This is a genomic window from Novosphingobium sp. fls2-241-R2A-195 (assembly GCF_030209485.1).
Classification (GTDB): Bacteria; Pseudomonadota; Alphaproteobacteria; order Sphingomonadales; family Sphingomonadaceae; genus Novosphingobium; species Novosphingobium resinovorum.
Window position 1 is genome coordinate 230687 of the sequence record NZ_JARVRY010000004.1, and the last position, 57671, is coordinate 288357.

The 57671-nt window shown below is 66.0% G+C and carries 48 protein-coding genes (2 of these 48 running past the window's edge); 24 read left to right on the forward strand and 24 right to left on the reverse strand.

What is annotated here, in order from left to right:
- From QRN25_RS04065 to QRN25_RS04080, 4 genes are all read right to left on the reverse strand, one after another.
- On the reverse strand, positions 1–23 hold the beginning of the coding sequence (locus QRN25_RS04065; protein WP_285017590.1) for a sterol desaturase family protein. 967 nt of this gene lie to the left of the window's left edge; the window shows 23 of its 990 coding nt (coding positions 1–23); it begins with the start codon at positions 21–23; the stop codon falls past the left edge of the window.
- 190 nt (positions 24–213) lie between these two features.
- Positions 214–1560, reverse strand: coding sequence for an AtzE family amidohydrolase (locus QRN25_RS04070; RefSeq protein ID WP_285017591.1), 1347 nt, complete (start codon positions 1558–1560; stop codon positions 214–216).
- Positions 1561–1562: 2 nt separating this feature from the next.
- On the reverse strand, positions 1563–1769 hold the full coding sequence (locus tag QRN25_RS04075) for a hypothetical protein (RefSeq protein ID WP_271182815.1): 207 nt from the start codon (positions 1767–1769) through the stop codon (positions 1563–1565).
- A 69-nt stretch (positions 1770–1838) separates the two neighbouring features.
- Positions 1839–2678, reverse strand: a complete 840-nt coding sequence (locus QRN25_RS04080; RefSeq protein ID WP_285017592.1) for a DODA-type extradiol aromatic ring-opening family dioxygenase — start codon at positions 2676–2678, stop codon at positions 1839–1841.
- Between the two features lie 200 nt (positions 2679–2878).
- Here QRN25_RS04080 and QRN25_RS04085 point away from each other — a divergent pair, with 200 nt between their 5' ends.
- Positions 2879–4138 carry an MFS transporter gene (locus QRN25_RS04085; RefSeq protein ID WP_285017593.1) on the forward strand — a complete coding sequence of 420 codons (1260 nt, stop codon included), beginning with the start codon at positions 2879–2881 and terminating at the stop codon, positions 4136–4138.
- Between the two features lie 3 nt (positions 4139–4141).
- Here QRN25_RS04085 and QRN25_RS04090 read toward each other — a convergent pair whose 3' ends face one another.
- Together QRN25_RS04090 and QRN25_RS04095 are read right to left on the reverse strand one after the other, a co-directional pair.
- Entirely contained in the window at positions 4142–5017 is an 876-nt protein-coding gene (locus QRN25_RS04090) for a hypothetical protein (protein WP_285017594.1), read from the reverse strand.
- 256 nt (positions 5018–5273) lie between these two features.
- Positions 5274–6365, reverse strand: coding sequence for an acetamidase/formamidase family protein (locus QRN25_RS04095; RefSeq protein ID WP_285017595.1), 1092 nt, complete (start codon positions 6363–6365; stop codon positions 5274–5276).
- A gap of 197 nt (positions 6366–6562) precedes the next feature.
- Here QRN25_RS04095 and QRN25_RS04100 point away from each other — a divergent pair, with 197 nt between their 5' ends.
- From QRN25_RS04100 to QRN25_RS04110, 3 genes are all read left to right on the forward strand, one after another.
- Positions 6563–7048 (forward strand): VOC family protein, encoded by a 486-nt coding sequence (locus QRN25_RS04100; RefSeq protein WP_285017596.1) that lies wholly within the window; start codon positions 6563–6565, stop codon positions 7046–7048.
- 107 nt (positions 7049–7155) lie between these two features.
- The gene (locus QRN25_RS04105) at positions 7156–8331 is read left to right on the forward strand and encodes an aromatic ring-hydroxylating oxygenase subunit alpha (protein ID WP_285017597.1); all 1176 of its coding nucleotides are present in this window, start codon (positions 7156–7158) and stop codon (positions 8329–8331) included.
- Between the two features lie 195 nt (positions 8332–8526).
- Positions 8527–10833, forward strand: a complete 2307-nt coding sequence (locus tag QRN25_RS04110; protein ID WP_285017598.1) for an acetamidase/formamidase family protein — start codon at positions 8527–8529, stop codon at positions 10831–10833.
- Between the two features lie 56 nt (positions 10834–10889).
- Here QRN25_RS04110 and QRN25_RS04115 read toward each other — a convergent pair whose 3' ends face one another.
- Positions 10890–11408, reverse strand: coding sequence for an energy transducer TonB family protein (locus QRN25_RS04115; protein WP_285017600.1), 519 nt, complete (start codon positions 11406–11408; stop codon positions 10890–10892).
- 282 nt (positions 11409–11690) lie between these two features.
- On the reverse strand, positions 11691–12515 hold the full coding sequence (locus tag QRN25_RS04120; protein WP_285017601.1) for an oxidoreductase: 825 nt from the start codon (positions 12513–12515) through the stop codon (positions 11691–11693).
- 168 nt (positions 12516–12683) lie between these two features.
- Here QRN25_RS04120 and QRN25_RS04125 point away from each other — a divergent pair, with 168 nt between their 5' ends.
- From QRN25_RS04125 to QRN25_RS04135, 3 genes are all read left to right on the forward strand, one after another.
- A complete protein-coding gene (locus tag QRN25_RS04125) occupies positions 12684–13811 on the forward strand; it encodes an LLM class flavin-dependent oxidoreductase (RefSeq protein ID WP_285017602.1) in 1128 nt (375 codons plus the stop codon).
- Entirely contained in the window at positions 13804–14439 is a 636-nt protein-coding gene (locus tag QRN25_RS04130; protein WP_285017603.1) for a cysteine hydrolase family protein, read from the forward strand. Before QRN25_RS04125 ends, QRN25_RS04130 begins: the two co-directional genes overlap by 8 nt.
- A gap of 160 nt (positions 14440–14599) precedes the next feature.
- Positions 14600–15820: an MFS transporter gene (locus tag QRN25_RS04135; protein ID WP_285017604.1), complete on the forward strand. Its 1221-nt coding sequence runs from the start codon at positions 14600–14602 to the stop codon at positions 15818–15820.
- Positions 15821–15945: 125 nt separating this feature from the next.
- Here QRN25_RS04135 and QRN25_RS04140 read toward each other — a convergent pair whose 3' ends face one another.
- Positions 15946–16842, reverse strand: a complete 897-nt coding sequence (locus QRN25_RS04140; RefSeq protein WP_285017605.1) for a ribokinase — start codon at positions 16840–16842, stop codon at positions 15946–15948.
- Between the two features lie 34 nt (positions 16843–16876).
- Entirely contained in the window at positions 16877–19285 is a 2409-nt protein-coding gene (locus QRN25_RS04145; protein ID WP_285017607.1) for a TonB-dependent receptor, read from the reverse strand.
- Positions 19286–19701: 416 nt separating this feature from the next.
- Here QRN25_RS04145 and treF point away from each other — a divergent pair, with 416 nt between their 5' ends.
- Positions 19702–21306, forward strand: coding sequence for an alpha,alpha-trehalase TreF (gene treF / locus QRN25_RS04150; RefSeq protein ID WP_285017608.1), 1605 nt, complete (start codon positions 19702–19704; stop codon positions 21304–21306).
- Between the two features lie 250 nt (positions 21307–21556).
- Here treF and QRN25_RS04155 read toward each other — a convergent pair whose 3' ends face one another.
- Complete coding sequence (locus QRN25_RS04155; protein WP_271182799.1) at positions 21557–22609, reverse strand: sugar phosphate isomerase/epimerase family protein; 1053 nt, start codon at positions 22607–22609, stop codon at positions 21557–21559.
- A gap of 24 nt (positions 22610–22633) precedes the next feature.
- Positions 22634–23752, reverse strand: coding sequence for a Gfo/Idh/MocA family protein (locus QRN25_RS04160; protein ID WP_285017609.1), 1119 nt, complete (start codon positions 23750–23752; stop codon positions 22634–22636).
- 212 nt (positions 23753–23964) lie between these two features.
- On the opposite strand from QRN25_RS04160, the gene QRN25_RS04165 reads away from it, so the two are divergent.
- From QRN25_RS04165 to QRN25_RS04180, 4 genes are all read left to right on the forward strand, one after another.
- A complete protein-coding gene (locus QRN25_RS04165) occupies positions 23965–24915 on the forward strand; it encodes a sugar phosphate isomerase/epimerase family protein (protein WP_285017611.1) in 951 nt (316 codons plus the stop codon).
- Complete coding sequence (locus QRN25_RS04170; RefSeq protein WP_285017612.1) at positions 24912–26213, forward strand: MFS transporter; 1302 nt, start codon at positions 24912–24914, stop codon at positions 26211–26213. Before QRN25_RS04165 ends, QRN25_RS04170 begins: the two co-directional genes overlap by 4 nt.
- Before the next feature lie 11 nt (positions 26214–26224).
- A complete protein-coding gene (locus tag QRN25_RS04175) occupies positions 26225–27838 on the forward strand; it encodes a GMC family oxidoreductase (protein ID WP_285017613.1) in 1614 nt (537 codons plus the stop codon).
- A 65-nt stretch (positions 27839–27903) separates the two neighbouring features.
- Entirely contained in the window at positions 27904–28932 is a 1029-nt protein-coding gene (locus QRN25_RS04180; protein WP_285017615.1) for a LacI family DNA-binding transcriptional regulator, read from the forward strand.
- A 571-nt stretch (positions 28933–29503) separates the two neighbouring features.
- Here QRN25_RS04180 and QRN25_RS04185 read toward each other — a convergent pair.
- Positions 29504–30742 carry an amidase gene (locus QRN25_RS04185; RefSeq protein ID WP_285017616.1) on the reverse strand — a complete coding sequence of 413 codons (1239 nt, stop codon included), beginning with the start codon at positions 30740–30742 and terminating at the stop codon, positions 29504–29506.
- A gap of 99 nt (positions 30743–30841) precedes the next feature.
- Here QRN25_RS04185 and QRN25_RS04190 point away from each other — a divergent pair, with 99 nt between their 5' ends.
- Entirely contained in the window at positions 30842–32068 is a 1227-nt protein-coding gene (locus QRN25_RS04190) for an MFS transporter (RefSeq protein ID WP_285017617.1), read from the forward strand.
- A 192-nt stretch (positions 32069–32260) separates the two neighbouring features.
- Here QRN25_RS04190 and rutA read toward each other — a convergent pair whose 3' ends face one another.
- The 3 genes from rutA to QRN25_RS04205 form a co-directional block, all read right to left on the reverse strand.
- Positions 32261–33343, reverse strand: a complete 1083-nt coding sequence (gene rutA / locus QRN25_RS04195) for a pyrimidine utilization protein A (RefSeq protein ID WP_285017618.1) — start codon at positions 33341–33343, stop codon at positions 32261–32263.
- Between the two features lie 25 nt (positions 33344–33368).
- On the reverse strand, positions 33369–34736 hold the full coding sequence (locus QRN25_RS04200) for an amidase (protein WP_285017620.1): 1368 nt from the start codon (positions 34734–34736) through the stop codon (positions 33369–33371).
- A 139-nt stretch (positions 34737–34875) separates the two neighbouring features.
- Positions 34876–37011, reverse strand: a complete 2136-nt coding sequence (locus QRN25_RS04205) for a TonB-dependent receptor (RefSeq protein ID WP_285017622.1) — start codon at positions 37009–37011, stop codon at positions 34876–34878.
- Positions 37012–37558: 547 nt separating this feature from the next.
- Between QRN25_RS04205 and QRN25_RS04210 the strand changes: the two genes are divergently transcribed.
- The gene (locus tag QRN25_RS04210) at positions 37559–38626 is read left to right on the forward strand and encodes an oxidoreductase (RefSeq protein WP_285017623.1); all 1068 of its coding nucleotides are present in this window, start codon (positions 37559–37561) and stop codon (positions 38624–38626) included.
- 3 nt (positions 38627–38629) lie between these two features.
- On the opposite strand, the gene QRN25_RS04215 is transcribed toward QRN25_RS04210, so the two are convergent.
- From QRN25_RS04215 to QRN25_RS04240, 6 genes are all read right to left on the reverse strand, one after another.
- Entirely contained in the window at positions 38630–41938 is a 3309-nt protein-coding gene (locus QRN25_RS04215; protein WP_285017624.1) for a trifunctional glycoside hydrolase family 18/polysaccharide deacetylase/glycosyltransferase family 2 protein, read from the reverse strand.
- Positions 41939–42197: 259 nt separating this feature from the next.
- Positions 42198–42362: a hypothetical protein gene (locus QRN25_RS04220; protein ID WP_155986210.1), complete on the reverse strand. Its 165-nt coding sequence runs from the start codon at positions 42360–42362 to the stop codon at positions 42198–42200.
- Entirely contained in the window at positions 42359–43090 is a 732-nt protein-coding gene (locus tag QRN25_RS04225) for an AcvB/VirJ family lysyl-phosphatidylglycerol hydrolase (RefSeq protein WP_285017625.1), read from the reverse strand. The genes QRN25_RS04220 and QRN25_RS04225 overlap by 4 nt, the downstream gene beginning before the upstream one ends.
- Complete coding sequence (mprF, locus tag QRN25_RS04230) at positions 43087–45702, reverse strand: bifunctional lysylphosphatidylglycerol flippase/synthetase MprF (protein WP_285017626.1); 2616 nt, start codon at positions 45700–45702, stop codon at positions 43087–43089. The genes QRN25_RS04225 and mprF overlap by 4 nt, the downstream gene beginning before the upstream one ends.
- Positions 45699–46106 (reverse strand): DUF2147 domain-containing protein, encoded by a 408-nt coding sequence (locus tag QRN25_RS04235; RefSeq protein ID WP_036525312.1) that lies wholly within the window; start codon positions 46104–46106, stop codon positions 45699–45701. The genes mprF and QRN25_RS04235 overlap by 4 nt, the downstream gene beginning before the upstream one ends.
- Before the next feature lie 129 nt (positions 46107–46235).
- Positions 46236–46562, reverse strand: coding sequence for a hypothetical protein (locus QRN25_RS04240; RefSeq protein ID WP_008833323.1), 327 nt, complete (start codon positions 46560–46562; stop codon positions 46236–46238).
- A 156-nt stretch (positions 46563–46718) separates the two neighbouring features.
- Between QRN25_RS04240 and QRN25_RS04245 the strand changes: the two genes are divergently transcribed.
- The 3 genes from QRN25_RS04245 (at position 46719) to nhaA (ending at position 50214) form a co-directional block, all read left to right on the forward strand.
- Positions 46719–47405: a winged helix-turn-helix domain-containing protein gene (locus tag QRN25_RS04245; protein WP_008833324.1), complete on the forward strand. Its 687-nt coding sequence runs from the start codon at positions 46719–46721 to the stop codon at positions 47403–47405.
- Positions 47402–48763: a sensor histidine kinase gene (locus QRN25_RS04250; RefSeq protein WP_285017629.1), complete on the forward strand. Its 1362-nt coding sequence runs from the start codon at positions 47402–47404 to the stop codon at positions 48761–48763. The genes QRN25_RS04245 and QRN25_RS04250 overlap by 4 nt, the downstream gene beginning before the upstream one ends.
- A 272-nt stretch (positions 48764–49035) precedes the next feature.
- Positions 49036–50214 carry a Na+/H+ antiporter NhaA gene (nhaA, locus tag QRN25_RS04255; RefSeq protein ID WP_285017630.1) on the forward strand — a complete coding sequence of 393 codons (1179 nt, stop codon included), beginning with the start codon at positions 49036–49038 and terminating at the stop codon, positions 50212–50214.
- Positions 50215–50220: 6 nt separating this feature from the next.
- Here the strand turns inward: nhaA and QRN25_RS04260 are convergent, their stop codons facing one another.
- Positions 50221–52008: a sensor domain-containing diguanylate cyclase gene (locus QRN25_RS04260; protein ID WP_285017631.1), complete on the reverse strand. Its 1788-nt coding sequence runs from the start codon at positions 52006–52008 to the stop codon at positions 50221–50223.
- A 202-nt stretch (positions 52009–52210) separates the two neighbouring features.
- On the opposite strand from QRN25_RS04260, the gene QRN25_RS04265 reads away from it, so the two are divergent.
- Entirely contained in the window at positions 52211–53152 is a 942-nt protein-coding gene (locus tag QRN25_RS04265) for an alpha/beta fold hydrolase (RefSeq protein WP_285017632.1), read from the forward strand.
- A gap of 4 nt (positions 53153–53156) precedes the next feature.
- Here the strand turns inward: QRN25_RS04265 and QRN25_RS04270 are convergent, their stop codons facing one another.
- On the reverse strand, positions 53157–53456 hold the full coding sequence (locus QRN25_RS04270) for a hypothetical protein (RefSeq protein ID WP_285017633.1): 300 nt from the start codon (positions 53454–53456) through the stop codon (positions 53157–53159).
- 157 nt (positions 53457–53613) lie between these two features.
- On the opposite strand from QRN25_RS04270, the gene QRN25_RS04275 reads away from it, so the two are divergent.
- The 6 genes in view from QRN25_RS04275 to QRN25_RS04300 are tightly spaced (at most 19 nt apart) and all read left to right on the forward strand, a layout consistent with a single transcriptional unit that may run on beyond the window.
- A complete protein-coding gene (locus tag QRN25_RS04275; RefSeq protein ID WP_285017634.1) occupies positions 53614–54609 on the forward strand; it encodes an SPFH domain-containing protein in 996 nt (331 codons plus the stop codon).
- A 19-nt stretch (positions 54610–54628) separates the two neighbouring features.
- Complete coding sequence (locus QRN25_RS04280) at positions 54629–55294, forward strand: DUF4178 domain-containing protein (protein WP_285017635.1); 666 nt, start codon at positions 54629–54631, stop codon at positions 55292–55294.
- Positions 55291–56550 (forward strand): DUF4178 domain-containing protein, encoded by a 1260-nt coding sequence (locus tag QRN25_RS04285; protein ID WP_285017636.1) that lies wholly within the window; start codon positions 55291–55293, stop codon positions 56548–56550. The genes QRN25_RS04280 and QRN25_RS04285 overlap by 4 nt, the downstream gene beginning before the upstream one ends.
- Positions 56547–56693: a hypothetical protein gene (locus QRN25_RS04290; protein ID WP_271182776.1), complete on the forward strand. Its 147-nt coding sequence runs from the start codon at positions 56547–56549 to the stop codon at positions 56691–56693. Before QRN25_RS04285 ends, QRN25_RS04290 begins: the two co-directional genes overlap by 4 nt.
- Before the next feature lie 18 nt (positions 56694–56711).
- Entirely contained in the window at positions 56712–56921 is a 210-nt protein-coding gene (locus QRN25_RS04295) for a DUF350 domain-containing protein (RefSeq protein ID WP_271182775.1), read from the forward strand.
- A 5-nt stretch (positions 56922–56926) separates the two neighbouring features.
- On the forward strand, positions 56927–57671 hold the beginning of the coding sequence (locus QRN25_RS04300; RefSeq protein WP_285017638.1) for a polyamine aminopropyltransferase. It continues 806 nt past the right edge of the window; the window shows 745 of its 1551 coding nt (coding positions 1–745); it begins with the start codon at positions 56927–56929; the stop codon falls past the right edge of the window.

Genomic DNA, 57671 nt, shown 5'->3' on the forward strand with positions numbered 1-57671 from the left:
TTGCCTACGCGAACTCCGTCCATATCACCCGCCCTCGTAATACCCGACCACCCACGTCGGTAATACTAAACTTTGATATGGTAATACCAAACCTTTGCGGCTGTCCATTCCCTCTTTGTGCACTGCAAAAATAATGTCACGAAATCCGGATTTCTGCCGTCTTCCGCTATACAAGTGGGCTCCGGCCCCGCGCATCGCCCTTTGCGCTGGCCATCACTCGGGCGGGAGCGGCACCGCACAAAGGCCCTTGTCGATCAACTGCCGCGCCGCGCGAAAGAGCAGTGGCTCATGTCCGGCCGCGCTGATCAACTGGATGCCCAGCGGCATAGCGAAGTCGCCCGCTAGCGGCAGCACCAGCGCGGGCAGCCCCATCAGGCTGATCGGCTGCGTGTAGATGCCAAGGTGGCTGCGAGCCGGGATCGTCTTGCCCTCGAACGTCATCACCGGATCGGCAATGGTCGGTGCGAAGCCCGGCGCGGCGGGGGTGAAGAGGACGTCGGCCAGCTCGAACTGGCGGCGCAGGCGCGCCTGAATCCAGCTCCGGAAACGCTGCGCGGCAAGGTAATCGTCGCTCGGCAACAGCAGACCAGCCAGCATGCGATCGCGCACCGGCTGCTCGAACTGCATCGGGTCGGCCTCGAGCGCGGGGCGGTGGAGGCTGGCGCCTTCCGCCGCGATGATGACCGAGGCCGCGGCGCGGGCGATCTCGGAATGCGGCAGTTCGAAACTGATGCGGCCGAGACGGCTCCAGAACGCATCGAGCGGTCCGCGCATCTCTTCGGAGATGTTGTCGTCGAACCAGCTCATCAGGCGGCCGAAGGAAATCTCGCCGCGCAAGGGCTCCTGCCGTTCGGGCGCGCCTTCGCGCAGGATCGTGCGGACCAGCGCCACGTCATCGAGATCGCGGCCGAGCACCCCCACGACGTCGAGGCTCTCGACGAAAGGATACATGCCTTCGCGCGGAAGGTCGCCGTAAGTGGGCTTGAGGCCGATTACCCCGGTCAGCCCCGCAGGCACGCGCAGCGATCCATTGGTGTCGAAAGCAAGGCTGAGCGGGACCACGCCAGTCGCCACCGCCACTGCCGAACCGCCCGCCGCGCCGCCTGCGACACGTTCGGGATCGTGCGGATTGCGGGTCGTGCCGTATTCGGCGTTCATGGTGACGAAGCCGTAGCCGAATTCGTCCATGTTCTGCGTGCCGACAAGCACCGCGCCCGCTGCTTCGAGCAGCGCGATCGCCTTGGAGTCACGGCTGGCGAACGCCGCATTGCGCCGTGTGCGCGACCCTGCGGTGGTGATCTCTCCGGCCACGTCGAACAGGTCCGCCACGCCGAAGGGCACGCCTGCCAGTGGGCCGGGATCGAGCCCAGCCTCGACCAGCTTGTCGACCGCCGCCGCCCGCGCCAGCGCACGCCGTCGCAGCAGCCGCGTAAAGCCGCTACACTCCCCGCCGAGTTGCTCGGCTTTTTCGAAGGCCAGCGTCGCCAATTGGACGGCGGAGATGTCGCCGCCGCGCACCTTGGCGGCCATGACGATAGCGGATAACGGCGCGAGGGACATGCTCAAGCCTCGAACCGCATGGCGCTGGCACTGCGTGGATCGAGCGCAAAGGCGCGCAAGGTGGCGACGTGGTCCTGCAGGACGATCAGGTTGGACAGGACGCCCGGCAAGCACTCCTCAGGAGCGGAAACGCCCGCCTCGGCCATGCGCGTGCGCAGGCTGCCCTCGCTCGGAGGTGCCGCTTTTCCGCTCGTTTCGGCCACCAGCATGATCTCCCTCGCTCGCCATCGATCGAAGGGCCACCCTTACAGTCTTGCGATCTAGCGGCAAGGGGGCCTTTACCCGAACCGATAGGCCGAGATGTCCGCCATCATGACGTTGTCACCGAACACCTTGTGTCCGGCCGAGGCCCCACCCGCCCCGGCCGCCACCATGAGCGGCAGCAGATGCTCCTCGCGCGGGTGCGACTGGCGGCCCGCAGGCGCCTCGGCCCAATGCGAAAGCAACGTTTCACGCTCTTTGGGCGTGGCTTCGACCGCTCCCGTCAGCCATTGGTCGAACACCGCCGAGGGGCGGGTCGCAGCCGGCGTGCGGAAACCGCGCATGTTGTGGTAGCTCATGCCCGAGCCGACGATCAGCACGCCCTCCTCGCGCAGCGGCTCCAACGCCTTGCCTGCGGCGATATGCTCGGCGGGATCGAGGTCCGCCTTGAGCGAAAGCGGCACGACCGGGATCGTAGCGTCCGGATCGACCAGCAGGAAGGGTACGAATACACCGTGATCGAAGCCGCGGGCGGGATCGGTGCGGGCGGGCAGGCCCGCACCCTTCAGCAGTTCCACGACGCGCTCCGCCAGCGCGGGGGAGCCCGGCGCCGGGTATTTCAGCTCGTAAGTATGCGGCGGGAATCCGTAGTAATCGTAGATCATCCCCGGCTCTACCGCAGTAGATGCGGTGAATGCCGACTCCTCCCAATGGCCCGATATCACGACGATACCCTTCGGCTTTTCTGGGAGTGTCGAGACGAGCGCGCGCAGCCACGCCTCGGTCTTGTCCCACGTGTCGGCGGGGCCGCCCATCACCGACCAGTCCATGAAGAAGCACGGACCGCCTCCATGCGGAATGAAAAAGGTGGGCATCTGCGTCGAGGAAACCGTCATGTCGGCCGTCTGAGCATTCATCTTGGCGAATCGTCCCTGGTTGATCTCGCGGGCAATTTTCGACCCCAAGGGTCGCTGGGTGCAAAGTCGGGTCGAGCGCGCTCTCGTGCAAGGACCCATAGTTGACGGCGCGCGAAGGAATTGTTGCGACGCACCTATAAACACTTGGGATCGGCACGCGGCGGGCCTTTACTCCGGCAATCGGAACCGGAGACCTGCCCATGCCGAGCGCTTCTACCCGCCTTGCGATCGCTGCCACTACCGGCAACCTCGTCTGCCTCACTGCCGCGATCAGCGCGACCTTCGGGACGTTCCTGGTGCCGATCTCGCAGGACCTGGGCTGGTCGCGCGCGGCGGTGTCGGGCGTGCTGGGCCTAATCGCGATCATCGCGGCGGCAAGCTATCCGTTGATCGGGCGCACCATGGACCGTGTCGGAGCACGACCCATGATCCTGGGAGGCAACGTGGCCCTCGCGCTGCTGGTGGCCAGCCTGTCGCAGACGAGCGGCAGCCTCTGGCTGTTCTACCTCCAGTACGGTCTCATCGGGCTGGCGGGCGCGACATGCGCCTCGCCGATGATCGCCAAGATCGTGTCGAACTGGTTCGACGCCCGGCGCGGACTGATGCTGGGGGTGACCGCCGGGATCGGCAACGGCGTCGGCGCGACCCTGATGCCGGTAGTGGCAGGCATCCTGCTGCCGCTGATCGGGTGGCGCGCGACGTACGGCGCGATCGGCGCGATCGTTCTGCTGCTGGGCTTTCCGATCATGTGGTTCTGGCTGCACGACACGCCCGGCCACGTCACCCGGCAGCCGGACGAACCGGAACGCGTGTTCGAGGGCATGACCTTGCGCGAGGCGGCATCCACCCGCCGCTTCTGGCTGCTGCTGATGGCTGTCGCAAGCGGCGCGGGCGGCATGACGGCGGTGTTCACCCATGTCGTGCCGATGATGACCGATCGCGGCTTCGGCCTTGGCCAGGCGACCGGCGTTGTCGCGACTTTCGCGCTTGTCACGGCGGCGTGGCAGGTGGTGACCGGCGGAATGCTGGACAAGCTGCGTACGCCGCTGCTGATCGTGCCGATGTATGCCGCCGCCATGGCGGGTCTTGGGCTTCTGCAGTTCGGACAGGGCGGTCTTGCCGCCACCGCCGCAGGCGTCCTGCTCGGTATCGGCATGGGCGCGGAATATGCGGCGTTGCCCTACTTCTGCTCGCGCTATTTCGGCCTCAGGCATTTCGGATCGATCAACGCGGTGCTCTACGCCGCCGTCATCCTGGCACAGGGACTGACCCCGGCGGCGATGGATCTCAGCTACGGGGCCACTGGCTCCTATAACGAGGCTGCACTGGCGATCATCGTGGTGCTGGGAGCGGGAATGGCCCTGCTGTTCTTCCTCCCTGGCATCGGTGCCGACGGGCGCACCCGCGTACGTCCGGTCAAGCCCGTTGCCTCCGGAGATCTTGCAATGGCGGCAGGTTGATGCTCAGGGGTATCCGCTGAGCGTACGGACCCGATCGATCGACGACAGGCTCTCTCCCACCCATCGGTCGAAAGCGTCGATGAGGGTCTGGGACAGTTCCACATAGTCCCCCGGCCGCTCGGACAGCGTGACGAAACCACGCTCCGCCGCACCCTTGAGCACGTTGCGGACATGGGTGCGGGAGACACCGCCCTGCCCGCCGGCCCGTGAATAGAACCCCGGCGCCGTGCGATTGTCCGGATTGCCGCGTACGGACTGCATCAGGATCATCAGCACCCGAAAGCCCACTGCCTCCTGCACGAAATAGTCCATCGGCGGGTTGGCGCTCATGATCTCGTTGGCGATCTCGAGCGTTCTTAGCCCGGCGATGCGGAAGGCCTTCTGGTAACTTGTCCGTCGTTCCAGCACCGGGCGGTAATCGACCTCCGGACGCAGCAGCGCGAGCGGTGCGTGGAATACCCCCAGCCATTCGCAATCGGCCGCGACCCCGCGCTCGGTGGCGCGCAGCAGCCGGGCTCGGCGATCCCTGGGGTCAGGCACGACATCCAGCAGCAGGTCCCGGCGCAAGTTGGCAACGAGATCGGCGATCCGCCTGCCGGGTGCTATACCCATGTTGGGCAGCACTTCGTTCAGCACTTGCATCGATACACCGCCCGCCGGATCGTCGGGATCGCGCAGCGCGTCGAGCGAGGCGATCAGCATGAACGTAACCCCCTTCTCGTATTCGATAAGCGTGCGCAGCCGAGCGTCGTCAATGTAAAGGCCTGCCAGCCCGTCGATGAGCAGCGCCTTGGCATCCTCGAAGCGCGGATGCGCGCGTACTTGCGCGATCGAGATATGCGTATCGCCGGCACTACCGGCCCTCCAGTTCGTGTCCATCAGCCCCTCGTCGCCGCAACAGCCCCCGACGAAGCCGCGGCGAGGCTTCGTTAACGATAAGCTAGTGGATTTTACGGATTTTCGTAGCCGTTCAAGCAGCGATGGCAAAAAAATGACCCGGTGGCCGATAAGGCCCCGGGTCAGGCTGAAAGGCGGATAAGTTCCGTCCTTCGGGTCGCCTCGGTCGGATACCCCGATGGAGCCGAAAGGCAACGGAACAATTCCGTAGTATTTCAGAGTCCTTGGCCACGTATCTTCAGGTCGGGTCGATGACGGTGCCCTTGCCCAAAAAGATGCGCCGCTCGATGCGTGCGTGGACGCCCAGCGTGCCGTCAACCACTTGCGTCACGCCGAAGTCGGCCGCCACGCTCATCAGTGAATAAGCGTCCTCCTTGCTCAGCCCTTGCTGCTCGTGGAGCAGGTGCAGCATGTCCATCGAACAGTTCTTCATCGCCTGATCGAGATCCTCGCCGAAGCCGTGGACGATCCAGTTCTCGGGCGTTTCCAGCAATGGAGAGGGGAAGGAAAAGTCCTTGCGCAGGATGATCTGGAACAGGCAGTCGAGCGACGCCTCGATCGCGGTGCCGCTGATCTCGCCGTCACCCTGGCTGACGTGGGGGTCGCCGATCGAGAACAGCCCGCCCTTGACCTGGCACTTGTAGAACATCGTCGAGCCCGCGCCGATGCGCCAGTTGTCGATGTTGCCGCCGTGCAGCCCCGGCGGGATGGTCGAGACCGGCGCGTCCACCGCCGGCGCCACGCCCGCCGTGCCCAGATGCGGACGGGCGGGGATGGTGATGCCGGGCAGCGCCGGGTGCCGGTCGCACACCGGGCAGTTGGTGATGGTGCCGGGGACGAGGTACTCGCCCGGGAAATCGTAGGCATAAAGGGCGTGGGCGGTGTTCGCGCTGGGGTCCAGCTCGTAGATCGTCACCCGCTCCTTCCTGCCGAACTCCTCATACAGATGCCCCCAGTTCGCCGCGAGGTTGGAGCCGTAGTTGTTGCGCGGCGTCATCTGGAGATAGCGCACCTCGATCATGTCGCCCGGCTCGGCGTCCTCGATGTAGATCGGGCCTGTCATGATGTGGACGCCGGGCGCGCGGCTGGTGGGATCGACCTCGCGGAAGATGCGCTCCACGCCTTCGTCGAACATCAGTTCGGGCGCATCGCCTGCATGGTGCGTGATCGCTTCGGCCTGCACCAGATCGCCACTTTTGATCCTGAGCGCCGGCTTGATCTCGGGCGAGAAGTAGCCCCAGTGGATCGTCTCCGGCGTGGCCTTGAGATGCCAGATCGCCGAGGGCCGCGTGTCCGCCTTCGCCGATGTCAGAGTGGTGACCGAAGCCATGCAGTGTCCTTTGTAGAGTGGAGGATCGACCGCTTCACTCTCCTCCGGGGGACGAAAAGGGTCTTGGCCGTCAGCGCACTGGTAGTTGGCGCAAGACGCGGCTCGTCGCCCTCGTCAACAAACCGGACGCCTGCCGCCAAGAGCCGCGCGCGCATCTGGCGCAGACCGTGAGGCACACGAAAAGGAAGCCAAGACCCATGCCCAACACCCTCATCTTCGTCGATCTGCCCGCCGATGACCCGGCCGCCGCAGGGCGCTTCTACGCCGAAGTCTTCGGCTGGCGCGACGATCATAAGCCCGAGGGCGTCTATCACCGCATGGTGCCGGGCGGCATGTTCCCCAATCCCGACGGCACCGACAGCCAGATCGGCAACCTGCATGTCGGCATCTTCGACCCCGCCAACGCCCGCCCGCACCCCGACGCCGAAGGCATCGCCCCGCGCGAAATCGCCGCAGAGGGCCGGAAACCGCGCATCTGGGTGCTCATCAGCGACGACGACACCCCCGAACGCATCCTTTCCGCCGCCGAGGAGCGCGGCGCCACGGTGCTGTGGCGCAACCACTTCTGGAGCACCTTCAACGGCCTCAACCACTGCTTCCGCGATCCCTGGGGCAACGAGATCCTGCTCTGGGGCAAGGCCGGAGATCCTCCCAGGATTCCAGACGATTACACCCGCGAGTAGGCTTTCTCGCAAATGCAATATTGCCTTCGCAGGTGCCGCATGCACAAATGCACCTGACGGCACTCAACGGCACCTAGCCTACCCATAACAGCACTCAGGATGGTCACATGCCCGCGCCAACCATGACGGACGACTTCATCGAATCCCTCTCCGCCTCTGCGGTGAATCTCGAGGACGCGGTGACGCTGCCGCCCTCGTGCTACACCTCTCAAGACTTCTACGAGTTCGAGAAGGACGCCCTCTATTACGCCGAGTGGCAGTGCGTCGGGCGCGAGGACTGGGTTCCGAATCCGGGCGATTACTTCACCACCCGCACCATCAACGAGCCGATCATCGTCTCGCGCAACCTGCAGGGCGAAGTGCGGGCGATGTCGGCGGTGTGCCAGCACCGCGCGATGCTGGTGGCCGAGGGCAGCGGGAACGCGCGCGGGTTCCTGTGCCCCTACCACCACTGGAGCTACTCGCTCGACGGCACGCTGGTGGCGGCCCCGGCGATGAACAAGACCTGCAATTTCGACCGCAAGGCCAACAGCCTGCCGCGCTTCGCGGTCGAGATCTGGAACGGCTTCATCTTCATCAACTTCGACGAGAACGCCGCACCGCTCGCCCCTCGCCTGACCGGCGTGGCCGAGGCGATCGCGGGCTACGACCTCGCCTCGGCCGAAGGCCCGAAGCCCGAGGAGGGCGCGCGGCTGCCGTGGAACTGGAAGGTGATGTTCGAGAACAACAACGACGGCTACCACGCCAGCCGCCTCCACGCCGGGCCGCTGCATGACTTCGTGCCGTCCGGCAAGGCCGAGTTCCCGCATTCCGAGCCCGAGGACGCCGGGTTCCTGCGCTTCAACGGCACGCTCCACCCCGACGCCAGCTTCAACGCCACCCAGCGCGCGGTGCTGCCGATCTTCCCGGGCCTTTCGGACGAAATGCGAAACCGGATGACCTTCGCCAACGTCCCGCCCTCGCTCAGCCTCATCATGATGAGCGACATGGTGATCTACCTGATCCTGCGGCCCGACGGCCCGGAATCGCTGGAGATGGACACCGGCCTGCTGTTCGCGCCGGGCGCGATGAAGGACCCGACGTTCGACCACAAGCTCGACATGAACATGCGCGCCACCGCACACATCATCGCGCAGGATTTCCACGTCGACGAACTGGTGCAGAAGGGCCTGCGCTCGCGCTTCGCCCCGCGCGGCCGCTATTCGTGGCAGGAAGGCGCGCAAGGCCAGTTCAACAAGTGGCTGGTCCACCGTTACCGCACTGCACACAAGCGATTGGCCTAGGCGTCTGGCGAAGCTCGAAAACGTTGGATAGGCTACGGTCATGACCTCGCCCGTCATTGCGAGCGGAGCGAAGCAATCCAGGGCAGCACCGCGCCGCCCTGGATTGCTTCGCTCCGCTCGCAATGACGGGAAATGGGGAAATGCCGGCGACGCGGCGCGTCGAACGGCAGGGACGCGAAGAAGGAATTTCCCGGCATGACCGGCGTGCGCTTGACCACCAATGCCTATCCCCATGACCAGCGATTGCAGGCGTGGCGTTTCGCATTGCAGCGCGTGTCGCTGGAACTCGAATCCGAGAACGAGGACATCTACGGAGACCTCGTCAGCTTCACCAGCGGGCAGAAGATCCAGTTCGTGCGCTGCACCGGCACCGCGCAGGCGATGACCCTCGATTTCGCGCAAGAGGCGCGCTGTTTCTGGCTCGTCCTCCTGCTCGAAGGCCGCATCGCCGCGTCGAGCGGGGACCGGGAAGTGGAAATTGGCGAGGGCGACATGGTCTACGGCGGCGGCGACACCCGCTGCCGCATCGCCATGGAAGGCGATTTCCGCCTGCTGATCGTCAAGGTGCCGCACAGCCTGCCCGCGCTCAAATCCCGCTCGCAGCTGCCGACCGAGATCAGCGACCTGATCGCCGACACCGCCGTCGGCCGCATGATGTCCAGCCTGCTGCGCACCGTCGCCGATACCATCCTCGACATTTCCGACGACCAGATCCGCCCGGTCGAACTGGCCCTGCCCGAAATGATCGCCGCCACTTTGCTCGACCGCGCCCCCGCCAAGCAACTCGGCGGCGCGGCGGGCGGCCGCGCGGCGATCCTGGAGCGGGTGTTCCAGTCGATCGAGATGCGGCTCTCCGACCCCAACCTCAACACCCACCAGATCGCCGCCGAGCACAACATCTCGCCGCGCTACCTGCAGAAGCTGTTCGAGAGCCACGGCGAAAGCTTCGGCCATTACGTGAAGCTGCGCCGCCTCGAGCGCTGCCGCCTCGATCTCGGCAGCCCGCTCCATGCGCAGCGCTCGATCTCGGAAATCCTTTTCCAGTGGGGCTTCAACGACAGCGCCTCGTTCAGCCGCGCCTTCCGCGAGCAGTACGGGATGAGCCCGCGCGAGTACCGCAAGTCCCCCGAGATCGCGACGAGCGCGGCCGAAACCCCGCGCCGCGGACGGCCCGAAAAGGCGCGCGACGTGCGCATGGACAACCGCGAGCCACCCAGCGTCCTCAGCGGACTGCCCAGCCTCGACGATGCCGCAAGATCGCGCCGCCACCACTTCCTGCCCGCACGGCCGGACACGATCCACTGGGGCTATTTCAGCCGTTCGCTGCAACCCGCGCTCGAAGTCCGCTCGGGCGACTACGTGACGATCGAGACGCTGACCCACCACGCCAACGACGATGCCGAGCGCATGATCGAGGGCGATGCGGGCGCGGAAGCCGTGTTCCACTGGACCGCAGAGGGCAAGGCGGTGGAGCGGCGCGGCGCCGGTCCATTCGACGCCTCGGCGCTGGGGCGCGGCCCCGGCGAGGGTTTCGGCGTCCACATCTGCACCGGGCCGATCGCGGTCGAGGGCGCCCGCCCCGGCGACGTGATCGAGGTCCGCATCCTCGACATGGAGAACCGCCCCAGCCAGAACCCGCTGTTCGCCGGGCGCGCCTTCGGCTCCAACGTCGCGGCCTACTGGGGCTATCACTACAATGACCTCCTGACCGAGCCCAAGCAGCGCGAGGTCATCACGATCTACGAGATCGACAACGAACCCGGCCGCGCCACCGCGCAGGCGGTCTACTCCTATCGCTGGACCCCGCAGACCGACCCTTCGGGCGTGGTCCACGAGCGCTACGACTATCCCGGCGTGCCGGTCGATCCCGAGACCATCATCCGCAACTTCGACGTGCTGCGCGACGTGACGATCCCGGTGCGCCCGCACTTCGGGGTGATCGCGCTGGCGCCCGCACATTCGGAACTGATCGATTCGGTGCCGCCCGCCAACTTCGGCGGCAATATCGACAACTGGCGGCTGGGGGCGGGGTCGAGCTGCTTCCTGCCGGTGGGGGTGCCGGGCGGGCTGCTGTCGATGGGTGATCCCCATGCCAGCCAAGGCGACAGCGAACTGTGCGGCACCGCCATCGAATGCTCGATGACGGCCGTGATCCAGGTCATTCTCCACCCCGCCAAGACCAGCCGCAAGTACATCCGCGACATCGATTATCCGCTGATCGAAACCAAGGACGAATGGGTGATCCTGGGCTTCTCGCACCCGGAATACCTCAAGGAACTGGGCGCCAACGCGCAGAGCGAGGTCTACAAGCAATCGTCGATCGACGCGGCGATGCGCGATGCGTTTCGCAAAGCGCGGCGGTTCCTGATGACCCTGCGCGATCTTACCGAGGACGAGGCGATCTCGCTGCTCTCGGTGGGGGTGGACTTCGGGATCAGCCAGGTCGCCAACGGCAACTGGGGCGTCCATGCGGTGATCCGCAAGAGCCTGTTCGCCGCCTGAAGCAGCGACCGTGCGCCCCGGTGGCGGCGCGCACGGTCGAGGCGGGGGGCGCGGCGTCAGCCGTTCGGGGGGACGAGTTCCAGCATCGCCGTGGTCGCCCCGCTGCGGCCGACCCATGCATTGCTGCGGGCAGCATCCTCGCGCAGCCGGGTCATGTTCCTTTGCGCATAACCCTCCGAATTGGCGAAGAGAACGCGCACGATATACTGTTGGTCATGCCCCACCCCGCGCGGCAGCGGGTGAAGCGTGGCGATGCGCTCCACCGCGCGCACCGTTGCGCGGTCGAGGTCGCCGTGACCCGAAGTCTTGTAGAGTTGGACTTGTGAAGGCACGCCGTCTTCGCTGCAATTGAACTTGACGGCGACGATGCCTTCGCTGGCCGGCATCGTGCCCATCGGAGCCGGATACCTGACCTTACGCTCGAATTGTCGGAACACGTTCTCCGACCAGTTCTGGACGCTCGGCGGCGCAATGACGGAAAGCGTATCGGTCTCGGTTTCTGCCCGGCCGCCACTCGGCGCTACGCACAAAGCAAGACCCACGACAGCGGCTGCAACAAACTTCTGCCTGTTCATTGGAGTACCCTCCCAATGCGTCTCACATCGACCTCAGACAAGCAATATATGGCGCGCAAGACGCAATTTTACATATTTTCAGGAAAAACGACTCGTTTATTGCGCGAACCCTGGGTCAATATTAAATCAAAATACGCACGCTGAGAGTCGACCAGATCACATAACGCGAATTAGTGTAGATCACTTTGCCTCGACATTGCTGCATATGCCGAGCGCCAGCATCAAAATCGCCATGGTTTCATGTGCATGCCGAGGGCTTGTCAGAAACGCCCTCATCCGAGATTATTTTGCAGCCACTGCCGTCGTCAGATGCATCCAGGTGTCGAATTGTCCTTGGAGCATCGCGAACTCCTCTTTGGCGTAGCCCAAGGCATCCTCTCCCAGCAGCAACACCAGCGGCGGCTCCGGCGCGGCGATGGCCGTCACGATCGCTTGCGCAATCATCATCGGATCGCTCGGCTCCTCGCCGTGATGGCCGGTCAGTACCTGCCGCGCGACGTGCGCAGTCCCGGCATAGTCGGCGATCGAGGGCTCGGCCCCCAGGAGCCGCGAGGCGGCGAACTCGGTACGCATGCCCCCTGGAGCCACGTTGGTCACCCTGATGCCGAGCGGCCCCACCTCCTGAGCCAGCGTCCTCCCGATGCAGTCGAGCGCGAACTTGCTGGCGCCGTAGATGCCGGTGCCGTTCCAGCAGGCCATGCCACTGATCGATCCGACATTGACGATGTGACCGGCCCTTCGCGCCCGCAAATGCGGCAGCGCAGCCTGGATCACCGCCAGCGAACCCCAGACGTTGACGTCGAACAGCGCCTTCGCGTCGTCGATCGGCGTTTCCTCGATGGCCCCGGTATAGCCGAGGCCTGCGTTATTCACGACCACGTCGAGGCCGCCGGTGCGCTCCTCGGCCGCATCGAACACCGCCTTCACCGCGCCGAGGTCCGTCACGTCGAGGACCATGCCGATGGCCCTCTCCCCCATCGCCTCGAAGGCGGCGACGGCATCGGCGTTGCGCACGGTGCCGACGACGGTATGCCCGGCGTCCAGCGCGGCTTGCGCAATGGCGCGGCCGAGCCCGGTGCTGACGCCGGTGATGAACCAGTTGCTCATGTCGAACTCCCTCACGAATACCCGGCGCACCTAGCGCGAGCACGCCGACGCATCTATGCCCCTCGCGCCCGATGCCTTGACCGGCGACAACAGCATGGGCGCAGGGTGACAAGAACCCCGCCGCGCCCCATTCTAGCCTTGGCCAAGATTTACGAGCAGGGGAGCCAGATGATCCAGAGCCAACCGCGTCCCGAGAGCTTCGGCCTCCCGTCCGACACCGGAGGGCGCGACCTCGGCATCTTCATGCCGATGGCGAACGGTGGCTGGATCCTGTCGAAGAACGCGCCCACGCTCGACGGGTCCTACGACTATAACCTCAAGGCCGCGCGGCTGGCCGAGGACATCGGCCTCGATTTCATAATGGCGATGGCTAAGTACCGCGGCTACGGTGGCGAGACGCAGCACTGGAACACGTCGCTGGACTCGCCGATGCTGATGGCGGGGCTGGCGCAGGCGACGAGCCGGGTGAAAGTCTGGGCGACCGTCCACACGATCCTGCAGAACCCCGCCGTCACCGCCAAGATGATCGCCACGCTCGATCAGATCAGCCATGGCCGCACCGGGCTGAACGTGGTGACCGGGTCTTATAAAGGCGAATTCTCGCAAATGGGCGCTTGGCCGGAGGGCGTGGACCACGATGAGCGCTATGTCCTCGCCACCGAGTGGATCAAGGGCATCAAGGCGCTGTGGACGCAGGATTCGGTGACGATGGAGGGCAAGTACTTCACCCTCGACGACTGCATGTCGAACCCCAAGCCACAGGCCCCGCCGTTCCTCGTCTGTGCGGGAACCTCGAAAGTCGGCATCGAATTCACTGCCAACGAGATGGACGCGCTGTTCCTTTCGGGCGGCAACGTCGAGGAACTGGCGAAAGCCAGCGCCGACGCCAAGGCGGAAGCAGCCGGGCACGGCGCGAAGATCCGTACGTACTCCATGATGACCGTGGTGTTCGGCGACACCGACGAGGCCGCCGAGGAAACCGCCGCTCATTTCCGTGCCGGTTTCGACGAGGAAGCTCTCCACGGCATGATGCGTGCCTACGGCTTCCTCGATAGCGAGATCGGCAAGGAAAACGCCTTCACCCAGAAGGCCCGCTCCACCTTCATGACCCCGCACGTACTGGGCACGCCGGAGACGGTGACGGCGCGCCTGTCGGAGATTTTCGAGAAGACTTCGCTCGACGGGCTGATGCTGATCTTCCCCGACTATCATGCCGCGCTGCCGACCTTCGGCGAAAAGGTGCTACCCATCTTGCGCGAGCGCTTCCCGAGCCGGATGGAACCCGCGCATGGCTGACTTGCCGCACATCGACCCCGCCGGGATGATCGCTCCCGCCCGCACTGCCCTGATCGTGGTGGACGTGCAGGTCGACTTCGCCGCGCCCGAGGGCCTGATCGGTCGCTTCGGCATCGACCTCACCCCGGCCGAGGCCGCGATCGACCGGATCGAGATGCTCATCGCCGCCGCCCGCGCGGCCGGAGTTACGGTAGCGTTCATGCGCGTGATGACGCGCCCCGAAACCGATTCCGAGGCGCTGAAAACGCTGATGGCCCGGCGCGGTACGCCCGGCGAGGAAGGCATCTGCCGGATCGGCAGCGGCGGCGAGGACTACTATCGCCTGTTCCCCCAGCCGGGCGATATCGAGATATCCAAGCTGGTCTATTCCAGCTTTCACGGCACCGATCTGGAACAGCAACTTCGCGCGCGCGGGATCGACACGTTGGTGATGACCGGCCTCACCACCGAGTGCTGCGTCGATTCCACCACGCGCGACGCCTTTCACCGTGACTTTCATACGTTCGTGGTGTCCGACGCCTGCGCCGCCTACGAACCGGACCTTCACGCCCACGCGCTCAAGGCGCTGGCCGCGAATACCTCGCTGCTGGTGACCACCGACGCGGTCATGGCGGCGTGGAGCGCATGAACACCCTCTCGACGACGTGGGCCATGGATGCCATCTTGCTCAGCGTGGAGAGAAGTGTCGGCACCGCGCTTGTGTCGATACGCATGATTGTACTCAGCCGGTGGCCGGTGCCGAGAAACACCGCCACCTCCACCCGCCCCGCCACAGGGATCATACCAAGATGAACACCCGTCTGCTCGTCATGATCGTGCTTCAGGCTTTGTGCCTGATGTACTTCCTGCTCTCGGCGGGGACGTTCAACTCGCTGGGCATGGTGCTGCCCTCGATGGTCGAGGCGTTCGGCATGACCTGGGCGCAGGCGGGCTTCGGCTTCACCCTGCTGGGCACGGCTTGCGGGATCGTCAGCCTCGCCCCCGCGCTGACGATCCGCAAGCTCGGCATCGGGCGCACGCTGGCGGCGGGGACGGTGATCCTGTTCGTGGCCTTCTGGCTGCTCTACACCTCGACCGGCGTGATGGGCTACTATCTGGGCACCACGCTGCTCGGCATCGGCTACTGCTTCTGCGGGACCGTGCCTGCCGTGCATATCCTGTCGAGCAGTTTCCGGCGCCGCTCGACGGTGCTGGGGCTCTACTTCACGATCGGCAACCTCGGCGCCGTCGCCGGGCCGCTGCTGTGGTACGGATCGCAGAGCGCCGGGTTCGACTGGCGCTTCTACTGGCTGCTCTTCGCCGTGGCCTCGGTCGTCGTGGGGGGCTTTTGCACCCTCACCGCCGGACGCCTGCATATCGCCCCGCCGGAGGAACAGGCCACCTCCCCGGATGCGCCTGTCGAATGGACCGTGCGCCGCGCGCTCGGGACCGTGCAGTTCTGGGTGGTGGTCCTCGCCTATACCGCGTGTCTCGCGATCAACACCACCACGCACGGTTTCGCCTACCAGCACTTGATGGAGCACGGCATCGCGCAGGACCGCGCCTCGCAGCTCATCAGCCTTGCGGCTCTGGTCTGCGCGATCGGATCGGCACTGGCGGGCATCGCGGGCGAGAAGACCAGCGCGCGGACGTTGACGATGGTTTCGCTGGGGTGCCTGGGAGTCTCCGCCGCCACGCTGGCGATGATCGACGGACCGATCTCGCTGATGCTGTGGATGGTGACGTTCGGCGGTGGGCTGGGCTTCAGCTACGTCAGCACCGTCATGCTGCTGCAATCCTATTTCGGACAACGCGCTTCGCTGGAACTCTATTCGATCATGATGGCGGTATCGACCTCGGCCGCGATCGGCCCGGCGCTGGGCGGCGCGGTCAAGGACCAGACTGGCAGCTTCTCCGGCATCTTCCTCGGCCTTGCGGTGCTGAGTGCGGTACTGTTCTGCGCTGTCGCGATCCTGCGCAAGCCGGGCGAGCGCGGGGTGCAGGCTGTGCAGGTCGTGGCGGCGGAGTAAGGAACTTTAAATCGTCATTGCGAGCGTAGCGAAGCAATCCAGGGCAGTCTTGAGCCGCCTTGGATTGCTTCGCTACGCTCGCAATGACGAAGTGTGAGGGTGCGGCAACCCGATGTCTTCGTACTCTACCCGATCTCCGACCTTAGCGGCATCGACGGCGCGGCACCCCTGCACCCTACCGAGAGCGACGCCGCAGCGTTAGCCAGTCGCAGCGCTGCTTCCAGACCCACGCCCTGATCGATGCAGGCGGCGAGCACGCCGCAGAAGCAATCCCCGGCGCCGCTGGTATCGACGACCCGCTCGGCCGGAACCGCAGGCACGAACGTCGCACTCTCCACCCCGATCGCCGCTGATCCCAGCGCGCCGAGCGTCACCACAACAGTCTGATCCGGCCGCGCCAGGAGGCGGCGTGCCACGAGCAGATCGTCGAGCGTCTCCGGCTCGCGATCCAGCGCAAGGTAGTCGGCGAACTCAGTCTGGTTGAAGATCATCATGTCCGCCATGCCGAACAGCCGCGCGCCCGCCGGGATGGCCGGAGCGGCGTTGACGATCCTGCGGACATGCGCGGCCGCATCGCTGGCGAACAGCGCGGCGATGGCGTCGATATCGGTTTCCAACTGGACGAGCAGCACCCGCGTCGCCGCGTCGATCGCACCGAGCGCGACCTCGGCGCGTGCCAGGAGGTTGGCCCCGGCCTCGACCGCGATCATGTTGTCGCCGCCGGGTTCGATCAGGATCGTGGCGCGACCGCTGCCCTGCCCTGCCAGCACCTCGACATGCGCGGTATCGACGCCGTCGCGGCCAAGCGCCTCCAGCAGCAGGCGCCCCGCCGCATCGTCGCCGACCGCTCCCGCCATGCGCGTTACCGATCCGAACCGCGCCGAGGCTATCGCCTGGTTGAGCCCCTTGCCGCCGACCGCCTGCGCGCTGTCCTCCACCAGCAGGGTCTGCCCCCAGGCGGCCTTCGCCGGCAGGCGCAGCGCTATGTCGAGATTGAGGGAACCGAAGACCGTGACGCTCATGCTGACTCCCGGATCGGCTCCCTCGCCCTATTTATCAGAACTTGTACCCGACCGAGAAGAGCGCCTGGCGTGGCGGGATGTACGTATCCGAAATCTGCCCGCTGCCGTAAGGGTCGGTGAAGCGCGAGTTGATGCCATTCTTGTCGAACAAGTTGGTCACCGTCGCCGAGACACTGATGCCGGTATCTGCGAAAGCATAGCTCGCGAACAGGTTCACCTGCGAGTAGTCGGGCGTATCGTCCTGTCCCGGCGTGTTGAACACGCGCGACTGGAACTTGCCGCGATAGATGTACTGCGCGCGGGCGGTGAACTCGCCCGGGCCGACTTCGCCCGTCCACGAGACCGCCGCCGATCCCTGCACCGAGGGCATCTTGGGGATCTTGTTGCCATTGATGTTCTCGCGCGCCGCTTCGCGCACCATCGTTGCCGCGTAGAAGTTGCCGAAGAACCCGCCGACGCCGCCGTAGCCCGCCGCGACCTGTGCCGCGTCGGCAGCCGTGGCGTTGAGCGCCAGATAGTCCTCGGTGAACTTGCCGTGCAGCAGCGAGAGCGAGCCCTCGAACCGCAGGTGCTGCGTGGCGTGCCAGTCCATCTCCAGTTCGGCGCCGTAGACTTCCGCCTTCGGGGCATTGCTGATGCCCTCGCCGAACAGCACCGCGTCCTCCTCAAGGAACTGCAGGTCCTTGTAGAAGTAGTAGAACGCCGAGGCATTGATCTGCAGCGTATCGCCGAAGAAGCGGTTCTTCGAACCGACTTCGATGGAATCGAGGGTCTCGGGCTTGTAGGTCGGCTTCACGCCGGTCTCCATGCCGAAAATGGTGTAGGAGCTGTTCCCGCTCGCCGCCGCGCTGTTGATGCCGCCCGGCTTGAAGCCGCGCGTGTAGCTTGCGTAGATCATGTTGCTGGGCGTCAACTGGTAGTCCAGCGCGAACTTGCCGGTGAGGCGCCCCGTGCTGGTGCCGAGGGTCGGCGCAGGCTGGAGATAGGCCCCTGAAGTCTGCCCGCTGGTACCGCCGGACATGCTGTCGCTGACGCCGCTGTACTTGTCGTGATTGTAGCGGATGCCCGCCGTCACCGTCAGCGCGTTCGTCAGTTCGAGACTGCCTTGCGCATACCCGGCATAGGCCTCACGCGTGATCGCCGAGAGTTCGGCATAAGTGATCGCTTCGACCAGCGGATCACTGAACAGCGTTCCCGTGGACAGCGGCGGGTTGAGGCCGTCGCCCTTGTTGTCGCGATATTCGTTGATGTAGTTCTTGTTCTTCGAGCGCAGGTAGACGCCGCCGACGATCCAGCGGAACGGCCCCTCGTTGTCCGAGGCGATGTTGTATTCCTGCGTCCAGGAGGCGGTGTTCTGCTGCCAGGTGGCGATGTGATCGTAGTTGTAGAAGCCGCCGCTGGCCTGCAGGAACAGTGCGGGGTTCAGCCCGTCGCCGTCCCATGACAGGTCGCTGTGCAGCTTCTGGTAGCCGGTGATCGAGCTGAACGTTGCGCCGCCCAGGTCGAACTTGACCACGCCGTAATAGAGCTGGGTGCGGATATAGGTCTTGCCCGGAAAATCCTGCGTCAGTTCGCGCGGGTCCGGATTGGGGTCGAGGACGTTCTTCTGCGCGGTCGCGTTCTGGTCGCCCTTGTACTGGATGGTCGAGAGCAGCACCGAGACGCGGTCGGTCGGGGTCCACTTGACGGCCAGCTTGCCGCCCCATTCATCGGCGTCGTCGAGTTCGTAACCGGGCTGGCCGGCGACGTCAGTGGCCTTGGCATAGCCGTCATGGCGCAGGCGCTGCCCGGCCGCACGGATCGCCAGCGTATCGGTGATCGGCACATTGATCGCGGCATCCGCCTTGAGCATGTTATAGTTGCCGTAACCGACATTCGCCGAGCCGGACAGCGCCGAGGCGTCGGGCTGCTTCGACACGACGTTGATGGTGCCGCCGGTCGAGCCCTGCCCGTACATCGTGCCCTGCGGGCCGCGCAGTACTTCCACCTGCGCAACGTCGATGAAGGCGGCGTTCGCGGCGATCGAGTTGAAGATGTAGACGCCGTCGACGTGGAACGAGACGCCTGGCTGGGTCGAGGGGTTCTCCGGCGTCTCCGAACCGATGCCGCGGATCGAGATCATCCGCTCGCCGCCGCCGCTCTTGGCGACGACGAGGCCCGGCACGCTGCCGTTGAGCCCGGTGACTTCGGTGATGTTCGCCTTGTTCAGCGTATCGTCGGTGACCGCCGTGACCGACAGCGATGCCTTCTGGAGCGTGACGTTGGTGCGCTCCGCCGAGACGACGATCTCGCCGATCGGACCGCCGCCGCCCTCAGCCGCCGCCGCTGCGGTATCGGCCGCCGCGTCCGCCGCTTCGGCCCGTGCCGAAGCCGGACAAGTCGCTGCCAGCAATGCGAGGACGGAGACGCCGGTGGCGCCCATGAATCGAGCAGTCGTGGTCACAATAACCCCCATCTGTGAAGGCGCACCGCATGGGTACGCGCGTTGGCACCGCCTTTCCGCTGCCGAAGATCCCCATTCCCGAAGGGCCGCCGACCGGTGTTCCGGTTCACCCCTGCACTCGTCGCTTGCGCTTTTCCCTGAACCTTTTGTCTGACCTGCTCCACCGTGAATTGTAGGGCGAGTGGGCCGCCCGTCGAAACTTCGGCGAATCACACGCCGACGCAAGCGACAACTGGCCGCGTGCGCTCGCGATCAAACGGCGGGGCATCATGCGCAAAGAACCCGCCCGCAAGGCGCCCGCGTGATGATGGCCGCGATGCGGATTGCCTCAATTCCCATGAAACCCTGTGCAGTCTGACCCGTTGCCTCTGCCAAGAGCACGGCCAGAGGGGAAGTCAATTGCCGGAATACGTTTCGTGAGCAGCAGGGTACGCACCCTTTGCGCGGGCTGGGGCATATCATTCCTGGCCTTCGCCCTGACCGCCAATACCCAGCCCTCCCCCGCCGACCAGTTCGGGGACCTTTTCGCCGCGGTGCAGGAAGGCCACGTCTTCGAGGACGGCAAGACGTTCGCCGACGCCGTGCCCAGGCGCGCACCCGACGCGATCATGGCGGAGTACGCGGCGAAGCCGCCGACCTCTCCGACCGACCTGCGCTATTTCGTGCTCGACAACTTCACGGTCCCCGGTGTCAACGACAAGCCGCTGCCCCCCTTGCGCGAACACATAAGGGCATTGTGGCCGCAGCTTTCGCGCGACGCGGTCACGCCGCCGCCCGCAAGTTCGGCGATCGCGCTTCCGTCGCCTTACGTCGTGCCGGGCGGGCGGTTCCGTGAGATCTACTACTGGGATTCCTACTTCACGATGCTGGGCCTCGTCGCCGATGGCCGCGACGATCTGGTCGAGGGGATGATCGACGACTTCGCCAGCCTGATCGAGCGCTTCGGCCATATTCCCAACGGCACCCGCACTTACTACCTCAGCCGTTCGCAGCCGCCGTTCTTCGCGCTCATGCTGGACCTCTCGAAACAGACCGACGGCACCGTGCGCGCCCGGCGTCTCGCGGCCTTGCGCAAGGAGCATGCCTACTGGATGGCCGGCGAAAGCTGTGCCCGTGCGGCGAAAGCGTGCGAGCGGGTGGTGCGCATGCCCGACGGCAGCGTGCTCAACCGCTACTGGGATGACCGCGATACGCCGCGCGACGAATCCTTCGCAGAGGACCGCGCCACTGCCAAGGCCTCCGCACGGCCTGCCGCCGAAGTCTACCGTGACCTGCGGGCGGGCGCGGAAAGCGGGTGGGACTTCAGTTCGCGCTGGCTCTCCGACCCGCAGGACCTGGCGACCATTCGCACCACGCGGGTGGTGCCGGTCGATCTCAACGCTCTGATGTGGGCGATGGAGAAGCGTATCGAGAAAGGCTGCAAACAGGCAGGCGATCAGCCCTGCACGCGCGAATTCTTCCAGCGGGCCGCAGCGCGCAAAGGCGCCATCGACAGATACATGTGGCAGAGCCGCCAGCGGCGGTTCGCCGACTGGCTTCTCGACGAGAGCACGCCAGGCAGCGTCCAGTCGTCCGCCACGCTGTTTCCGCTCTTCGTCGGCATGGCGTCCCCCGCGCAGACCACGGCCATCGCCGCAACCACGCGGCGCGCGCTGCTTGGCGAAGGCGGCATCCGAACGACGATTCGGCACACCGGCCAACAGTGGGATGCTCCCAACGGCTGGGCACCGCTGCAGTGGGTCGCGCTGGAAGGACTCAATCGCAACGGGCAGGAGGCGCTCGCAAAGGACGTCGCCGCGCGCTGGCTTGGCACGGTGAACTGCACGTACCTCGAAACCGGAAAGATGCTGGAGAAATACGATGTAGAAGAGCGCCGCGCGGGCGGCGGCGGCGAGTACCCGTTGCAGGACGGGTTCGGCTGGACAAATGGTGTCACGGCGGCGATTCTCGAACGCTATCCGTCACTTGTACCCGGCATGACTTTGAGGACATGCGCCCCAAACTCCGGCGGTGAACGATAACAGTGGCAATTGCGCCGTTTCGGGACTCGCTGTTCTTTCGTACAGCTTGCAAATGTTATCGTTTACATCTACAAGGCGATTCATGCGTGGTCCTGAGGGGCCTTTTTGTAGCCAGGCGGTGATCTCCTCCCTCCGCCGCCTGTGCCGGACAAGCGCAAAGCCTTCTCGGGTCGCAACCGCAGACGGTAAAAGAGAAACCCCGGGAGCTTCCGCACTCCCGGGGTTTCCGATTCTCAGGCAGCCATATGTGTCAGGCCATTCCCATCCGGCGGAAATCCGGCAGCGCGCCATCGCCGCCAGCAAAGTCGTCGAAGGCATGTTCGGTAACGCGGATGATATGCTTTTCGATGAAGGGCGCGCCTTCCGCGGCCCCGACCTGCGGATGCTTGAGCGCGCATTCCCATTCGAGCACCGCCCAGCCGGCGAAGTCGTACTGCGCCATCTTCGCGAAGATGGCGCCGAAATCGACCTGCCCATCGCCGAGCGAGCGGAACCGGCCCGGACGCTCGACCCAGCCCTGATAGCCGCCATAGACGCCCGCCTTGGGTGAGGGACGGAACTCGGCATCCTTGACGTGGAAGCACTTCACGCGCTCGTGATAGACGTCGAGAAAACCCAGGTAGTCCATCTGCTGGAGGACCATGTGGCTGGGGTCGTAGAGGATGTTGGCACGCGGGTGATTGCCGGTCGCCTCGAGGAAGCGCTCGAAGGTTACGCCATCGTGCAGGTCCTCGCCGGGGTGCAGTTCGAAGCCGATGTCCACGCCGCATTCGTCGAAGCGATCAAGGATCGGCTGCCACCGGCGCGCGAGTTCGGCGAAAGCCTCATCGACCAGCGCAGCCGGTCGCTGCGGCCATGCGTAGAAGTATGGCCATGCCAGCGCGCCCGAGAAACTCGCCTGTGTCGTCAGGCCAAGGCGCTCGCTGGCCTTTGCCGCCAGATGCATCTGGTTCACCGCCCATTCCTGCCGCGCGCCCGGATTGCCGCGCACCGCCTCGGGAGCGAAAGCGTCGAACGCCGCATCGTAGGCGGGGTGAACCGCAACGAGCTGCCCCTGGATATGCGTGGACAGTTCGGTCAGGGCCAGACCATGCTGGCCGAGGATGCCCAGCACCTCGTCGCAGTAGTCCTGGCTCTCCGCCGCCTTCTCGAGGTCGAACAGCCGCGCGTCGTTGCTCGGCACCTGCACGCCCTTGTAACCGAGCGAGGCGGCCCAGGCAGCAATCGAATCGAGCGAATTGAACGGCTCGTCGTTACCGGCGAACTGGGCAAGGAAGATGCCCGGCCCCTTGATGGTCTTCATGTCCTGCGAACCTCTTTTCTCGTATCAGACCGTGAAATCGACCCAGCCCCGCTCGTCGCGACTGGCGGCGACGGCAGCGGCAACGAGTGCCATTCCGCGCAAACCATCCTCGACGCCCGGAACGAGTGACCCCGCCTGCCCGCGCAACTGCATTGCAAAGTCCCGATAGAGATTGGCGAGCGATTCGAGGAGCCCTTCCGGGTGACCACCGGGCAGGCGCGTCCCGCGCCGGGCCACTTCGGACAGCGACGGGTCGCCAGCTCGCACGATTTCCATGCCTCCGTCACCGCGCAGCCATTCGAGGCGGTTCGGGTTCTCCTGGCTCCAGCGACAGGCGCCCTTCTCGCCGTAGATGCGGATGGCGAGATCGTTGCCTTCACCCGTCATGATCTGCGAGGCCATGAGCAAGCCCCGTGCCCCGCTCTCGAAGCGCAGGAACATCTGGCAATCGTCGTCGAGCAGACGGCCCGGCACTACGCTGCCAAGGTCGGCATTGATGCGGTTAACCCGCAGGCCGGTGACGAACTCGGCAAGGTGGAAGGCGTGGACGCCGATGTCGGCGATGCATCCGCCCTCACCTGAACGCGCCGGGTCGAGGCGCCATTCCGCCTGCTTGCCCTCGCCTTCTCCGGCGAGCCAGCCCTGGTTGTATTCGACCACGACCTTGCGCACCGCCCCGATCGCACCGGCAGCGATACGCTCGCGCATCTCACGCACCAGCGGGTAACCCGAATAGGTATAAGTCAGCCCGTAAGGCACCGGGGTTGCAGCAAGCAGCGTCGCCAGTTCACGCGCTTCGGCCAGCGTCGCGGTCATCGGCTTGTCGCTCATCACCGCGACCCCTGCGGCGATAGCCGCGCGGGCAGCCGGCAGATGATGGAAGTTCGGCGAGGCGATAGTGACGAACTGGATTCCATCCTCCCGCTGCGCCTCCGCTTCCAGCATCGCCTCGACCGAGGGATAGGCGCGTTCGGGCGTAATGCCGTAGCCGCGTCCGGCTTCCGCGCTACGCTGCGCATCGCGGCTGAAGGCTCCTGCCACCAGCGCGATCTCTCCGTCGAGTTCCGCCGCGATTCGGTGGACCGGGCCGATGAAGGAGCCCGGACCACCGCCGATCAGGCCCATGCGAATGCGATCAGACACAACGTTCCTTTCCCGTATGCAGGCTCGGTTTGCCCACTTAATGAAAACGATACCACAGATCGTTTACGCGGAAATCCGCCATTCACGCAAGCCCGGCTCACCCATCGCTTGACAACATGCGAGAATTGGGCCTTTTTAATGAAAGAAAAGGTTTACATTGAGGGTGCGCGGCAATGGCCGGTGCGCCGTCGCAGGCTGAGGTATCTATCTAAATGCTGTCGTTCGGCGTCGATCTCATCACGTTCTTCCATCCCGGTTTCTGGGGGATGGCGAATGAGCAGGAGGTCATCACCTTCGGCCGTGAACAACCGCGCGCCTTCTGGGACCGCATGCTCGACACGCTGGCGCAAAGCGGCGTCACCGGCATCGAACTCACCTTCTCCCCTTTCGGCCCGGAAGGCCTGATCGCCGCCTATGGTTCGATCGAAGCGGCCAGGGACGAGCTTGACCGTCGCGGCCTCGCCATCGCCAGCGGCTTTTTCGCCGACGTCGCCATCGAGGGCGGCGTGGGCGATGCGCAGACCGAGGCCCGCTGGCTGGACAGCGCCGAGGAATCGGTGAAGGCGCTTGCCGCCTGGGGCTCCGACATCATGGTCATGGGCCTGCCCATGCGCACCAGCTGGAACGCCGAGCCGCCGGTCTTCGTCGACATGGAATTCGCCCGCAAGGCGGCCGACTTCTGCAACCGCCTCGGCGCGCTGACGCTGCGGCACGGCGTACGCCTCGCCCTCCACACCGAGGCGCATTCCACCTTCTGCCAGCCACGCGACATCGACCTGCTGCTGATGCTGACCGATCCGGTCTACGTCGGCTTCTGCCCCGACAGCGCACACATCCTGCTTTCGGGCGGCGATCCGGTCACCGTCGTCGCGCGTCATATCGAGCGTGTCGTCACCGCGCACTGGAAGGACGCCAAGAGCGCGATGCCGATCAACATCCCGATCGACCACGGCATCCATCACGCCCACCGCGAATATTTCTGCGCGATCGGCGAGGGAACTGTGGATTTCGACGGCTGGGCCAAGCTCATGCTATCGAAGGCCGACCAGAAGTGGGCCATCCTGGAGATCGACGCCGTGCCGGATCCTCTGACCGAAACCCGCAAGTCGCTGGCTTTCGCCGGCGAAGTGCTGGACCGCCTTTCCAACGAGACCGCTGCGTGAACGGCGCGCTGACCTGGCGCGAGAAGCTCAGCTACGCGCTGGGCAACTTCGGCATCAACCTGCCGTTCGGCATGACCAATGCCTACCTGCTCTACTTCTACACCGACGTCTACGGCGTCAGCGCGGGCACGGTCGCCTCGCTGTTCCTGATCGCGCGCTGCGTGGATGCCGTGTTCGACCCGATGATGGGCCTGCTGATCGACCGCACCGAAACGCGCTGGGGCAAACATCGACCGTTCCTCCTATGGCTCGCCGTACCCTTCGCGGTCTGCGGCGCCATCGTGTTCTGGGCACCGCCGCTGGAGGGCTGGCAGAAGATTGCCTTCATCTTCGCCACCTATACGCTGATGGGCATTCTCTATTCCGCCGTCAGCCTGCCGCTGAATTCCATGCTGCCGACGCTGACCCGCGACCCCAAGCAGCGCAACACCGTCAACGCCCTGCGCGAGTTCATCGGTTCCTCGGCCACGGTCGGCATCGGCTACGCCGCGCTGCCGCTGGTCAAGAGCTTCAGTAATGGGGACGAGGCGCACGGTTTTCTAGTCCTCGCCGCGATCACCGGCGCGATCACGCTGGTCTGCATGCTCAATGCCTTCGCCAACACGCGCGAGCGGGTCGAGGTCGACCATTCCGTCGCCAAACTCACCACCGCACAGTCGCTGCAAGCGACGAAGGGCAACTGGCCCTGGATCGCGACGATGCTGGTGAACTTCTTCTTCTGGATCGGCTTCACCGGCCATATCCAGTCCTTCGTTTACTTCGCGCAGAGCGTGCTGGGCGAGGCGGAGTTCACCTCGACCCTGATGCTGACGATGCTCGCCGTTCTGGTCGGCACCGGCCTTGCGGGCGTATGCGCCAACGCCATCGGCAAGCGCATGACCGGCGCGATCGGCGCCGCCGTGGCGACGATCTTCACCGCGATCATGCCGCTCTCCAACGACCATACCTGGCTGATCGCGACCAACTGCGTGGCCTACATCGGACAGGGCCTGATCGGCGGCCTGCTGTTCTCGCTGATGGCCGACGCGGTGGACTACGGCGCGTGGAAATCGGGCTACCGCGCGCAGGGCTTCCTGTTCGCCGCCTCCAGCTTCGGCGTGAAGCTGGGCATGAGTGTGGGCGGCGCGGCAGGCGCGTGGTTCCTCAGCCTTGCCGCCTATGACGCCAAGGCGCCGGTCACGCCCGAGGTGGTCACCGCCGTCATGGCCGGCCACGTCTGGCTGCCTGCCGCCAGCTATGTGGCGATGGGCCTCTCGCTCATCCTGTTCCGCTTCCTTCCTGCCTACAAGAACGCTTGAGAGCCCCGAGCATGCGCACTGAGTTCGATTACATCATCGTCGGCGCGGGCAGCGCCGGTTGCGTCCTCGCCGAGCGCCTGAGCGCCGACGGCAAAAGCCAGGTGCTCCTCCTCGAAGCGGGCGGCCGCAACGAGGAACTGATGGTCCGCATGCCGCGCGGCATGATCAAGATCTGGACCAAGCCCAAGTGGTACTGGCCCTTCCCCGCCGAGCAGCAAGGCGAGCGCCCCGCCGGTGAAACCTGGTTCTACGGCAAGGGCCTCGGCGGTTCGAGTGCGGTCAACGGCACGTGGTACTTCCGCGGCCAGCCCCGCGACTACGACGCATGGGAAGCGCAGGGCAACGCCGGCTGGAACTGGGCCGAGATCGAGCGCTGCTACGAGGAACTCGAGAACTACCACGGCAAAAGCTACGGCCGCCGGGGCAAGCGTGGCCCGCTCGAAGTCACCGAAGTGCCCGAGGGCGACCCGGTCCTGACCGGCGCGATCCTGCAGGCGGCGCGCGAGGCGGGCATTCCCGTCCTCGACGACGTCAATACGCCCGGCACCGAAGTCGCGGGTCGCACGCAGCAGACCGTGGACCCGCGCGGTAATCGCGTCACAGCCTATACCGCCTTCCTCAAGGCCGCGGCCAAGCGCCCCAACCTCACCATCCTGACGGGCGCGCTGGTGCGCCGCGTTACGTTCGCGGGCAAGCAGGCCACCGGCGTCCTCGCCGAAATCGATGGTAAGGACATCGCCTTCACCGCAGGCCGCACGATCCTGACGGCGGGCGTGCTACAGACCCCCAAGTTGCTCCAGCTTTCCGGCATCGGCCCCGCCGACGTTCTCGCCCGCCACGGCATCGATGTGGTGCATGAGAACCCGCACGTCGGCCGCAACATGAACGAGCACATGATGGTCGCCTTGTCGTGGCGGCTGAACAAGGCGCGCGGCCTCAACCACGAGTTCCGCGGCTGGCGCGCCTACTGGCATGGCCTGCGCTACATCCTCACCGGCAAGGGTCTGATGGCCTCGCTGCTGCCGGAAGTCTCGGTCATGGCCTCGCTGGAGGCGGACAAGGACTGGCCCGACCTGCAACTCGGCATCTCGCCCTATTCCATGGCGTCGTCCGAGGACGACAAGCCCGAGGCCGGGCGCGGCCAGACCGAGGCCGTCCCCGGGATCACCGCCACCGCCTTCTGCCTGCGCCCCAATAGCCACGGCTACGTCGAACTGGCGAGCACCGACCCCGCCGCCCCGCCGCGCCTCGTGCCGAACTGGTTCGCCGCGCCCGAGGACCGCGCCACGATCCTGCGCGCGATCCACAAGGTGCGCGAGATCATGAGCCAGTCCGCGCTCGCCCCTTATATCGGCGCCGAGACCGTGCCCGGTCCCTCGATCCAGACCGATGAGGAAATCCAGCAGGCCGCGAACTGGATGGTCTCGACCGGCCTCCACGGCACCGGCACCTGCCGCATGGGTTCGGCTGAAGACGGTGTCGTCGACGCGGGGCTGCGGGTCCACGGTGTGTCGGGCCTCTACGTGGCGGACTGCTCGGCGATGCCGACCGGCATCTCGGGCAACACCAACGGTCCGGCGATGGCCTTCGCGTGGCGCGCGGCGGAGGTGATTGCGGGGGCGTGACGAAAGTTGCGCATCGCGCAACTTCGCTTGCTCCGCCGCTCGCGGCTATGTAACGTTTACATCCAATGGCGAACATCAAGGACATCGCCCGCGTCGCGGGAGTATCGGTAGCGACAGTGTCGCGCGCGCTCAGCACGCCCTCGCTGGTACGCCCGGCAACGATCGAGCGGATCGAGGCGGCCATCGCCGACCTCAACTACGAGCCTAACCACCTTGCCGCGGGCCTGCGCCGCCAGCGCAGCGACAACGTGATCGTCGCGGTGCCCAGCATCTACAACCCGTTCACCTCAGCCTTCGTCGAGGGGATCGAGAACGTCGCGCGCGCCAACAAGATGCGCGTGCTGCTCGGCATCACCGAGGGTGACGTCGATGCGCTCAACAAGTTCACCTCGATGATCGCGGGCAAGCAGGCCGACGGGCTCATCCTGCTGGAAAAGAACCTCCCCGACATCGTCCTCAATCCCCCGGCCAAGAGCAAGCTGCCGCCGATGGTCGCGGCTTGCGAGTATCCGCCCGACCTCAATCTTCCACGCGTGCGCACCGACAACCATGAAGCCAGCGCCCTCGTCGTCGGCCATCTGGCGGAACTGGGCCACAGGCACATCGCCGCGATCACCGGGCCGCTCGACCAGTTCATGTCGATGGACCGCCTCTCCGGTTACAAGCTGGGCTTGCTGCGTGCGCGGATCGAGTTCGACGAAGCGCTGGTGGCGCGCGGCGATTTCTCGCTGCAGTCGGGCTACGACGCGATGGTGCGTCTGCTCGACAGCGGCGCGGAGTTCAGCGCAGTTGCCTGTGCCAACGATGAAATGGCGCTGGGCGCGATGAGCGCGCTGCATCAGCGCGGCATTTCCGTGCCTGACGAGATGTCGGTCGCGGGTTTCGACGACCTGCGTTTCGGCGCCTTTGCCATCCCTCCGCTGACCACGGTGCACATCCCCACGGTGGAGATCGGCGAGGCGGCGATGCGGCTGATGCTGGATTCGCTGCTGCAGCCGGACCAGGGAGGCCCCGCGCGCGAGGTGGTGCTGCCGCACCGCCTGATCGTGCGCCAGTCGACGGCGGCGCCAAGGAAAAAACGCAAGAAGGCCTGAATCCTCCACGAGTCAAAGTCAGGGAGGAATTTGCACCCACCATTCGTCATTGCGAGCGCAGCGAAGCAATCCAGGGCCGTTTACGCGGCCCTGGATTGCTTCGCTGCGCTCGCAATGACGAACTTGGGGTTTGCAGATACGACAATACCCGCTGGCGAGTGCGGGCCATTACGCCGGGAAAGTCAACGCATCCGAAGGTAACATCGGGTCGGCGTCGGGAGCGTCCTCACCAGGACGCGGGGTTTTGTGTTCCGTGAAGCTCTGGCGAGCGGCCGGGTAACTCACGGTGCAGCCCGGCTCGACCTGTATTTCATCGGAAAGTCCCATGTAGCCGTCGTTAGGGCTCGCAGCGTTATCGGCCGATGGTTGTCCGGCGGGGACATCCGGTGTCCTGCGTCAAGTCGCAGGATCGGGCGGATGACACTTTCCGGGAACTCAGGGACAGTCCGGGTCTTCGAACGGACGCGTGGGGTGCGTGATCACGGCTTGAAACCGCATCCCGGCCCACGACGCCGACCCGATACACCTCTCCGGCGTGATCATCGCCGGATCGGATGCTGGGGCTTATAACCTATTTGGATATATTTGTCAATCGTGACTCAACCTCCCGCGCAACCGCGATCAAGCGCCGATCGTCATAGCGCGGTGCCACCAGCGAGACGCCGATGGGCATTCCGCCCTCGCCTGTCGCCAGTGGAAGGTTGACGACAGGCGCATGCAGCAAAGTCCAGGGCTGGTTGAACCGGGGTTCCCCCGGCGAACGGCCGAGCGGAGCGATGCCCGGCGCGCTCGGCGCCAGCACGGCGTCGAGTCCGGCGATCGCCCGCTCGAACCCCACCCGTGCCGCCGCCGCACGGTCATGCGCCTCGCGCAGCCGAGCGTCGGGATATGTCGCCAGGGCATCGACCCGAAGATGGAAATCGGGATGCAGCAGGTCGGGCCGTGCCCGTGCAAGGCTCAGGAAAGCGGCCGCGCCCTCGCGGAACAGGATCGCGCGGTGATCGTCGTTGAGGTGCTTGAACTCGGGCAGCGTGGCGATCTCGACGACGTCGATCCCGGCCCCCGTCATGGCGGCGGCGATGCCGTCGAAAGCGGCTTGGCCATCGGGCGTCATTTCATCCCACCAGGGGGTGCGGAACACGCCGATGCGCAAGGTCCGGCCTTCGACGTGCGTACTGGGCGCGAAGCCGTAGATTTCGCAGACCCGGTCGATCAGGTCGAGGTCCCGCGCGTACCAGCCCACGGTATCGAGGCTATTGGCATAGGTCTTCACGCCTTCCCGGCTGACGAGACCCCAACTCGGCTTGAAGCCATGGATGCCGCAGAAGCTGGCGGGGCGGATGGTCGAGCCGCCGGTCTGCGTCGCCAGCGCCAGCGGCACATGCCCGTCCGCCACCGCCGCCGCCGACCCGGCCGAGGAACCGCCCGGCGTGCGCGCAAAATCATGCGGATTGGCGCTGGCGGCATTGCGCCCGGCGGCGGCGAACTCGGTGGTGTCGGTCTTGCCCAGGATCACCGCGCCTGCCGCCCGCAAGGTGGCGACGCAGGGCGCGTCCTCGGCAGGCACGAAGGCGGAGAACAACGGCGAATTGTGCGTGAGCGGCATCCCCGCCACCGCGATCACGTCCTTTACGCCCACGCAAATCCCGTGGAGCGGCCCCGGTTCGCCCGCATCCAGCGCCCTTGCCGCAGTAAGCGCCCCGGTATCGTCCACGTGCAGCCACGCCCGGACCTGCGCATCGCGCGCACCGATACGCTGCAATGCAGCATGGACATTGGCCACGGCAGGGGCGTAGGGGGTCTGGACCATGGAAATTCGGCTCCCGAGCAGGCGGCGCCATAGCGCCATATCCCACGATTGTGACTTCCCGCTTGGCGCGTGTAAAGCATTACATTATGCAGTGCAGCAATGACATCCACAGCCTCAACGCATAGTGCGCCCGACCCGAGCAAAACTGGGGCGCCCTCGATCGCCTCGGTGCTGGCGACGACGACGACGATCCAGATCCTGTCGACGATGACGGCGCTGGCGCTGACCGGCATCGCCCCGCTCGTCGCGGACGAGTTCGGGCTGGCACCGCATTACGTCGGTTACCAGATCAGCGTGATCTACGCGGCGGGCACGTTCGCCTCTGCCATGGCGGGAACACTGATCCAGCATCGCGGGCCGGTGCAGGTGGAGCAGCTTGCCCTCGCCTGCTTCGGCACCGCGCTGCTCTTGCTGACGAGCGCCAGCCCGTGGATGGCGCTGCTGGCATCGATGGTGATCGGCGTGGGCTACGGGGTGCAGAACCCGGCCTCGGCGCAGATACTGGGCGCGGTGACGCCGCCGCACCGGCGCTCTCTGATCTTCTCGATCAAGCAGGCTGGCGTGCCGATCGGCGGCGTGGTGGCGGCGCTGCTGATCCCGGCGCTCGCAGGATGGCTGGGCTGGCGCACGACTTTCGTGCTCGGCGCGGTGCCCTGCTTCGCGATGATCGGGGTTCTGGCGCTCAAGGGCGGGCCGGAGCGACCAGCGGCGCCTGTCACGATCTCGGTCTGGCGCGGCTTCGTCTATGAGCAGCGCCTCGTCTGGGGCAAGGCACCGCTGCGGGTGCTGGCGATGCTGGGGATGCTCTATTCCTCGATCCAGCTTTCGCTGTCGGCCTTTGCGGTGATCATGCTGGTCGAGCATCACTGGTCGATGGTCGCGGCGGGCCTCGTTGCCGGGGGCGTGCAGGCCTGCGGAGCGCTGGGCCGCGTGTCGTGGGGCGGGCTGGGCGACCGCTTCGGCGGGTTCACGGTGCTGGCGGTGATCGGCGTGGTCTCGATGGCCTGCATGATCGCGCTGTGGCGGATCGACGCATTGCCCGCCGCCGTGGCGATCGCCGTGCTGTGCCTGTTGGGCTTCTGCATGAGCGGCTGGAACGGCGTCGTCATGGCCGAATGCACCCGCCACTGCGCGCCCGAGGATGCGGGCCGGGTGATCGGCGGCTCGCTGGTCTATACTTTCATCGGCGTGATGATCGGCCCGGCGGCGATGGCGACGATCTACGGCTTTACCGGCGATTACGGGACGAGCTTCCTGCTGGTGAGCTGGGTTGCGGGCCTTGGCGCGCTGCTGGCGGGGCGGGCGGCGATCTCGTCGAAGGCATAAGCCTCCATTTCGTCATTGCGAGCGTAGCGAAGCAATCCAGGGCGGCCCAAGACTGCCCCGGATTGCTTCGCTACGCTCGCAATGACGACGGTTATTCCACGAAAAAAGCCGGTCACGCGGGGGGCGTGACCGGCCGAGGGTATTGGGCGACCCGATGGAGAGAGAGAGACCGGGCCGTCAGGGTCGCGTAGATCAGGCCGCGACGAGGCGATCCTGACGGCAGGCCATCAGCGGCTGCACCTTCTCGCCGAAGTCGACGAGGCCCTGCTCGAAGTCGTCGAAAGTCAGCATGATGCCCTTGGTGCCGGGCACCGAGGCCGCTTCGTCGAGCAGCTTTGCCACGGTTTCATAAGAACCGACGAACGTGCCGATACCGAGGTTCACCGCGCCTTCCGGCAGGTTGATGTGACGCGCGGTCGAGCCTTCGCCGGCGGTCTTGTCGGCAGCGCCCTGATCGCTCATCCACGCCAGCGCATCGACGTCGGCGCCTTCGCGGTAGGACTGCCACTTGGCCATGGCCTTCTCGTCGGTCTCGTCGGCGATCACCATGCACAGAATGTAGGCGCCCACGTCGCGGCCGGTCTTGGCGGCGGCTTCGACCAGCGCCTCGACGGTCGGCGCGTGCTTGGTCGGCTTGTTGAGGCCGCCGGCGGTGACGAAGTTGTAGTCGCCGTAGTTGGAGACGAACTCCATGCCGCGTGCCGACTGACCTGCGCCGACGATCTCGATCTTGCCGGTGCTGGGCCTGGGCTGCATGTGGCAGTCTTCCATCTGGAAGTGCTCGCCCTTGAAGTCCGACTTGCCGTCGGCCCACAGGTCCTTCATCACCTGCACGTATTCGCTGGCGTAGTCGTAGCGGTGGCCGAAGTAGGCGTCGCCTGGCCACATGCCCATCTGCTCGTATTCACCCTTGGCCCAGCCGGTGACGACGTTGACGCCGAAGCGGCCCGGCGCGACGCTGTCGATCGTCACGGCCATGCGCGCGACCATCGCGGGCGGCAGGGTAAGAATAGCCGTCGAGGCGAACAGCTTGATCTTGCTGGTGACGGCTGCAAGCGCGCTCATCAGCGTGAAACTTTCCAGATTGTAGTCCCAGAACTCGGTCTTGCCGCCGAAACCACGCAGCTTGATCATCGACAGCGCGAAGTCGAAGCCATAGCCTTCGGCCGTCTGGACCAGCTTCTTGTTCATTTCGAAGCTGGGTTTGTACTGCGGAGCGTTCTCGGAAATCAGCCAACCGTTGTTGCCGATGGGAATGAACAGACCAATATCCATTGCAGTGCTCCTGGGAGAGGGAAGTTTAAGGGAGAGGAGGCGGAGACGGTACGCGCGCGAGCCAGGAAGTCGCCTGTTCATAGGCAAACCCTCCACGCAGCAAGCATTGTTCGGAATTCGGAGCGCCGACGAGTTGCAGCGCCAGCGGCAGCCCGCGCGCATCGAAGCCCATCGGCGTGACGAGCGCCGGGAAGCCAAGCATCGAGATCGTGCGGGTCAGCGCGGATAGCTCCGCGACCATCGCCTGCATCGCATCGCCGCCGGTTGCGCCGACCTGCTCGGCCATGGGCACCGGGAAGCGCGCGGCGGGGGTGAGCAGCAGGTCGACCTTGGAGAACGGGCCGCTCAGCATGTCCGACTGTGCGGATTTACGGCGGCCGAGCGCGGCGAGATAGGCATCCGGCGAGACCGCCGCGCCCGCCAGCAGGCGGTTGCGCACCTGGTCACCGAAGTCTTCCGCCTGCTCTGCCAAGTGGCGCGCGTGGAAGGCGGCAGCTTCGGGAGCCCATATCTCGGCGGCGATCGCGGGATAGCCGGAGTGGTCGGGAATGGCGACATCGACGACTTTCGCGCCGAGGTCCGCGAAGACCTGCCGCGCGGCGGCGAAGGCAGCGGCGACTTCGGGGTGAAGGTCATCGGTGAAGTAGCTGGTCGGCACGCCGATCGTCAGACCCGAGCAGTCGGCGATGAGGCCAGCCTCGTATTCGCGGTCCACCAGAACGTCCATCAGGCGCGCGAGCGAGCGGCTGGAAGTGGAGAGCGGCCCCGCGGTGTCGAGCGTCTTCGACAGCGGCATCATCCCGGTGTCGGGCAGCAGGCCGTTGGTCGGCTTGAGCCCCGCAACGCCGCAGAACGCGGCCGGAAGCCGTACGGAACCGCCGGTGTCCGAACCCAGCGCGCCGGTGACGATGTGCGCACCGACCGCCGCGCCGGAACCTGACGACGAGCCGCCCGAGATCGCTTCGCCGTTCCAGGGATTGCGGCAGCGGCCGAGGTGCGCGTTGTGCCCTGTCGGCCCCATCGCGAATTCGGCCATGTGGAGGCGGCCGATGGTGATCGCGCCCGCCGCAGCCAACCGGGCCATCAGCGGTGATGTTTCGGCGGGGACGTGGCCGCGCCAGATCTTCGAGCCCGCCTCGGTGGGAATACCGGCACGGAAGAACATGTCCTTGTGCGCCAGCGGCACGCCGTGGAGCGGCCCGCGCAGCGATCCGCGCCTGCGCTGTTCATCGCAGGCCCGTGCCTGGTCGAGCGCGGCTTCGGCCTCGATCGCGACGAAGGCATTGAGCCCCCGCCAGTCCTCGGCGCGCTCCAGTGCGTCGGTGACCGCATCGACAGCGCTCAGGGCACCGCTGGCGATCGCTTCGGCAAGTTCGACGAGATCGTGAGGCATGGCTGTCCTGTCCGCGAGGATCGCGTGTTTCGAGGCGGATGGGATGAAGGAGCCTCCCATCCTCCGCGCTTGCGCTCGCGGAGGATGGGAGGGAGCGCGGGACAGTCCGGAGGAGAGAAGGACCATCCCGCAGTTCCGATCAGAACGAGTAGCTCAGACGCGCGCCGTAAGTGCGCGGCGGAGCAAACTGCAGCAGGTATCCGCCCGCGTAGCCGGCCTCGGCATTGGCGGTGAGGATCGTCTTGTTCTCGATGTTGCGCACATATGCGGTGATCGAGAACGGGCCGTTGTCCGGCGTATAGGTGATCTGCGCGTCGCTCTTCCAGTACGCGCCCATCTGCTCGGCAGCGGTGTTGTAGAAGGTGAAGTAGGTCTTGGTCTGGTAACGCGTCTGGACGCGCGGGGTCAGCGTGCCGCCCAGCAGGTGGAAGTCGTGCTGGATGCCCCCCGAAAGCGTCCACTCGGGTGCCTGCACCAGACGGTTGCCCGACAAGTCGGACGCGGCCGGGCAGGTGTCCGCGGTCACTTCGCAGAAGTCGGTGTACTTGGCGTCGAGCCATGCGACGTTGGCGTCGATCTTGGTGTCGGGCGTGACCAGCCACATCGTCTCCAACTCCGCACCCTTCACGCGCGCCTTGCCGGCGTTGAGGGTGTAGACCAGCGCGGTTTCCGGATCTTCCTGCTGGGTCTGCAGATCCGAATAGTCGTACAGAAACGCGCTCAGGTTGACCTGAAGGGCATTGTTGAAGAAGCGGTTCTTGGTGCCGACTTCGTAGGCGATGATCGTCTCGGGGCCGAACGAGTTGTTGGTCGTGTAACCGCCCGCCTTGTAGCCCTTGTCGACCTTGGCGTATATCAGGTTGTCCGGCGTCGCCTGGTAGTTCAGGCCGAAGTGCCAGGTGATCTGGTCGCCCGAATAGTGGTTGTCCAGCGTCGAATACGTACCGGCAATGTCGTTGTAACCGACCTGGGACTTGTTGTCCTTGGTGTAGCGGATACCCGCCTCGGCCTTCAGTTGGTCGGTCAGGTCGTAGGCGACCTGCGCGAAGACCGCCTTGGACTTGCTGCCGACGTCGTAGTCGAAGGTGTAGAAGTTGAACGGCGTCGTACCCGCATCGCCATGCACCTGGAAGAAGGTGTCGAGCGCGTCGGTTTCCTTGAAGAAGTAGCCGCCGACCTGCCAGGTGAAGCCGGTCTTGTTGTTCGAGCTGAGGCGCAGTTCGTAGTTCTGGTCCTTGACGCCCTCGTTCTGCTGGAAGCCGTAAGTGTACGTCGTGCCGCCGTCCTGGTCGTTGTCACGGTTCAGGGTGGACTTCTGGTAGCCGCCGAAGAAGCTGAGCGTCGCGAAGTCCATGTCGTAGGAGATCGCGGTGCGCACGGCCTTGGTGCGGATATGCGTATAGCCCTGGTTGTTCAGCTCGAACTTCTTCGAGGAACCGATGTCCAGCGAGCCGTCGTCGTTGACGTCGGCATAGGGAATGCCCTTGGACACCGCACCGACGCCGTCCACGCGGGTCATCTCGCCGGTCACGAGGATCGAGAGACGGCTGGTCGGGGTCCACAGCGCGTGGACGCGGCCGCCGGTCACGTTGCCGTCGTCGCCGTCCTTCAGGCCCGGATTGTCACGGTAGCCTTCGTGAGTCTTGCGCGTGCCGGCGAAGCGGAAGCTCAGGGTGTCGCTGACCGGGACGGTCGCGCCGACGTCGAAGTTGAGGGTGCCGTAGTTACCGATCTCGGCAGCGGCATCGAGCTTCCAGTCGTCGGTCGGCTTGATCGTAGCGATGTTGACTGCGCCCGCCGTGGCGTTGCGGCCGTAAAGCGTGCCCTGCGGGCCGCGCAGGACTTCGATGCGCTCGACGTCGAACATCGCCGCGTTGAGCGCGAAGCCGCGCTGCAGGTAGAAATTGTCGACCGAGACGGCGACTGCCGGATCACCCGTTTCCGAGTAGTCGCGGCTCGACACGCCGCGGATGGTGATCATGGTGTTGGCGTTGTTCTGGGCGATGTTGACGGTCGGCGCGATGTTGGAGATCGCGTTGACGTCGGCGACGCCCGCCTTGGAGAGTTCCTCGCCGGTTGCGACGGTCATCGCGATCGGGGTGCTCTGCGCGCTGGTCTCACGCTTGGTCGCGGTGACGACGATGTCGCCAAGCCCTTCCGAGGCGGTATCGGCTGCGGCCGCAGAATCCGGGCCGGCGTCCTGGGCGAATGCAGGCTGGACGAAAGCCGCTGCGATGGAAAGCGCGCTGGCAGTGAACGTTAGACGCTTGAGCAAGACTGGAACTCCCTGTGACCCGTTCTGGAATGATTGACGTTTTCATTACAATGACCGATTCGCTGATGAATGCAAGCCGGTCATTTTGCGGTCAGAACAGAAGTTTCATCAAAAAATTGTTATATAACGATTTTTTATGATTTATCGGAAGGATAACGTTTTCATTTTTGATGCCGAACACTTGCATCATGGAAGGTTATCGGCCGGAAAAGCCTCGAGAAGACGTTGGTTCGGCCATCATCACCATCTTGCGATCCAACAGCCGCATCCTGCGCTATCGTAACCCGAAACGTACCCGGTGACCAAAGGTATGAGACTTGGTCTGAGACACCTCGAACCCCTACCAAACCGGCACATTCCGGCTATTCTTGAGCTTTAGCCGGAAAAATTGGAGCATCGGTGGGGTGGCCGGTTCACAGCCTGCGGGCGAGCGCTAGCTTCCAACACAATAATGTAAACGTTACCATTGTCATACATGCCTGCACATGGTTGATTGCCTCCGTGGACTCCATAAATGCCGAGGTCATGCAATTCGAAGGACCAGGCCATGAACATCCCCACCCGCCCCATTCGCGTCGGCCTGCTGGGTTACGGTTTTGCCGGTAAGACCTTCCATGCTCCGCTCATCGGCGCGTGCGAGGGACTATCGCTCCACGCCGTAGCGTCGCGGGATGCAGGCAAGGTCCACGCGGACTATCCCGGGGTGAGTATCCATCGCACGCCCGAAGCGTTGATCCAGGACGATGCGATCGACGTCGTCGTCATCGCAACGCCCAACGACACGCATGCTCCCCTTGCTCGCATGGCGCTGGAAGCCGGGCGCCACGTCGTGGTCGACAAACCGTTTGCCCTTGATCTCGCGGAGGCGCGCGGGCTGGTGGCTTTGGCGCGGGCTTCCGGCCGCCACCTTCAGGTTTTCCACAACCGGCGCTGGGACAGTGACTTTCTCACCGTGCACCATGCCATTGAAAGCGGCCTGCTCGGCCGTGTCACGCATTTCGAATCGCGCATCGATCGCTTTCGTCCGCAGGTCCGCGATCGCTGGCGCGAGCATGCAGTGCCAGGAGCCGGCATCTGGTTCGACCTCGGCCCGCACATGGTCGATCAGGCGCTGGTCCTGTTTGGGCTACCCGACCGTATCACTGCCAGCCTCGCCATCCATCGCGACGGTGCGCAAGTGGACGACTGGGCGCACGCGATTCTGGATTATGGCGAGCAGCGCGTCGTGATCCACGCAGGCATGCTAGTTGCGGGTGGATCGGCGCGCTTCATCGTTCATGGCACGGGCGGCAGCGCGGTCAAGTTCCGTGCGGATGGACAGGAGGCGCAGCTCCTCGCCGGAATGCGACCCGGGACGCCTGGCTGGGGTGAGGATACCGACGCCCTCGCTTTCTATGGCGGCTCCGGCGAGCCCCGCTCCATCCCCGCCATGCCCGGCGACCAGCGCGGGTTCTACACCGCCGTCGCCGCCGCACTGGCGGGCGATGCACCGCCGCCGGTGCGCCCGATCGAAGCACTCGCGGTGATGGCCGTGCTGGAAGCCGGTGCCGCCTCCGCACGGGAGGGGCGCTCGATGCCGCTACCGCTCACGCCAGAAGAACGCGCCGCCTGGTAAGCATCATCCTGCGGCAAGCTGGGCCGAGACGGAACCGGTACGCTCCAGCTTGCCCCAGCCCACGACCCACCCGGCCACGGCCGAGGCGATCGCGCGGATCACGACCCAGTACATGATCTGGCGGTATACCAGTCGCTGCGCCACCAGCAGGTGCGCCGGGTAGCGCGCCCGTCCCCCGTCGAGACGATAGGCGATCCATCCGCACAGCACATCGATCGCGGTGAAGGCGATCCAGTAGGCGCCCATCATGCCGACGTCCCCGCTGGTCTGCGCCCAGCCATGGGCCGAGACCCGCAGCGCGGTGCCGATGATCGAGACGACCAGCGCCAGGTCGATCAGAGGCGAGATCGCGGCGAAGGCGATCTGGAACAGCCACGCCTGCGGCAGTCCGACGAGGCCGAGCCCGGCAGGCTTGCGGGTGCAGATCACCGCGCGGTGCTTCCACAGACACTGCAGCGTACCAAAGGCCCAGCGGAAACGCTGCTTGGCGAGCGCGGTGAAGCTCTCTGGCGCCTCGGTCCAGGCGACGGCGCGCGGGTCGTAAGTGACGCGCCAGCCCGCCCGCTGGATGGCGATGGTGAGGTCCTGATCCTCGGCGAGCGTGTCCTCCGGATAGCCGCCGACCGAGTCCAGCGCCGCGCGCCGCCATGCGCCGACCGCGCCCGGCACCACGGTCATCGCGTCGAACCCGGCCAGTGCACGGCGTTCGAGGTTCTGCGCGGTGATGTACTCGACCGCCTGCCAGCGGGTGACGAGGTTCACCCGGTTGCCGACCCGCGCATCGCCCGCGACGGCGCCGAGCTGCGGGTCCGCGAACCAGCGGGCGAGGCGGCGGATCGTCTCGGGCTCGAACTGGGTGTCGGCGTCGAGGGCGATGACGATCTCGCCGGTCGCTTGCAGCAGTGCGCGGTTGAGGGCGCTGGCCTTGCCGCCGTTCTGCAGCGTCAAAAGCGTCACGCGCGGGTCGTCGCCGAAGACCGACCGCACGATCTCGCTCGTGCCGTCCTTCGATCCGTCGTCGGCGACGATGACCTGCAGCGCGGGGTAGTCGGAGGCCAGCACCCGCGCCACCGACGCGGCGATGACCCGCTCCTCGTTGTAGGCAGGGATGATGACCGAGACGGCGGGTTCGAAATGCGGCGGTTCGGCGCGCTTGCGGCGGCTTTGATACCAGGCGAGCGCGGCCATGATCACCGCGCGCGCGATGCCGAGCGATATCGCGAGGTAGAACACCCAGGCCAGCACCGCCGCGACCGTCATCAGTGCCACGAAGGCGGCAACGTCCACGCGCACGGCGGCAAGATCGGTGGTCGAGATGGCGGGCATCGCCCGCGCCTGCGGGATGCCGACGAGCTGCGAGGCGGTGACGAAGGTATAACCCTCGGACTTCAGCGCGCTGATGATACGGGGCAGCGCGGCGACGGTCTGGGCGCGGTCGCCGCCGCCGTCATGCAGCAGGACGACGTTGGTGGCGTTCTGGGGCGTCGCGGAGTGCACTTGCTGGAGCACCTGGTCGACGATCTCGTCCTCGCCCGGGCGCTGCCAGTCGTTGGGATCGACGTGGAGGCCGACGACCGTATAGCCGGCCTCCTGCGCGGCCAGCGCGGGACCGAGTTCGTCAGGCGTGGTCGGCTCGGCGTCTCCGAAGTAGGGCGCGCGGAACAGCGTCATGCTGCGGCCGGTATAGGCTTCGACCAGTCGCTGCGTGGCGTTCAGCTCCAGCCGGGTCTGGCGCGGCCCGGCGTTGGCGAGGTTCGGGTGGGTATACGTGTGGTTGCCCAGTTCGTCCCCGTCGGCGACGATGCGCTTGAGCAGGCCGGGGCTGCCCAGCGCGTTCTCGCCGATTACGAAGAACGTCGCGGGCACGTGCGCCGCCTCCAGTTCGCGCAGGATGCGGGGCGTCCACGTGGGGTCCGGGCCGTCGTCGAAGGTCAGTGCGATGCGCTTGGGGTCGGCCCCGCCCGAGCGCTGGACGACGTAGGGCGTCGGCAGCGCGGCGTAGGTTTCCTCGCGGATCATACCGTTGTGGTCGGCGCGTACGGCGCGCTGGCCGTCGCGCGGGGTGGCGGTGATACGCAGGATTTCACCTGAGCCCTCGATGTCGGCGCTGCTGAGCGCGCGCGGGGTCGAGAGGTCCGGAGTGCCACCCTTGCGGAAGGCGTCGAGGTCGTTCCAGAAGCCGGAATCCTCGGTGCCGAGCCGCCACAGCGCCATGTCGCCGATGCCGAGGCGCTTCAGCGCCGACAACTCGTTCCAGCTGGTAGCCGCGTCGAGCATCCAGATCGTGTGGTGGGTCTGTTCGTCGTCGTAGGCGAAGGCGGCATTACCGCTGGCCGGGTCGAAGGAAATCTTCGCGGCGCTGTCATGCGCGGCCAGCCAGGCGTCCTCGATGGCGAGCGCGTCGGTCTGGTCGCCGTGCCAGTCGTAGGCATAGCTGCCCAGAGCGACGACGAGGTGGTCGGGGCCGATGCGCCTCAGAGCCCCCTGCACTTCGTGGACGAACCAGTCCTGCGCGGCGATCGGGCCGGGCGTGCCGCCCTCCCAGTGCTGGTCGTAGGCCATGAAGATGACCTTGTCGGTAGCCTTGGCGAGAGCCTCGAGCGGCCAGCCACCCTCGTCGTCGGCGGGAGTGGTGACGGCCAGCGAGGTGCCCTTGGGCAACGCTGCATGCAGGCTGCGCAGGAAGGCGAGGTAATCGGGCATGGCGCGCGTAGGCAGTGCCTCAAGATCCATCACCAGCCCGGCGTAGCGTCCTTGCGCGACTGCTCCGGCGAGGCGCTTGGCAAGTGCGAGGCGCTGGGCGGGGTCATGCAGCAGCGCGGCGGTTCCGGCACCATCCCAGCCGTCGGAGGCGACGTTCTGGACCATCGGCAGCACTTTGAAGTGGTGCGATTGGCCCGCGACCAGCCGGTCGAAGCGAGCATCCGGCTCGACCGTCACCTGATGCTGCGGCCCGGCGACGTTGATCAGGGCGGGCACCACCCAGTCGAGGTCGTTGCCGTGATGGACCAGCGAAAGGAAGCTGGCGTCGTTGCCCGGCAGGTAGAAACCGATGCTGAGCGGCTTCTGCCCCGGCCCCTTGCGACCACGCGGCAGCCAGGACTTCAGCGCATGCTTCAGCGGCGATCCGTGCAGGGTCGAGGGCTTGAGGCGCGGCGTCGGCAGTTCCAGTTCCTGCTGGGCGGGCACCGCGACGAGCGTGGTCGCGAAAGCCGCCGCGCCCAGCAGCACGATGACCAGCAACGCGGCGAGGACACCGCGCGCCCAGCGGCTGCGGCGGCCGGTGGGGTCGTAGAAGATGGGCTTGCTCATGACGTCGGGTGTCCGGGGGTAAGGAATGTGAGCCGGCGATAGCCCCGGCGCAGTGTTCGGGACCTGATCGGCGCCTTAAATTTTCGTCATGTTCGGCGCGCTCAGAGTCTGTTTGAAAAATGCTGAAAGCGGCATTTTCGAATGCAGCACCGGCCCGCTCCCCCACCCGACCGCCCATCGGCAGTATCCTGTGGGTGGTCGGGTGGGGGAGCGGGCCGGTGCCGCGAAATTCTCGTTCCGCGAATTTCCAAACTGTCTCTCAGCCCATCATCCCGGAACGGAACCAGCGGCGCATGGCCGGAAGCCGCCTGAGGTCGCAGCCGCAGACCTTGCAGCGGCAGTTCTGCACCCCCGAGGAATCGACCGTGAACTTGCGCGAGGCGACGTGACGCTCGGCATGGCAATCGCTCAAGGTCCCGCTCATGGCTGCAACCCCGCTTCGGGCGCGACTTCATCGAGCGCACGAAAAGTCGTGGCGATCAGGCGCGGCGCATCGTGGCCGAGGTAATGGTCGCCGCTCAGACCGATGACCCGCGCGCGGCCTGCGAGGGAGGGGCACAGGCTGCCCTTCTCTTCCAGCCCGTAGACGCAGACCACCGGCGCCCAGTCGACCCCGCGCATCGCCAGCAACGGGTGCGCGTCCGGCTTGCCGAGGTAGGCAAGGCCCACCGGATCGGCGCGGAAGTAGACGTCGTGCGCAGGCACCGTCAGGTCGATGGCAAGGACCCGGGCACGCAGATCCGGCGGCAGGTCCGGCGCCGTGGTGGCAAGGATGTCCGCGCCGTAGGACTGGCCCATCAGCACGACCCGGCTCGCTCCCGTACGCGCCAGGGCGAGGCGCACCGCGCCTGCGACGACTGCGTCCGCCTCGGCCCGGGTGCGGCGCGTGGCGAAGACAACCGGGGACGCGACTCCGACCACCGGGACGCCCTTGGCGGCAACGGCGGCGGCGACTTTCTCGCCCATGCCGAAGTGGAAGCCCATGTCTCCGGACAGGAAGACCGCCGCCACGCGCGGATGTGGCTCGGCGGCCGGGAACATCACGATGGGCTCGGTGCCGAGCAGGCCAAGCATCGGAGCGGCCAGCGCAGTGAGACCCAACGCAGCCAGTGCAAACAGCCCAATGGCAAGGCGAGTGCGAACGCGGCTCATGCGATCAGCATCCTTGCCTCGGAGGTGATGGCGGGCACTGGTGCGATCGGGCGGACAAGTTCCCCCCCTCCCCCGCCGCCGATCAGGCGCGATACGTCGTGCAGCCCCTGGATCAGCCCGATGCCGTGCGGCCCGGCTACGTAGCGCGGTTCCCAGCGGGGGGCGAACTTCTCTTTGTAGCCGCGCAGGCCGCGAAAGCCGTAGAAGCGCTCGCCATGGCGGAACACCAGCGCCGCCGCCTTGGCCCATGCGGGCGCGAGCGGGCCACCCTCGATCCCCGACAGCGGCACCATGCCCAGCGTGAAGCGCTTGTATCCGCGCGCCTTTGACCAGAGCAGCAGGTTGGTGAACAGGAAATCCATCGTCCCGCGCGGCGCGTCCTCGCGCTGGCGCATGAGGTCGACCGAGGCTTCGGTGTGGTCCTGCGTGCACCACAGGTTGGCGAAGGCGACGATGCGGTCCTCCACCATGACCAGCGCCATGTCGAAGTTGCTCAGGTATTCGCGGTCGAAGGCGCCGAGACTGAAGCCCTTCTCGCGCTGGCCCTTGGCCGTCATCCATTCGTCGGAGATCGCCTCCAGTTCGTCGAGGATCACCGGCACCGCCGCTGCCGGAACCACCCGCAGCCGCGCGCCCGCGCGGGCCGCGGTGCGCTCCGATTTGCGTACCGAGCGCAGCTGGGGGGTTTCCAGTTCGAACGTGGTGAGATCGACCACTGCCTCCTCCCCATACTTCACGATCTGCAGGCCCATGCCGATGGCAAGGTCGAGCGTGGCGGGCGAAATCTCGTAGAGCACCAGCCGTCCCTGTCGCCGGTGTGACATGTCGCGCAGGGTCCAGAGGAGTTCACCCCACGATCCCTCGTTGCCGACCGGATCACCCATGACGACCCAGCTGCTGCCCTTGACCTGGTACATGACGAAGGCATCCCCCGCCTGGGAGACGAGGAACCGCTTGTCTCCGGTCAGCGCCAGCATCGCCTCGGTGCGCGGACTGGTGGCGAGGATCGCGCGGATCGCCGGGGCATCCTCCATCACCTGCGCGTCGCCGCGCGCGCTGCCGGGCGCGCAAAGCCTCCAGACCGCGAACCCCGCCAGCAACACCGACGAGGCCAGCGCCGCGCGCAAGTAACGCGGGGCATCGGCACGCAGGGCGAACTTCCACCACAGGTCGTCGTTGTAGGGTACATGGCGATAGGCGAAGAGGCCCGCCCAAAGCGCCAGTCCCGCCGCCATCACCACCGCCGCTATCCAGCCCGCGGTGAGCGGCGTCTCGGTCAGCGCGGTGCGGCGGTAGAAGGCCCGGCGCGTCATTTGCAGCAGCGCGGCCAGCGCAAGGCAGGCCAGCGCCTCCTCATAGTCGATGCCCTTCGCCAGCGAGAACACCGCGCCCGCCACCAGCAGCAGCCGCGCGGCAAGGCAGGCGCCGTCGAGCCGGCGGTAGAGTCCCGGCGCCAGCAGCAGCAGCGCGGTGCCGACGAGGCTGGCGGCGATATGGCTCGCCTCGATGACGGGCAGCGGCATGACGTCGGCCAGCAGTCCCATGCGTGCGTGGACGGCAGGCAGCGAGCCCGACAGCAGCAGCATGCCGCCGCCAAGGAACGTCGCGCTTGCCAGCAGCAGCGGCGAAAGGCCGGTGGCGACGCTCTGCACCCCGCCGACAAGGCGCGCCACGCGGCGGCTGCGGGCACCCTCGCGCCAGGCCAGCAGCAACGCCGCCAGTGCCAGCGGGAGGAGATAATAGACGAGCCGATAGACGATCAGCCCCGCAAAAAGGTGCGCGCGGTCCCCAGGCGCCACGGCCAGGACGACCGCCTCGAACACGCCGAGGCCGCCCGGCACATGCGTCACCAGCGCCACGACGATGCCCAATGCATAGGCCAGTACGAAGACCGGCAGCTGCGCCGGGTCGGCGCCCGGCAGCAGTACGAAAAGCGCCGCGCCCGCGCAGGCGATGTCGGCGACACTGACGCCGACTTGCGCCGCGATCTCGCGCGCGGAAGGCAGCGGCAGGCGGATTCCCGGCAGCCTCAACTGCTTCGCCCGCGCAGCCGCGAAGCCCAGCGCGCCCAGCAGAGCCAGCATCGCCGCGCCGAGCGCATGCGCCGCCTGCGGAGTCAGCGTCACCGCGCCGAAGTCAAGGCCGCCATCATGGACCAGCATCGCCGCGCCCGCGACGGCCAGCACGCCCGCCCAGAAGTTGCCGGCCGCCAGCATCACCACCTTGGCGACCTCCGGCCCGTCGAGCCCGGCACCAACGTAGATGCGATAGCGCGCCGACCCGCCCGTCAGCAGCGAAAGCCCGAGGTTGTGGCTGAGCGTATAGCTGGTGAACGACGCCAGCGCTGCGGTGCGCCACGGCAGCGGGTGCCCGATCGTCCTGAGCGCTAGGAAATCGTAGAACGTCAGCGCGAAATAGCTGGCAGCGGTCAGCATGAGACTCAGCGCGATCTGGCCGGCGTCAAGCGCATGGACGGCCGCGCGCACCTGCGAGTAGCGGATTTCGTGCGTCAGCGTATTCAGCGCGACGAAGCCGAGGGCGATCACCGCCAGCACCGCGCCCGCCTCCACCAGCTTTCGATAGCGCGAGAGGAAAGCAAGCGGCGCGGTCATGCCGGCACCTGCGCGATGCGGGTCCATACCTGCGAGCGGCAGAAAAAGCCGCCAAGGATGCACCCGCTGATCTTCAGCCGGTCGGCCGAGAGAGGCTCGATCCGGGAATCGAAGCGGCGCCCCATGTCGGGAACGAAGACGGTGCCGCGCCATATGCGGCCCTCGGGGCGGTAGTCCTGCAGCAACTCGGTGCCGATCAGCGACGCGATCCCGCTGTCCTGCGCGTCGGCCTTCGCCTGGCCGCTGGCCCAGACCACGCGTCCGCACAGGCCCGGCCCACAGGAACCGGTACGCACGGCGACGCTGCCGGAAGGGTTGAGCCAGACGCCCTCGACGGGCGTAGCCGCGCGCGCACCGAGCGGCACGGCGAGGAGCGAGAGAAAAAGGGCGGTTCTCAGCAACATGGTGCCGTTTGTGCGCCCGGCCGGATTGCCGGAGGCTCGCCACAACATGAACAATCGGCAATCTGGACGCTGCGCCTCCCATGCTTCGGCAAGCTCAGCATGAGCGGAGGGGGTGAAATCAGGAAAAGCCTAGCCCCCGAGCGAATACGTGATCACGAAGCACGCCACCGTCAGCAGCGACATCGCCAGGATGAACGCCGCATCCGCCACCCGCTCCAGTCCGTGCAGCCGCGTGGAGGACTGCACCCTCAGCGCGAAGTAAGAGGCCAGCGTCGCCAGCAGGAACAGCAGCGCATCGACCGAGAGCAGATCGTCGGCTATCGTCTCGTGCCCGCGCACCGATACCGCCACGCGCAGCAGGCCGATGCCGGTCATGCACACCCCGACCATGCCCGAGGCGATCGGGCAGATCAGGCGGCAGGTCCGCTCGTCGAGGATGGCAGTGTCGGTATCCATGTGGTCTCAACTCTTGTCGTGGCGCGCCCAAGGTGCATACGATGCGCGGAGCCTCCCCCGACTGGAGGGAACATGAGCGAAAGTTAATCCGCTCCCCATCGCGCCGAAGGGCCACATGGCTCACAACGGAAGGACCGCAAGTGTGAGGAAGGCGCGTTGAGCCAGAAGATCCTGCTCGTCGAGGACGATGCCGACACCGCCGACTTCATTGCCAAGGGCCTCGACGAGGCGGGCTTCACCGTGGACCGCGCTGCCAACGGGCGCGACGGCCTGTTTCTGGGCACGGACGGCGGATATGCATGCATCGTGCTCGACCGGATGCTGCCGGGGCTGGACGGGATGGCGGTGCTGGCAGCCCTGCGCGGCGCCGGGCTGGAGACGCCGGTGATCATCCTCTCCGCGCTCGGATCGCCGGAAGATCGGATCAAGGGACTGACCAACGGCTGCGACGATTATCTCGTGAAGCCCTTCGCCTTCGCCGAACTGCTCGCCCGTATCCGGCTGCTGATCCGCCGCGGCGCACCTGCCGCCGTGGCGGAAACGGTGCTGCGCTGCGACGATCTGGAAATGGACCTCCTTGCCCGCCGCGTGCGCCGGGGCGAGCGAGTCATCGAACTGCAGCCGCGCGAATTCCGACTGCTCGAATTCCTGCTGCGCCATGCCGATCAGGTGGTGACCCGCACGATGCTGCTCGAAGGCGTGTGGGATTACCACTTCGACCCCGGCACCAATGTCGTCGACGTTCACCTCAGCCGGTTGCGCAAGAAGATCGACGAGGGCGAGGCGCGCCGCCTGCTCCATACCGTGCGCGGCGCGGGCTATCGCATCGGCGCCGAACCGTGAAAATCTGGCACTCGACCACGTTCCGCTTCGCCGCGCTCGTCTTCCTGTTCCAGATCGTCGCCGCTGCGGTACTGCTGCTCGGCCCGGCGCTGCTGCTGCGATCCCAGAGCCATGCCGATGCGGTCGCCGTCGCCGAAACCCTGCGCGACGACCTGCTCGACGCATACCACGAAGGCGGCCGACCCGCGCTCTCGCGCGCCATCGACGCAAGGGTTTCGCGCCGTGTCGAGCGGGCAAGCGTGCTCCTCCTCGCCACCCCGGACGGCACTCGCCTGACCGGAAATCTCGACCACCTGCCGCCCGACCTGCCGCCGGGCGCCCCTTACGCGCTGGAAAAGCTGCCGCGCTCCGGCCATGCCTCCCCAGAGGCGATGCTGATCCAGTCGGTCCGCCTGCGCGACGGTTCGATCCTGGTCACCGGCACAGTGGTGGAGACGGAACGGCAGGTGCTGGCCCTGCTCGAACGCACCTCGATGATCGCGCTGGCGCTCTCCGTGGTCTTCGCCGCCTTCGCCGCCTATGTCTCGACAAGGCTGATCCTCAACCGTCTGCGGGCGAGCGTCGCCACCTTGCGCGACGTGCGCGAAGGTCGCCTCTCCCGCCGTGTCCCCGCCGACGACACCGGCGATGCCTTCGCCCTGCTCGGCAGCGAGGTGAACCAGGCGCTCGACCGCATGGCCGCGCTCAACGACGAGCTGAAACTGGCGACCGACGCCCTTGCGCATGATCTGAAATCGCCCCTGACGCGGATGCGCGCCGCGCTCGACCGGGCGGCGCAGCACGTCGAGGACCCCCTCGCCCAGCCCTTCGTCGATCAGGCCCTGACCGAAAGCGAACGCCTGATGGCGATCGTCGAGACCGCCCTGTCGATCACCCGCGCTGAAGCGGGCATGGGCCGCGAGAGCCTCGCCGATGCCGACTTGTCCGAACTGCTGGAGACGGTGGCGGAAATCTACGCGCCCATGGTCGAGGATCAGGGCCGCGCGATCGTGGTCGTCGCCCCGGCCGCGCTGCACATGCGGGTCCATCGCCAGTTGCTCGATCAGGCGCTGGGCAACCTCGTCGACAATACGCTCAAGTACGGCGCGGGTACGATCACCCTGTCGCTCGTGCCCGAGGCGGACGGCGCGGCGGTCATCGTGGCCGACGAAGGCCCCGGTATCGCGCCCGAGCGCCGCGAGCAGGCGCTGCGCCGGTTCACCCGGCTGGACGAAGCGCGCAGCGGCTGGGGCGCGGGCCTCGGCCTCTCGCTGGTGCAGGCGGTGGCGCACCTCCACGGCGGCACGGTGGAACTGCGCGACGCCGCGCCCGGGCTGGCAGTGCGGATCAGGCTGGTAGAGCCGCCCCCGCGCGCCTGAAGCACCATTATCCGCCATTCCATTGCCGTCATACGCGCAAAAGCGGGGACCCTTCTCCCGACATCGCAGGGTGCACCGGCATCAGATGGGTTCCCGCCTTCGCGGGAATGACGGGATCGGGTGCGGGGCCGTAGCATTCCTATGCCCGGTTCCGGTTGCGGCACCGCGCCAAGGCTGCAATAGCTACCGGCGGGTGCTCGCCGATCCCGGCAAGCAGGTTTCGCAGTGCCGGTCGGGCCGCCGGTGCACTTGCCCCCAAGCCCGGAGCCCTTATGGTCCTCTCCCGCCTCAAGACCCCCAGCGCCCTTCGCCAGTTTCTCGACGGCCAGTCATCCGCCGGCCTGTTCCTGATGGCGATGGCCGCGATCGCCCTGTTCCTCGCCAATTCGCCGCTGGCGCACGGGTACGAGCACGTGCTCCACCTTGGCCTCGGCCCGCTATCGCTGGCGCACTGGATTAATGACGGGCTGATGGCGATATTCTTTCTGCTGGTCGGGCTGGAGATCAAGCGCGAGATGCTGGACGGCCAGCTCTCGTCATGGTCGCGCCGGGTGCTGCCCGGTATTGCCGCGCTGGGCGGCATGGCGGTGCCTGCGCTGCTCTTCTACGCCTTCAACACCGGAGACACGGCGAAGGGCTGGGCCATTCCCGCCGCCACCGACATTGCCTTCGCGCTTGGCGTGATTTCGCTGCTCGGCAAGCGGGTGCCCGCCTCCCTGCGGGTCTTCCTCGCAGCCCTGGCAATCATCGACGACCTCGGCGCGGTGATCATCATCGCGCTGTTCTACACCGCATCGATCTCGGTGACCGACCTTGCGGGGGCAGCGCTCGTGCTCGGCGTCCTGATCGCCCTGAACCGGATGAAGGTGCGCCATCTCCTGCCCTACCTGCTGCTGGGGGCCGTGCTGTGGGTGCTAACCTACCGTTCCGGCATCCATGCGACGCTGGCGGGTGTCGCGCTTGCCCTGACGATCCCGATGGACGTGACGCCGAGCCATCCGGACGGAGACGCGACCGGCCCGCTGCACCGGCTGGAGCATGCGCTTCATGTCCCTGTCGGCTTCCTCATCGTGCCGCTCTTCGCCCTCGCCAATGCGGGCGTGCCGGTGCTGGGCCTGCCTGCCGAAACACTGGTCGCGCCGGTAACGCTGGGTGTGACGGTCGGGCTGTTGATCGGCAAGCCCGTGGGCGTTTTCGGCCTCTCGATGATCGCCATGCGGCTCGGTCTCGCAGACGCGCCCGCCCATGCCAGCCGGCTGCAGATGCTGGGCGTCGCCATGTTGTGCGGAATCGGCTTCACCATGAGCCTGTTCATCGCGCTTCTGGCCTTCCTCGACGCGCCCGCGCTGCAGTCCGAGGCGAAGCTCGGCATCCTTGCGGGATCCCTACTGTCCGGTCTGCTGGGCTATGGCTTGTTGAGATTTGCGGACAGGGAATCCCCGGCCCGGTAATGGGCCTCAGGCGGCAGCCGACTGGTTGCGCCCGCTCCGCTTCGCGCGATATAACGCTATGTCGGCGGCCGCAACGATCCGCTCCGGATCGCTGTCGACCGACAATGGAGCGATGCCGACGCTCACGGTCGCGGCGATGACGCTTCCCGACGATGTTTCCACCCCCCCCGCGCCAAGGCGCAGGCGAATGCGCTCGCACACCTGTTGCGCCCGCTCAACTGAAAGCCCGGCCAGCAACACCGCGAATTCCTCGCCGCCAAGCCGCGCGACGAGATCCCCCTCACGCACCGCGGCCCGGACGATGGCCACGAAACGAACCAGCACCGCGTCGCCGGCGGCATGGCCGTATTCGTCGTTGATCCGCTTGAAATGGTCGAGGTCGAAGACAGCGAGGCAGCCCGCTTCCGCACCGATGGGTGGAGATGCGACCAGCGCGGCGAGCGCATCGTCGAATGCACGGCGATTGCAGGCGCCCGTCAGCGGATCGGTCATCGCCTTTTGCTTGAGAGCCTCGACGATATGGCGTCGCTCTGTGACCTCGCGGATGATACTGACGGTGCCCGAGACATTCCCGTCGGCATCGACCATCGCACGCACATGGCTCTCAACCCATATGATCGCGCCGCTCTTCTGGATGACGCGATACTCGACGATGGCACTTTCCTCCGGCGCGGCCAGCACCACCCGGCGCGTATCGAGCACCATTGGTAGATCGTCCGGCACGATGAGGTTGAACAGCGGCCGTCCCCCAAGTTCGATAGCCGGGTAGCCGGTGACACGCTCCACCGAAGGTGATGCGTAGCGCACCGTGCCGTCGATCCCGGCGCGCAGTACCACGTCGCTCATGCGGTCGAGGACAAGGCGGTGCAACGCTTCGGCGGCATGCAGGCGCTCGACGATCCGCCGCCGCGCGTAGAGTTCCGCTGCAAGCGGCAGGAGCAGCAGGACGATGGACGCAAAATAGATCTGCAGTACCTGCAGCTTGAGCGCCATTCCGCCAGCAAGCAGCGCCGTCGGCCCCAGCCCTGCCAGCGAACAGCCAAGGCCCACCAGGATCACGATCACGATGGAGGATACCGCGCCGAACCGGCCGAGCCTGAACGTCGCGGCGATCATCGGCAGGAACGGGACGACGACAAGGGGAATCCTGCTTTGTCCGAATGTCACCAACGAGGCGAGCAGGACCAGGCCAAGCAGTCCGAACGTCCGCTTGCGCACGCGCGTTCCCGCCGTGCGCGTCCAGTGCGCGACATCGCCACGCAAGAACAGCAGCAGCGGCGGCGCGAAGACGACGAAGCCCAGCGCATGCCCGGCATACCAGTCCCGCCAGGCCGACCAGAAGCCGATGTCACGCACCGCACTGGTCATGACCGCTGCGAGAAGCGCCGTAACGGCGGGCACCATGATCCCGCAGACGACGATGAACGCCGTCACTTCCGCTACCGACTGGAAGCGACCGAACCGGGGAAACACCCTCCGCATAAGCCACGCGGCGCCGACCGCCTCGATGATGCAGAGCAGCGGCAGGCCAACCCCGGTCAGTCCCTTGAACCCGAACAGTTGGGAGGCACAGATGGCCAGCGGCGTGCAGACGAACGCCAGTGGCGCCCAGCGCCTGTGCGGCGTGACCTGGAGCCGGGCGAACAGCACCGACCCCGCCAGCCAGACCACCGCGATGCCGCCGTCGAAACGGGTCAGCACGAGCGCTAGCGACGCACACGCGAAGTATGCGAGCGCGGTGCCAAGCACCTCACCCGGATACCACCTGTTGCGACGATACGACTCGTGACCCATCACCTTCGCCTAATGAAACATGGTTTATTCGCGGTAAATACGTAGGCATCACAGGCGTCAGCGCTCGCACGTGTAGCACGGTGTACCGCCTTTCGCCGAAGAGCGGTGAAAACCGCAGATGGCGCGGGAGCTTTGACGACAGGCAAGGCAGACAAGGACATCGGGCGCCGGGATCGTCTCGGGGTTGGGCCAGGAGATCTGCGTGGACGAGTTGCTGGGGCGTCGCCGGGCGATGCAATTGATGAGCACGGGCGCGGTGGCGGCCTCGATGGCTTCGCATCCTGCCATAGCAGCGGACGGGTCTCCGGTCGCCAGGGCCACTGTCGCGAACAATGTTAAGATGCGCCGGGCCTACGTGGATGGTCCCTACGGCCAGATCCATTATCTGGATGCCGGGAAGGGACGCCCGCTGGTCCTGCTGCACCAGGCGGTGATGACCGCCAACCAGTTCGACCGCGTCTTCGCCCCGCTGGTTGCTCATGGCTTTCGCCCCATAGCGATCGATCTGCCCGGCTTTGGCCTTTCTGACCGACCGCCTTTCGAACCCAAGGTCAGCGACTATGCAGTTGTGGTTCCGGCCGTGCTCGACGCACTCGGCATCCGACGCGCGGCCATCGTCGGCCATCACACTGGGGCGCTGGTGACCAACGAGGTGGCGATCCAGTTCCCCGAGCGTGTCACCGCCAACGTCATCTGCGGTCCGCTCTTTATCCCCGACGAGCAGCGGGCCGCCCTAATCGCCGACATCGGCGGGCGCGAGCGGGCGTTCCGTGCGCTGCCTCATGCCGCGCACATGAACCAGTTGGCTGAAGCGCGCGAACGCTATGCGATGGGCACGATCGGGCCGGAGCGCATCAGCGATTACGTCGTTCAGGCGATGCTCGCGTTCCAGCGGGGTGCCTACTGGTACGGCCACAACGCGGGCCTGACCTATCGGCAGGAAGCGCCGCTGATGAAGATCCGCCAGCCCACACTGTTGCTGGCCAACACCGGCGACATGCTCTACCAGTCGGCCCTGAAGGCCAAGGAGATGCGCCCCGACTTCAAGCTGGTGGAACTGCAGGGCGGCGGGATCGACATCGTCGACCAGCAGCCCGAGCAGTGGTCAGCCGCGATCGCCGATTTCCTCCGTTCGATCGCCTGAGCGGTCAGGCGGAGAGGATCGCCACGTCTTCTTCGCGCGGGACGCTGCCTTCGAACGAGGGCAGAAGCTCGAAGCTCTCCGAAGTCAACGTGGCATCGGCCAGTCCGGCCAGCTTGAACTGGCCGAGCTTCGGCTCCTCGTCGCTGCGAATAGCCTTTTCCGGATTGAGCGCGCAGATGAACAGGTCGCCCCTGCGCTCGAACATGAGATGGGGCGCAAGCCGGATCACGGCACCATTATAACGCGCTTCCACGAACCTGCGCGTCGTGATCGCTTCCATTATCGTCAAACGCGGATCACTCATTTCACTTTGCTCTTTGCACCGGCGACCATTTTTGCATCGCAGCATAATCGGGGATTTGGCCGCTCAACGCAAGCCGCTCATGGCCTGTATCCATTTCCCTTTTCATCGCAACGATCTGCAGATACCCTGCGCCCCTCTGGCGGGAATGGGCGATCCAATGTTCGGTTTTCTGAAGAAGCAGTTCGTCGATGTCATCGACTGGCTGGAGCAGCCCGGTGACCTCGCCTGGCGTGTCCCTTTCGAGGATCGCGAGATCCAGAACGGCGCGCAGCTGACCGTGCGCGAAGGCCAGACAGCGCTGTTCATCAATGAAGGCAACCTGGCGGACACTTTCGATGCCGGCCTGCACCGTCTCGATACCGCCAACCTGCCGGTGCTGACCAGCCTGATGAACTGGGACAAGGGCTTCCGCTCTCCGTTCAAGTCGGACGTCGTGTTCCTGTCGTTTAAGGAGCAGCAGGGCCTCAAGTGGGGCACCGGGCAGCCGGTGACGGTGCGTGATGCGGAATTCGGCGCCTTGCGGCTGCGGGCTTTCGGCTCCTATTCGTTCCGCATATCCGCCATAGAGCCTTTCGTGGACCGTATCCTCGGCACTCTGAAAAGCGTGACAGCTGCGTCGCTCGAACCGCAGTTGCGCGCCGCGATCCAGACCTCGATCGCTACCGCGCTCGGCAGCGGCAGCGTCCCCTTCCTCGACCTTGCGGCGAACCAGCAGGCGCTGTCAGAGCGCATCCGCGTCGAGGTCGACAAGGCCTTCTCGCAATGGGGCCTGACGTGCCTTTCGTTCTATGTCGAAAGCATTTCGCTTCCCGAAGAAGTGCAAGCCCATCTCGACAAGGGCTCTTCGATGCGGGTGCTGGGCGATCTGAGCAATTATACCCGCTTCCAGGCTGCTGAAGCTATCGAGGCCGCTGCCGGGCAGGAGGGCGGCTCGGTAGCCGGGATCGGCGCAGGCGTGGCAGCGGCGACAGTGCTTGGCGGCGCCATGGCGCAGGGGCTCGGTTCGCAGAGTGCAGCAGGCCCCTTCTCTCCGGCAACCGAAGAAGATCCGATCGCCACGATCGAAAAGCTTCACAAGCTGGTGACGCTGGGTGCACTCAGCCAGGAGGAGTTCGACGCCAAGAAGGCCGAGCTTCTCTCCCGCATCCGCTGACACGCCTTCGGGGGGAGACGTGAGCAACTGCCCTTCCTGCGGCGCGCTGCTGCCCATGCGTAGCGCTGCACTGCCCTATTCGACTTGCGCCTATTGCCAGTCGCTCCTCCTTCGTGACGGGCTGGAACTGCAGGACATCGGCAAGGTCGCGGTCCTGCCGCCCGACGTATCACCGATTCAGCTGGGCACGAGTCTGCGGGTCGAGGGACTGACGCTCACCGTCGTCGGCCGCGTGCGCTGGGGGTGGGACAACGGATCGTGGAACGAATGGCTGCTTGACGGCGGCGACGGCAGCGAACGCTGGCTGGGCGAGGCCATGGGCGCCTTCATGCTGACCGCCGCGCGCGCCGACCTCCGCGAACTTCCGATGATACAAGGCTTTGCGACAGGTGGAGAGATCGCGGTCGGCGCACGGCTGACGGTCGAGGGCATCACCCTCGTCGCAATCGACCGCAAGGAAGCCCGGTGCCTCGGCAGCGAGGGTGAACTCCCGTTTCCGACCCTGCCCGGGCGCTCGATGACGAACATCGACTTTCGCGGTCCCAATCGCGAGGCAGTCAGTCTGCAGCGCGACGCGCGCGGGGCTTCGGTCTGGCTTGGCTACTATAGCGACCTTGCCTCGCTCGCCCCGGCGAACCTGCGCACGATCGAGGGCTGGAGCATTCCCCGCGAGCTGACACGATGAACGCCGTGCGCAACATCGCCTGCCCCAACTGCGGCGGCGCACTGGAAGTTCGCGCGGCGGGTTTCAGCGTGAACCTAGCCTGTGCCTACTGCGGCTCGCTGCTGGACGTCTCACGCCCGGAAGTCGTTCTGATCGAGGCCCACGACAAGGCCGCCAAGGGCTTCCGTCTGGCTCCCGGCGCGCGGGGCACGCTGTTCGACGTCGAATGGGAGACCGTAGGTGCGCTCCGGCGGCGAGATTTGGGGTATTCCTGGGAGGAATACCTGCTCTTCAACCCTTATGCGGGCTACCGCTGGCTGGTCCTGAGCGATTGTGAGTGGCAGTTCGGGACCATGTTGCTCGACCTGCCCGAAGGGAACGATGACACCGTGTCCTGGCGGGGCGAGCACTTCACCCGCGATGGTGATGCATCGACCAGCGAGACGACCGCCGTTCTCGGCGAGTTCTACTGGCGCGTCCGCGCAGGGGACACGGTCGAAGCGATGCTCTACGAACGCGGCGACACCGTGCTGTCACGCGAAGGGGGCGGCGGCGAGGTCAACTGGACCCAACTCGTGCCGGTGGAAGATGACGTCATCGCGCAGGCTTTCGGCCTCGGCCGTCTGAAAGCACACCGAGCGGTCCGTGAACCGTCTCCGTCTTCAGGCTCCTCGTCCAGCACGGCGAACGACCTGCCGACGATGTTCGGCCTCGCCTGTGCGGCCATCGTCGCACTGCTGCTGGCGATGGTGCTCATCTCCGGCCCGGTGGAGCGCGCCTCCGCCAGTATCGATGCCCCCTTCGCCGCCACGCGGGAGGGGGTCAGGATCGGAACCCTGACCGTGCGGCGCCCCTGGCAGTTCGTTACCGTCACCGCACGCGGGACCGACTTCGACAACCGTTGGGTGGACCTCGACTATAGCCTCGTCGATAGGGCCACAGGGCAGTCGATGGACGGCTACGGCATCGTCGAGCACTATTCCGGCCGCGACAGCGACGGATCCTGGACCGAGGGAAGCCGTAAAGGAACGACGCTGCTAGGCCGCGTTCCGCGCGGCACTTACGATCTCTACGTCGATGCCTCCGCCCATGGCTGGCCAAGCGACCCACCACCGCAGATCTCGGGCTGGTCATCGCTGCCGGAAACTGTCACCGTTTCCATCGAGGCCGAGACCGGCTCATTGCCCTGGGGCAACTGGTGGACGGCTGCCGTGCTGCTCTTCGCGTTCCCCTGCATCGCGGTATGGCGCCAATATCGCGAGGAGAACGGCAGATGACGCTGCGCCTCGTCCTGTTCCTGCTGTGGATCGCGATGGTCATGGCCGGGTGCCTCAGCGCCTCGTACTATGCCTGGTCGCCATTCTCGGACGAGGAGCGCCCGATGCGCGCCGGCGGCTCGTATGGCCCGACGCACAAGTAACCTTCAAGGAGACGGCCCATGCTGACACTCTCGGTCTTTCTCGCCACCCTGCTCTATGCGGGGCTTGGCATCGTGATATTCGTGTTCAGCTTCGTGCTGGTCGACAAGCTGACCCCCGGCGAGTTGTGGCGAGAGATCATCGAGCGGCGCAATATGGCGGTTGCCCTGCTGGCGGGCGCGGTCGCGCTCGGCATCTCCAACATCATCGCCGCCGCCATCCATGGCTGATACTTGTGGCTGAGGCCGAGCCCGCCATCACCGTCGACAGCGCAGAGCGCGCGCCCGCCTCACTCGCGGTGATCCTGCTCGTCTCGGTGCTGGTGGTCGCGACGTGTGGACTCATCTACGAATTGCTTGCCGGCACGCTCGCCAGTTATCTGCTGGGCGACAGCGTCACGCAGTTTTCGACAGTAATCGGCACGTATCTTTTCGCCATGGGCGTCGGCAGCTGGCTTTCCCGCCACGTCCGCCGCGACGAGATGGGCGTGTTCGTGCGGGTGGAGATACTGATCGCGGCGCTCGGAGGGTGGTCGGCTGCGGGCCTTTTCCTGCTCTTCCCGGTGGTTGGCGACTTTCGCATCGCGCTCTACGCGCTAGTGCTGGCGATTGGGGTGCTGGTCGGGTTGGAGATCCCCCTCCTCATCCGCATTCTGCGGCATCGCTTCGCCTTCCGTGAACTGGTCTCCAACGTCCTCACATACGACTATGTCGGCGCGCTGATCGCCTCGTTGCTGTTCCCGCTGGTGCTGGTGCCTTGGCTGGGCATGATGCGCACCGGCTTCGTGTTCGGCCTCGCCAACGTCGTGGTCGCCCTTGCATTGCTGGTCGCGCTGCGCCGCCAGCGCCGGGTTGCGGTGGACGTGATCGCCGCGCTGGTCGTGGCCGCCAGTCTCATCGCCGGCCTTGTCGCGGCAGACCGCATGCAGCGCTGGTCCGAGGTCGCCTTCTATGGCGAGCCGGTCATCTACGCCCGTTCAA

What these genes read in the sequence shown, in the direction of transcription:
- QRN25_RS04070 (WP_285017591.1), bottom strand. Translation starts at nt 1,560, where the DNA reads ATGTCCCTCGCGCCGTTATCCGCTATCGTCATGGCCGCCAAGGTGCGC.
- QRN25_RS04075 (WP_271182815.1), bottom strand. Translation starts at nt 1,769, where the DNA reads ATGCTGGTGGCCGAAACGAGCGGAAAAGCGGCACCTCCGAGCGAGGGC.
- QRN25_RS04080 (WP_285017592.1), bottom strand. Translation starts at nt 2,678, where the DNA reads ATGAATGCTCAGACGGCCGACATGACGGTTTCCTCGACGCAGATGCCC.
- QRN25_RS04085 (WP_285017593.1), top strand. Translation starts at nt 2,879, where the DNA reads ATGCCGAGCGCTTCTACCCGCCTTGCGATCGCTGCCACTACCGGCAAC.
- QRN25_RS04090 (WP_285017594.1), bottom strand. Translation starts at nt 5,017, where the DNA reads ATGGACACGAACTGGAGGGCCGGTAGTGCCGGCGATACGCATATCTCG.
- QRN25_RS04095 (WP_285017595.1), bottom strand. Translation starts at nt 6,365, where the DNA reads ATGGCTTCGGTCACCACTCTGACATCGGCGAAGGCGGACACGCGGCCC.
- QRN25_RS04100 (WP_285017596.1), top strand. Translation starts at nt 6,563, where the DNA reads ATGCCCAACACCCTCATCTTCGTCGATCTGCCCGCCGATGACCCGGCC.
- QRN25_RS04105 (WP_285017597.1), top strand. Translation starts at nt 7,156, where the DNA reads ATGCCCGCGCCAACCATGACGGACGACTTCATCGAATCCCTCTCCGCC.
- QRN25_RS04110 (WP_285017598.1), top strand. Translation starts at nt 8,527, where the DNA reads ATGACCGGCGTGCGCTTGACCACCAATGCCTATCCCCATGACCAGCGA.
- QRN25_RS04115 (WP_285017600.1), bottom strand. Translation starts at nt 11,408, where the DNA reads ATGAACAGGCAGAAGTTTGTTGCAGCCGCTGTCGTGGGTCTTGCTTTG.
- QRN25_RS04120 (WP_285017601.1), bottom strand. Translation starts at nt 12,515, where the DNA reads ATGAGCAACTGGTTCATCACCGGCGTCAGCACCGGGCTCGGCCGCGCC.
- QRN25_RS04125 (WP_285017602.1), top strand. Translation starts at nt 12,684, where the DNA reads ATGATCCAGAGCCAACCGCGTCCCGAGAGCTTCGGCCTCCCGTCCGAC.
- QRN25_RS04130 (WP_285017603.1), top strand. Translation starts at nt 13,804, where the DNA reads ATGGCTGACTTGCCGCACATCGACCCCGCCGGGATGATCGCTCCCGCC.
- QRN25_RS04135 (WP_285017604.1), top strand. Translation starts at nt 14,600, where the DNA reads ATGAACACCCGTCTGCTCGTCATGATCGTGCTTCAGGCTTTGTGCCTG.
- QRN25_RS04140 (WP_285017605.1), bottom strand. Translation starts at nt 16,842, where the DNA reads ATGAGCGTCACGGTCTTCGGTTCCCTCAATCTCGACATAGCGCTGCGC.
- QRN25_RS04155 (WP_271182799.1), bottom strand. Translation starts at nt 22,609, where the DNA reads ATGAAGACCATCAAGGGGCCGGGCATCTTCCTTGCCCAGTTCGCCGGT.
- QRN25_RS04165 (WP_285017611.1), top strand. Translation starts at nt 23,965, where the DNA reads ATGCTGTCGTTCGGCGTCGATCTCATCACGTTCTTCCATCCCGGTTTC.
- QRN25_RS04175 (WP_285017613.1), top strand. Translation starts at nt 26,225, where the DNA reads ATGCGCACTGAGTTCGATTACATCATCGTCGGCGCGGGCAGCGCCGGT.
- QRN25_RS04180 (WP_285017615.1), top strand. Translation starts at nt 27,904, where the DNA reads ATGGCGAACATCAAGGACATCGCCCGCGTCGCGGGAGTATCGGTAGCG.
- QRN25_RS04185 (WP_285017616.1), bottom strand. Translation starts at nt 30,742, where the DNA reads ATGGTCCAGACCCCCTACGCCCCTGCCGTGGCCAATGTCCATGCTGCA.
- QRN25_RS04190 (WP_285017617.1), top strand. Translation starts at nt 30,842, where the DNA reads ATGACATCCACAGCCTCAACGCATAGTGCGCCCGACCCGAGCAAAACT.
- rutA (WP_285017618.1), bottom strand. Translation starts at nt 33,343, where the DNA reads ATGGATATTGGTCTGTTCATTCCCATCGGCAACAACGGTTGGCTGATT.
- QRN25_RS04200 (WP_285017620.1), bottom strand. Translation starts at nt 34,736, where the DNA reads ATGCCTCACGATCTCGTCGAACTTGCCGAAGCGATCGCCAGCGGTGCC.
- QRN25_RS04210 (WP_285017623.1), top strand. Translation starts at nt 37,559, where the DNA reads ATGAACATCCCCACCCGCCCCATTCGCGTCGGCCTGCTGGGTTACGGT.
- QRN25_RS04215 (WP_285017624.1), bottom strand. Translation starts at nt 41,938, where the DNA reads ATGAGCAAGCCCATCTTCTACGACCCCACCGGCCGCCGCAGCCGCTGG.
- QRN25_RS04220 (WP_155986210.1), bottom strand. Translation starts at nt 42,362, where the DNA reads ATGAGCGGGACCTTGAGCGATTGCCATGCCGAGCGTCACGTCGCCTCG.
- QRN25_RS04225 (WP_285017625.1), bottom strand. Translation starts at nt 43,090, where the DNA reads ATGAGCCGCGTTCGCACTCGCCTTGCCATTGGGCTGTTTGCACTGGCT.
- mprF (WP_285017626.1), bottom strand. Translation starts at nt 45,702, where the DNA reads ATGACCGCGCCGCTTGCTTTCCTCTCGCGCTATCGAAAGCTGGTGGAG.
- QRN25_RS04235 (WP_036525312.1), bottom strand. Translation starts at nt 46,106, where the DNA reads ATGTTGCTGAGAACCGCCCTTTTTCTCTCGCTCCTCGCCGTGCCGCTC.
- QRN25_RS04240 (WP_008833323.1), bottom strand. Translation starts at nt 46,562, where the DNA reads ATGGATACCGACACTGCCATCCTCGACGAGCGGACCTGCCGCCTGATC.
- nhaA (WP_285017630.1), top strand. Translation starts at nt 49,036, where the DNA reads ATGGTCCTCTCCCGCCTCAAGACCCCCAGCGCCCTTCGCCAGTTTCTC.
- QRN25_RS04260 (WP_285017631.1), bottom strand. Translation starts at nt 52,008, where the DNA reads ATGGGTCACGAGTCGTATCGTCGCAACAGGTGGTATCCGGGTGAGGTG.
- QRN25_RS04270 (WP_285017633.1), bottom strand. Translation starts at nt 53,456, where the DNA reads ATGAGTGATCCGCGTTTGACGATAATGGAAGCGATCACGACGCGCAGG.
- QRN25_RS04275 (WP_285017634.1), top strand. Translation starts at nt 53,614, where the DNA reads ATGTTCGGTTTTCTGAAGAAGCAGTTCGTCGATGTCATCGACTGGCTG.
- QRN25_RS04285 (WP_285017636.1), top strand. Translation starts at nt 55,291, where the DNA reads ATGAACGCCGTGCGCAACATCGCCTGCCCCAACTGCGGCGGCGCACTG.
- QRN25_RS04290 (WP_271182776.1), top strand. Translation starts at nt 56,547, where the DNA reads ATGACGCTGCGCCTCGTCCTGTTCCTGCTGTGGATCGCGATGGTCATG.
- QRN25_RS04295 (WP_271182775.1), top strand. Translation starts at nt 56,712, where the DNA reads ATGCTGACACTCTCGGTCTTTCTCGCCACCCTGCTCTATGCGGGGCTT.